Origin of the sequence: Paraburkholderia sp. CHISQ3 (assembly GCF_030464945.1) — a bacterium.
GTDB lineage: Bacteria > Pseudomonadota > Gammaproteobacteria > Burkholderiales > Burkholderiaceae > Paraburkholderia > Paraburkholderia megapolitana.
Map to the genome: position 1 here is coordinate 1 of NZ_JALPRG010000021.1, position 40,960 is coordinate 40,960.

Consider the following 40,960-nt stretch of genomic DNA (forward strand, 5'->3'; position numbering starts at 1 on the left):
AAAATTCGATGAAAATTTGCGGCTCTAGTGGGTCAGTTCTGCGCGGACATCAACAGCGCACAGAACGCGACTGCCTTCCGAGACGTGATGCGTGAGTCGATCGCGGAAAATCTCCGGATGGTGATGCTCGACATCGACGTAGGTTCGATGACCGCGGAGCAGCGCCAGGATCTTAAGCCCTTCGTGTTCAACACGGGCACAAGCAACGGCGAGATCAAGGGCAAGGTGCTGAAGTCAGGTAACGGACGGGTAATCCTGCTGGGTACTGACGAGAAGATCTATTCGTTGCCTGACCCGGGCAGCGTTTCCACGACCCCGCAATGACTCGGTGCATAGATATGTACAAGACTACAACGATGATCGTCGGCCTCACTGCCGCCCTGCTGTGTAACACCACCGTCCTCTCCGCGGAGGTCGGCGCCTCCGACTCCGAATCGGGCGGTCGGGTCGCCATGAAGTACGACGTTGACGACAGCGAGGTGGACACGATGTCTTCCTTCCACGCTAGCAGCGCGTGCGCGGTGCACGTTGTGCCCACCTCGGACGCTCGACAGAACAAGGAGACTATCGGTCAGTTTGTTAGCGGCGCACTGCTGGTTGACGACATCGGCCCCTGGATGACCGAGGGTCTAGGACACCTGAAGGACTTCGGCTACACGGTTTCCGCGGCTTCCGCCGACAACCCGCCTGCCGCGGACGGTGTGACGATCCGTACGAGCGTGACGCGCGCCTACACCTGGCAGATTGGCCTGAAGATCTTCAGCATGGTGGCTGTGAAGGCCGAATTCGCTGATCACAATGGCGTACTGCAACAGAAATACTATCGCTCCCACGGCGACAAAACCAACATGTGGGGTGCAAAGGCCGAGTACGTCGACACGCTCAACTATGCGCTGAGCAATCTACTGCCGTTCGTTGCGCGCGACCTGCAATCCCTCTGCAAGGGCGAGAAGGTCGACAGCTACACCTACGCAGGGCCGGACGGTTTGCCGAAAGCATCGGACGAAGCGAAGTAGGTCCGCTTCGCGCAGTACGGCATCAATGTGAATCCCATCCGGCACATCAATGGGATTCACATTGGCTTCCGGGGTAGTCCGGTAGTGACTCGCCAACCCGCTTACAGCGGGTTTTTCGTTTTTTGTAGTGTCTAGAATAGAATCCCGCAATCAGGATGACGTGCGTTTCACCTGATTTCGTCTACTGCCGCGATCCGGCCAGTAGGCACCCGATTGCAAAGCAATCACTTTGCACACAATCGCACACCTACTCAAAAGGAAGGAATATTGATGGACCGTCTTAGCACTACAACTGCCGAAACACTTTTCGGTATCAATGGTGAATCCGCACACGAACGCATCGTGCTCGCCACAGATGCACCCTCCGGCTTGCAAGCCATCATCGCGGTCTACAGCACGGCCCGCGGCCCCTCATTCGGCGGTTGCCGTTATTGGCAGTACGCAGGGGATCACGAGGCGCTCAATGATGCATTGCGTCTTTCGCAGGGTATGGCTTTCAAGAACGCCCTCGCTGACCTGCCATTCGGCGGCGGTAAGGCCGTCATTGTCAGAAGCGGTGAATCGCTTGATCGCGCTGCACTATTCCGCGCATTCGGCCGGCTTGTTCAATCGCTCAACGGTATCTACATCACCGCAGAGGACGTCGGCACCACTGCCGACGACATGCGCGCGGTACAAAGCGAAACGCAGTATGTAAGTGGCATTCCACGCGCGGGTGAAGTGTATGGCGGCAATCCGTCGCCTCGTACAGCGTATGGCGTGTTCGTCGGACTGCTTTCGGCAGTTGACGTGGCCCTCGGACGCAAGACGCTCGATGGCGTATCGGTCGCCGTACAAGGGCTCGGTTCGGTCGGTTGGGATTTGTGCGAGCGCCTGCATCGGGCTGGCGCGCAGCTGATTGTGGCGGACATCGACGCCACCAGGACCACTCGTGCGCGGGAGTTGTTCAACGCCCGCGTTGTGGAAACAGCACAGATCGTCGATATCGAGGCCGATGTCTTCGCGCCGTGCGCACTCGGTGGTTCGATCACCAGGGCGGTCGCTGCGCAGTGCCGCTTCAAGGTGATCGCGGGAGGTGCGAATAATCAGTTGATGTCACTTGCCGAAGGCGATGTGCTGCATCAGCGCGATATTTTCTATGCACCGGATTTTCTTGTGAACGCAGGCGGCATCATCAGTTGTGTGCGCGAATATCTGGGTTCCGCAGATGAGCAGGCGGTGCTGACGGAAATCGCCGCGATCAGTCCGCGCGTGCTGGAACTGGCTGATCGAGTGAAAGCGACCGGCATCGCGCCGGCGCGTGCAGCAGTGACGTGGGCACGCCAGAAAATGACTGCACAGTAGTCACCGTGCGTCGGACCCTTCCGCATCCGCGAGGAGGGTCCTCGACGAGGCGGCCAACGGGATCAAGCCAACCAATCCCGAACCCTCAACACCGCATCGGCAAAAGCACGAGGCTCCTGCTGCGGCAGATTGTGCCCCGCATCGACCACGCGATGTTCGTGCGCGGCTATGAACCTGTCGGCGTGAGATGCGGTCCCGCCGGGCTTGAGAGGATCCACCGCACCATCGATCGTCACCGTAGGCACCGTTATCACCGGCTTTTGACCTAGGCGATGTTCGAGCGGCAGCAATGCGGAATCGCCGGCCTCTGAACCAAAGACGTGGCGATAACAATGAATGACGACATCCACGAAGTCCGGATTGTCGAAGGACGCGGCGGTCCGATCGAACGTTGCATGATCGAAGTTCCATCCCGGGGACCATTCCTCCCACAGTAACCGGCAGAGATCGCGTCGATTGCGAGCGAGGCACTCGCGTCCGCGCTCGCTCTGAAAAAGATGCTGATACCAGCAGACGCGCTCCATCGATGGCGTCGCAGGGCGGCCCCCGGCACTCACATCGATGATGTCGTAGCCCGCGTAGGAAACCAGGCCGCCGACCCGCTCTGGCCAAAGCGCCGCCGCAACGCAGGACGCGTTGCCGCCCCAATCGAAACCGGCCAGGATCGGCCGTTCCAGCCCGAGAGCATCGGCAAGCTCGATGATGTCGCGGCCGCGAGCGGCCTGCTGACCGCTCCGCATGATGTCATCGGACACGAAGCGCGTTGGCCCGAACCCGCGCGTGTAGGGAGCGATGACGCGGGCTCCTGCCTCGGCAAGAACCGGCGCGACCTCGTCGAAAGCGTGAACGTCATAGGGAAATCCGTGCGACAGGATCACCGGCCAGCCATCGGTGGGACCCTGTTCGACATAAGCGATCAGCAAGGTCCCGGTTTCGATGCGTTTTAGCGGAAGCTCATTCATGGAGGATCGTCTCGATAAGGGTTCGCAGATCGGCCAGCATCGACGCCGGCTGTCCCCACACAGCGAAGTGGCCGCCTCTCGGTACCTTGATGTGGATCGTGTAGGGTGAGACCTTCGTCTACTCCTCGTAAAGCGGCGTCCTCGGGAATACACTCTCGCACGGGGCCGCTGCCTGGCGCAGGATTTTACGCAGAGCAATCATCATTCCTCCTCCGCGTGAAATGTTGCCGGTTCTTCAGACTCAAGATCCGGTGGCCGAAATCAAGTGTAGATCAGGTGTTCGCGAGAGCGCCTTTTTCAGCGGAACATTCAATGAAAAACGCAAAACCCAAGCGCACTCGTCAGGACGCCGAGCGTCTTTTCGAGGGACTGCCGCAGACGAGCACCACACCACAAAGCCGTTCGGCGAACCCGTTCGAAGACGGGGCGTTCGAAAAAGTAGAGCGCATCGATGAAGAATCGAAGCTCTGGAAAGACAACCTCATTACGCTGCCTGCTGCGATCGAGTTGCCTTCTGGCTACGAGTCCGTGTCCAGCGTGCGCGAAGCCATGCGGCGCGCGTGGCGCGTCAAATGGATGAGGGAAGGCAAGAACGAGATCGTCGTCGACTTTCCAGAGGGATGGACGGCGGTTCGTCCCGCAAGCGGTCCCATCGAACTGCGCGATCCAGCCGGCGTTGTGCGCGCCGTATACGGATGGGCAGAGGACGCCGAACTGAGGATTCTGCCGCGTTACGCGGTGGAGTCACAGTCGAACAGTACGAGTGGACTCGGCAGCGTGCTGGTACGCGATCGCGAGAGTGGAGAGATTCTTGAGCGGTCGTCGACCTGGTCTGCGCAAACCGGCACGAACCATCCAGATCGGCCGAGATTGTCGACATGGCTTGACGCACACTATCCGCAGCATCGCGACCCTTTGCGGCTCTGGAAGGATTGCGAGGACAACATCGGGAATAGCGTGGGGCCATAGTCGCAGACGACCCGCGATATTGCGCCGCAACGTAAAAAATGCATATCGCCTTCTTCAGGCGTTTCAACCAAAACCAACCACAATTACATTAACAACTACTGCCATGCCGTCGATAGTATTGTGCAAACCACTACTAGAAGCCGGACATGGCATCTACGTCACGCTAGATTCTCCGCATGCATTTCCCTCCGGCGCCGATCGTTTCCTGTGATCTCGCCTGCGTGCGTTAGCGTCGTCGTTGCCTCCCTGGCCAACGCTAGCCGATTTTGCTGAGCGTCTGACGCATCAGCTTGTTTCGCGGCAGAGATGCAGTCCCATCCAGGAGGCAATATGCATATAGGCGTTCCGAAGGAGATCAAGAATCACGAGTATCGCGTGGGTCTAACGCCACCTTCCGTGCGCGAGATCGTCGCGCATGGACACACCGTGGACGTCGAGACAGGCGCGGGCGCCGGCATCGGTGCAACCGACGACGCGTACCGGGCAGCGGGCGCACGAGTAGTACCGAACGCTGAAGCGGTATTTGCCGCTGCCGACATGATCGTCAAGGTGAAAGAACCGCAAGCGCCCGAGCGCGCGCTGCTGCGCCGCGGACAGATTCTCTTCACCTATCTGCACCTCGCGCCTGACCCCGAACAGTGCGCCGATCTCATCAAAAGCAACGCGGTCTGTATTGCCTACGAAACCGTCACGCAACGCGGCGGCGGATTGCCTCTGCTCGCGCCGATGTCCGAGGTCGCAGGGCGTATGTCGATTCAAGCGGGTGCGTTCTGTCTGGAACGCGCGCACGGCGGCAAGGGTGTCCTGCTCGGTGGTGTGGCAGGTGTGCCCTCCGCGAAGATCGTGATCCTTGGTGCCGGTGTGGTGGGCACCAATGCCGCGCAGATGGCAGTGGGCACCGGTGCGCAGGTCGTCGTGATCGATCGCAATGTCGATGCGTTGCGACGCATGGACCGGCTGCTGGGCGCACGCGTGATCACGGTGTATTCGAATCAGGACAACATCGAACAACACGTGCTGGATGCGGACCTCGTGATCGGCGGTGTGCTCGTACCCGGCGCGGCTGCGCCCAAACTCGTTACGCGCAAGATGGTCGATGCAATGAGCCCGGGCTCCGTGATCGTCGATGTGGCAATCGACCAGGGCGGCTGCTGCGAAACGGCGAAGCCTACGACTCACGCCGATCCCACGTATAAAGTCGGCGACGTCGTGCACTACTGTGTCGCGAACATGCCGGGCGGTGTGCCACGCACGTCCACCTATGCGCTGAATAACGCAACGTTACCGTTCGTGCTGCACATTGCCGACCACGGCTGGCGCAAGGCGCTCACCGATGACGAACATCTGCGTCGCGGGCTGAACGTCGCGTTCGGCAAGGTGACGTGTCCGGAGGTTGCCGAAGCATTGGGCTACACCTGCGAGGACGCATCGGCGGTCGTCGCTGGATAGCGCGCGCGTAAGCCATCACCGTCGCGGACCCTGCGCATACAGCAGACTCCCTGCTGTGCGCAGCGCCTCGGCCATCAGCAGACCCGCCGGTGACAGCGGCCGGTCCGTGCGCGTGATGATGCCGAAGTCGTCCATGTGGCATGGCAACTCGAGCGGCAGGATCGCCACCATGTTGTATGAGGCGTAGTACTGCGCGACGTCGGTGGCCAGTACCGCGAGCATGTCGCTTTCCGCGAGCAACCGCGTGAGAACGAGCAATGCGCTCGTCTCGACGATGTTGGTCGGCGGCACGAGACTGTCCCGCTGGAACATAAGCTCAAACCGGTGGCGCAACACCGTGCCGGCGGGCGGCACGATCCACGTGGCCGGCTCGACATCGCGCAACGTCAAACCGCGCGCACTAACAAGCGGATGGTCCGGTCGCGCCACCGCACAAACCGGCTCGCTAGCAAGCGGCTCGTAATGCAGCGCCAGCTTGTCGTGTTCGGCGGATAACCGACCCACCACCAGATCGAGCTTGTCCTGCGCGAGCCGCTCCAGCATCACGTTGCTGTTTTCGACTTCCAGTGCGATCCGCAGGCCGGGATGCCTGCGTTTTAACTGCGCAACGGCGGACGGCAGCACGCGCGTCGCCGGCGATGTGATCGCCCCCACTGCAACGTGGCCTAGGTCGCCGGTGCGCACCGCCAGCACTTCCTCGTGAGCCTGGTCGAGGCTGTTCAGCACCGCTCGCGCGTGTCGAATCATCACCTCGCCATAGACAGTCGGCCGCATGTCGCGCGGCAGCCGTTCGAACAATTCCACCCCCAGCGTTTCTTCCAGCTCGCGCAGCAGTTTGGAGGCGGCGGGCTGCGTCATGTTGAGCGCGTCGGCCGCGCGATGAACGTTGCCAAGTTCCGCGATCTCGACAAGCAGCAGCAACTGACGAGGCTTGAGTCTCGTGCGGATGTACCACGGCGGCGGGGTGTTCATAGGGTTTATATCAATGCCGGAATGGATATCGATACTGCCGGAATTTTCATTGGATTGGTATCGAGGCAACTCCTACACTGCTTGCGTCCTTGCCCCCGCCGGACCCTCATTCAAAAAGAACCCATGCCGGAATCGAAACCCAAACTGCGGTCCACCCAATGGTTCGGAACCGCGGACAAAAACGGCTTCATGTATCGAAGCTGGATGAAAAATCAGGGCATTCCCGATCATGAATTCGATGGCCGCCCGATCGTCGGAATCTGCAACACGTGGTCGGAACTGACGCCGTGTAACGCGCATTTCCGCAAGCTTGCGGAGCACGTTAAACGCGGTGTTTACGAAGCGGGAGGCTTTCCGGTGGAGTTCCCCGTTTTCTCTAATGGCGAATCGAATCTGCGGCCGACCGCGATGCTTACGCGCAATCTCGCATCGATGGACGTGGAGGAAGCAATACGCGGCAATCCAGTCGATGCCGTGGTGCTGCTCGCCGGTTGCGACAAGACCACGCCCGCACTGCTGATGGGCGCGGCGAGCTGCGATGTGCCGGCGATCGTCGTGAGCGGCGGTCCGATGCTGAACGGCAAGCTCGACGGCAAGGACATCGGTTCGGGCACGGCAGTGTGGCAACTGCACGAGTCGCTGAAGGCCGGCGAGATCGATCTGCATCACTTTCTGTCCGCCGAGGCCGGCATGTCGCGTTCGGCCGGCACCTGCAACACGATGGGCACCGCGTCGACGATGGCGTGTATGGCGGAAGCGCTCGGCACGACGTTGCCGCACAACGCTGCGATTCCCGCCGTGGATGCACGACGCTACGTGCTCGCGCACATGTCGGGGCTGCGCATCGTGCAGATGGCGAAGGACGGGCTCACGCTGTCGAAGGTGCTGACGCGCGCCGCGTTCGAGAATGCGATCCGCACGAATGCGGCCATCGGTGGTTCGACGAATGCGGTGATTCATCTGAAGGCGATTGCCGGTCGCATCGGTGTGCCGCTCGAACTCGAGGACTGGACTCACCTCGGCCGCGATACGCCGACCATCGTCGATCTGATGCCGTCCGGCCGTTACCTGATGGAAGAGTTCTATTACGCGGGCGGCTTGCCTGCCGTGTTGCGCCGGCTCGGCGAGGCGAAGCTGCTGCCGCATCCGGACGCACTCACGGTGAACGGCCAGACGCTATGGGACAACGTGAAGGATGCCCCCAGCTTCAACGACGAAGTGATCCGTCCGCTAGACCGGCCGCTGATCGCCGATGGCGGCATCCGCGTGCTGCGCGGCAATCTTGCGCCGCGCGGTGCGGTGCTGAAACCATCGGCGGCGACGCCCGCGTTGCTCAAGCATCGCGGTCGCGCGGTGGTGTTCGAGAACCTGGAGCACTACAAGGAGCGCATCGTCGACGAAACGCTCGACGTCGACGCGAATTCGGTACTCGTGATGAAGAACTGCGGCCCGAAGGGTTATCCGGGCATGGCCGAGGTCGGCAACATGGGGCTGCCTCCGAAGCTGCTGCGCCAGGGCGTGAAGGACATGGTGCGCATCTCCGATGCGCGCATGAGCGGAACCGCATACGGCACCGTCGTGCTGCATGTCGCCCCCGAAGCCGCGGCGGGTGGACCGCTTGCCGCGGTGCGCGACGGCGACTGGATCGAGCTCGACTGTGAGAAGGGATTGCTGCATCTCGATGTCGATAGCGACGAAGTGGACCGCCGCATGAAGTCGCTGGCACCTTCCGCACCGCAGAGCCTGGGCGGCTACCAGAAGCTCTACGTCGACCACGTGCTGCAGGCCGACGAGGGCTGCGATCTCGACTTCCTGGTAGGCATGCGCGGCGCCGCCGTGCCGCGCCACTCGCATTGATCCGATGACCTCCATGACCGCACACCATTCCCCGCGCTATCAGGGCATTTTTCCGGTCGTGCCGACGACCTTCGCCGAATCCGGTGCGCTCGATCTGGCCAGCCAGAAGCGCGCGGTCGATTTCATGATCGACGCGGGCTCGGACGGTTTGTGCATCCTCGCGAATTTCTCCGAGCAGTTCGCGCTGTCTGACGACGAGCGCGACCTCCTCACACGTACGATCCTCGAACACGTGGCGGGCCGCGTACCGGTGATAGTCACGACGACGCACTACAGCAGCCGTACCTGTGCGGAACGCAGCCGTCTCGCGCAGGAGATGGGTGCATCGATGTTGATGTTGATGCCACCGTATCACGGCGCAACGTTCCGTGTACCGGAGGCACAGATCTACGAGTTCTATGCGCGTGTATCGGACGCCGTCGGTATTCCGCTCATGGTGCAGGACGCGCCCGCGAGCGGCACCGTTCTGTCGGCCGCGTTCCTCGCGCGGATGGCGCGCGAGATCGAACACGTCGCGTACTTCAAGATCGAGACGCCCGGCGCGGCGACGAAGCTGCGCGAGTTGATCCGGCTTGGTGGCGAGGCGGTCGAAGGGCCGTGGGACGGCGAGGAAGCGATCACGCTGCTGGCCGATCTCGCGGCGGGCGCGACCGGTTCGATGACCGGCGGCGGCTATCCCGACGGTATCCGCCCGATCATCGATGCGTATCGCAGCGGCAATCGCGATCTCGCGTTCGAGCGCTATCAGCAGTGGCTGCCGTTGATCAATCACGAGAACCGCCAGGCCGGACTGCTCGCCGCAAAAGCGCTGATGCAGGAAGGCGGCGTGATCGCGTGCGACCTGCCGCGGCATCCGTTGCCAGCGCTTCATCCGGAGACGCGCCGCGAACTGATCGATATCGCGCGGCGTCTCGATCCGCTCGTACTCCGATGGGCTGCCTGAGAGACACACGTCCTTGTGGACGCTGGACGCTGTACACACAACGCGATCCTTCGAATCGCGACGAAGTCCCTGTTTCACCCGCGCTGTATCGCACACCGACTGCACTAAAAAAACCTCGATCCAAGGAGACTCAGATGAACCCGAAGCTGCGCCGCTTGACCCTGTCGGCCCTGACCGCTGTCGCACTCGCGATTCCGTTCGGCGCCTCGTTGTCCGTGCAGGCGGACGAACCGCTCAAGATCGGCTTTCTCGTGAAGATGCCGGAGCAGGCCTGGTTCATCAACGAGCAGAAAGCCGCCACGGCACTCGGCAAGCAGGACGGCTTCTCGGTCATCAACATCGGCACGCCCGATGGAGAGAAGGTACTGGCCGCGATCGACAACCTCGCGGCGCAGGGTGCGAAAGGCTTCGTCATCTGCGCGCCCGATGTCCGCCTTGGACCCGCAATTCGTGCGCGTGCGAAGACCTACAACATGAAGTTCGTCACGGTCGACGATCAACTGGTCGACTCGTCAGGCAAGCCGCTCGCCGACGTGCCGCACCTCGGCATGTCAGCGTCCAAGATCGGCAATCAGGTTGGCCAGGCGATCGCCGACGAGATGAAGCAACGCGGCTGGAAGCCCGAGGAAGTCGGCGCGCTGCGCATTACCGACTATGAACTCCCGACCGCCAAGGCGCGCACCGACGGCGCGACACAAAGCCTGCTCGCGAACGGCTTCAAGAAAGAGAACATTTTCGATGCGCCGCAAAAGACAACCGACGACGAGGGTGGTTTCAACGCGGCATCGCCGGTGCTCGCGCAGCATCCGAACATCAAGCGCTGGGTGATCTACGCACTGAACGAAGAGACCGTTCTGGGCGCCGTCCGCGCAACCGAGCAGTTGCATATTCCGTCCGCGGACGTGATCGGTGTCGGCATCAACGGTGCGGGCGAAGCGTTCGCCGAGTTCCAGAAGAAAGAACCGACGGGCTTCTACGGCACGATCGCGGTCAGCTCGACGAACCACGGGAAGGAGAGCACACAGAACCTCGTCGACTGGATCAAGAACGGTAAGCAGCCCCCGGCCGATACGCAGACTACGGGCAAGCTCATGGTTCGCGGCAATTGGCAGGACGTGCGCAAGGAACTGGGTATTTGAGCCTCGTTAAAGCGACGAAGGCGGGCACGTGCAGGTCCGCCAACCCGATCGCGAGATGGCACCGCAAGGTGTCGTGCATTTCACAGGTGAGAGATGAACGCCCAGCCAGGCTTGGAGCAGACCGAGCGCCTATCGATTCGGCTCGACGGAATTACGGTGCGTTTTCCCGGCGTGCTGGCGCTCGACAAGGTATCGCTCGACGTGCACGGCGGCGAAGTGCACGGCTTGATGGGCGAAAACGGCGCCGGCAAATCGACGTTGCTCAAGGTGTTGTCCGGTGTGAATCATCCTGACGAAGGCACGCTGGTGTTGAACGGTGTCGAGCAACGTTTTACGTCGCCGCGCGAGGCGATCGATGCCGGTATCGCGATCATCTATCAGGAACTGCATCTGGTGCCGGAACTGACGGTTGCAGAAAACCTGCTGCTGGGCGCGTTGCCGCATCGCCTTGGGGTGCTCGACGCGAACGCGATGCTACAGCGCGCCATCGAGGTACTCGAACAGCTCGGCGAGAAGATCGATCCGGCTCGCAAGGTTCGCGAGCTACCGATCGGTCAGCGGCAGATGATCGAGATCGGCAAGGCGCTGATGCGCAACGCTCGCGTGATCGCTTTCGATGAACCCACCAGTTCGTTGTCGTCGCGCGAAACCGTGCAACTGTTCCGGATCATTCGCGCATTGAAGGCGGAGGGGCACGCGATTATCTACGTCACGCACCGTATGGAGGAAGTCTACGAACTGTGCGATCGCGTGACGGTGTTTCGCGACGGCCGCCGCATCGATACGCTCGAAGCACGCGGCGGCCTCGATCGTGACCGGCTGATCAGCTGCATGGTCGGCCGCTCGATCAATGACGTGTACGGCTACCGGCCGCGTCCGAGCGGCGAAGTGCAGATCGAAGTGACAGGATTGCTTGGCCCCGGCCTCGCGGAGCCCGTGTCGTTCGCTGCGCGTAAGGGGGAGATTGTCGGCTTCTTTGGGCTCGTCGGCGCGGGGCGCTCGGAGTTGATGAAGCTGATCTATGGCGCGGTCAAACCGACAGCCGGTGAGATCGTGCTGAAGGGCGAACGGCGCCGCTTTCGTTCGCCGCGTGATGCGGTGCGCGCCGGCATCGCGCTCTGTCCCGAAGACCGCAAGCAGGAGGGGATCGTCGCGATCGCTTCGGTTTCGGACAATCTGAACCTGAGCTGCCGACGCCACTTCAGTCGCTTCAATATCCTGAACCAGCGCCGCGAAGCGCGCGTCACGTCGCAGTACGTGAACCGCCTCGCCATCAAGACGCGCGATGGCAATACACAGATCGGCACGTTGTCCGGCGGCAACCAGCAGAAGGTGATCCTGTCGCGCTGGCTCGCCGAAGAGATCGACGTGTTTCTGATGGACGAACCCACACGCGGCATCGACGTCGGTGCGCGCAGCGAGATTTATGGCCTGCTCTACGGTCTCGCCGATGAAGGCCGCACAGTACTCGTGGTATCGAGTGATATGGCGGAGGTGATCGGCGTGGCCGACCGGGTACTGGTGATGCGCGAAGGCCGCATCGTCGGTGATTTGACGCGCGCGCAGGCCACACCCGATGCATTGATCAAGCTCGCACTACCGCGCTGACCGGGCGCGTAATCGTAGTCGAGCAACAGGAAGCGGAAACATGCAGACACAATCGACAGGCCGGGACGGCGCCGTTCCCACTACAACGAGCGGCAGCGCATCGATGACACGCACCGCACGAATAGGAAATCTGCTTAACCGGTCGGGCATCGTGATGGTGTTCATCATCCTGTTTGCGGTGCTGTCGTTCACCGTGCCGGACTTCATCAGCGCGCGCAACATTCAGGGACTGCTGCTGTCGGTCACGTTGATCGGCTCGATCTCCGTCACGATGATGTTCGTGCTCGCACTGGGCGAGGTGGATCTGTCGGTGGCGTCGATCGTCGCGTTTTCCGGCGTGGTCGCCTCGACGCTGATTACCGCGACGCATAGCGTGCTGCTCGGCGTGACCGCGGGTGTGCTGGTGGGCGGCGCGGTTGGACTCGTCAACGGTGTGCTCGTGGCCGGTTACCGGATCAATTCGCTGATCGTGACACTCGCGATGATGGAAGTCGTGCGCGGTCTCGCGTTCATCACGTCGAACGGCGACGCGGTGATGATTTCGGAAGAGCGTTTCTTCGATCTGGGCGGCGGTTCGTTTCTCGGCGTGTCGTATCCGATCTGGAGCAATGTGATTGGTTTCGTCGTGTTCGGGTTCATCCTGAACCGGACGGTGTTCGGCAAGAACGTGCTGGCGGTGGGCGGCAACAGCGAAGCTGCGTTGCTTGCAGGGCTACCGGTGCGGCGAATCAAGATCACGGTGTTCGTGCTGCAGGGCCTCGTCACCGGGTTTGCGGGTGTGATGCTCGCGTCGCGGATGAGTCTCGGCGATCCGAAGACCTCGGTCGGGCTCGAACTCGGCGTGATCTCCGCGTGCGTACTCGGTGGCGTGTCGTTGACGGGCGGGGTGGCGACGATCTCCGGTGTGATCGTCGGTGTGCTGATTATGGGCTCCGTGCAGGACGCGATGAGTCTGCTGAACGTGCCGACGTTCTATCAGTATCTGATTCGTGGCGGCATCCTGTTGCTGGCGGTGTTGTTCGATCAGATTCGGCGGAACCGGCGCGGGGGATAGCCGGCGGCAGTTCGCAGGGCGCGGGTGTTCGGCTGCTGTCGCAGCCGAACAAAAGCAGATCACACCGTGTCGATCACAACCACACGCTGTCCAGCCCGCACCGGCGAACCCGGCGCGACGTGGATTTCGCCGATCGTGCCTGCGCACGGCGCAACGACGGAAATCTCCATCTTCATCGATTCGATCACGAGCAGTACATCGCCCGCGGCGACTGTCGCGCCGGGCGCCACGTGCACTTGCCACAGGTTGCCGGCGATCTCGCTGTCGACGGCAATCTGGTCTTCACGCAATGGCGCATCGCCGACGTCTACGGTGATCGATTCCGACGCTTCCGTTGCAGTGCCGCTAACGTCCGCTTCATGCCAGCGCTGACGTTCAGCTTCGAACGCTGCCTGCTGACGCGTGCGGAACCGCGCGATGCCCTCGGCTTCGCGCGCGAGAAACGCCTGATAGTCGGCAAGCGACAATTCGGCCGTTTCGATTTTCAGCGGATAACGACCGAGCGGAAAATCCGCGCGAATGCGCAGTAGCTCGTCGGCGGAGACTTCGTAGAAACGGATCTGATCGAAAAAGCGCAGCAGGTACGGACGTCCCGCGAAATCCGCGATCTCGCGATAGCGGTTCCACATCTGCAGCGTGCGGCCGACGAACTGGTAGCCGCCAGGCCCTTCCATACCGTACACGCACAGATACGCGCCGCCGATGCCCACCGAGTTCTCCGCAGTCCACGTGCGCGCCGGGTTGTACTTCGTCGTGACGAGGCGATGCCGCGGATCGAGCGGCGTGGCGACCGGCGCCCCGAGATAGACATCGCCGAGTCCCATCACAAGGTAATGCGCATCGAAGACGATCTGCTTCACCGCTTCGAGCGAATCGAGATCGTTGATCCGGCGGATGAACTCGAGATTGCTCGGACACCACGGTGCATCGGGGCGCACGGTCGTCATGTATTTGTCGATCGCGAGACGGCAGGCCGGATCGTCCCAAGACAACGGCAGATGCACGACTCGCGACGGCACACGCAGGTCGCGTTGTTGCGACACCGCTTGCCAGTGTGTTTCTACGTGCTCGAGCAACGTCGCGAGTGGAAGCTGTTCCGGCTGGTAGTGAATCTGCAATGAACGGATGCCGGGTGTGAGATCGATCACGCCCGGTAAGGCGAGCGCTTCGAGTGCCTGCATCAGCGCGTGGCCGCGAAAACGCAGTGCGATGTCGAGTTCCGCCGGACCGATTTCGAGTAATAGATGCGTGTCGCCTGACAGCCGCGCGACGAGGCGTTCCTCGGCCTGACCGATGTCGAGCACGACCGGCGACGCGAGAGATGACACCGATTGCGCCTGGTCGCCGGAAGCGATCGATAGCGGTGGCAGCGCGGATGCGTACGCATAGGCCTGCGCGTCGAGCTGTGCCGTTTCGCGTGCGCGCGCTGCTGCTGCATCGCGTGCGGTAGCGATATCGACAGGCACGAAGCGCACCTTGTCGCCGGCCTTCAACTGACCGATCTGCCACAGGTCGGCTTCGATGATCGTCACCGGACACACGAAGCCGCCCAGGCTCGGACCGTCCGGACCGAGGATCACGGGCATGTCGCCGGTGAAATCGATTGCGCCGACCGCATACGGATTGTCGTGAATGTTCGACGGATGCAGTCCGGCTTCGCCGCCGTCCGCGCGCGTCCATTCGGGTTTCGGGCCGATCAGCCGGACTCCGGTGCGGCTCGAATTGAAATGGATTTCCCATTCGGTGGCGAGGAACTGCTCGATGTATCGCGCGCTGAAGTATTCGGGGGCGCCGTGTGGTCCGTAGATCACGCGTACAGTGCGCACCTCTTCGAGTCGCGGTGTAAGCGCGTGAGGCAGTGCCGCACCCGTGCTGCGGTCCGCGAGCGACTGAAGATGCAGCACATCGCCCGCGCGCAGCGCCCGACCGCCGTGACCACCAAACTGACCGAGCGTGAACGTGCTGCGGCTGCCGAGATAGCGCGCGACGTCGAGGCCGCCGCGCACGCACAGGTAAGCTCGCGCGCCCGCACCGCGGATCGCGCCGAGCGCGAGTGTCGAACCGGCGGTGACGAAGAGCGCGGTGTGCATCGGTTGTGCGACGTCGTCGAGTGTCACGGCGAGCGCGGCGCCGGTCACGGCGATGACCGCGTCGGTGTTAAAGCGCAGCGTCGGTCCGCTCATCGTGATTTCGAGCGCGGCCGCGTCGCTGTCGTTGTCGAGCAGCCGGTTGCCGAGGCGCAGCGAACGATCGTCCATCGGACCCGACGGCGGGATGCCGACCGCCCAGTAGCCGAGTCGGCCTGGGTGGTCCTGCACAGTGGTCTGTGTGCCGCCAGTGAGTGCCTCGACGGTTGTGGCCCGATAGCGCAAACCTTCGAGACAACGAGTCCACGGTGCGCCGCTCGCGAATGGCGTGTCGGCGAGAATCTGCCGCAAGTAGGCGCGATTTGTCTCGACACCGTAGATACGCGTCTTGGCGAGCGCGTTGTCCAGCGAAGCACGCGCATCGTCGCGAGTCGGTGCCCACGCAATCAACTTCGCGAGCATCGGATCGAACCACGGAGGCACCTCGCAGCCCGCTTCGATCCACGTGTCGATACGCAGCGCGCGGCCATCGGCGGAAGGGAACGAGACCTCGGTAAGCAAACCCGGACACGGCTTGAAATCGCGGCCCGGATCTTCCGCATAGAGTCGAGCCTGGATCGCGTGGCCCGACGGGCGAAGATGCTTGGCGAGCTCGTCGAGCGGCGCAATCGTGCCCGCCGCGAGTTCGATCATCCAGCGCACGAGGTCGACGCCCCACACCTGTTCGGTTACGCCGTGCTCGACCTGCAGACGCGTGTTCACTTCGAGAAAATAGAAGCGTGCGGCGTCGCTGTCGTAGACGAACTCGACGGTACCGGCCGAGCGATAGTTGACCGCTTGCGCCAGACGGATTGCGGCAGCACACAGCGCCTCGGCGATCCCATCGGGCAGGTTCGGCGCAGGCGTTTCTTCAAGCACCTTCTGGTTGCGCCGCTGCACCGAGCAGTCGCGCACGCCCAGCGCGAGCGCAGCGCCGTTACCGTCGCCGAAGATCTGCACTTCGAGGTGTCGGGCCTTCTCGATGTATTTCTCGAGGAACACGCCCGCGTCGCTGAAGTTGTTCTGCCCGAGCCGCTTGACGACGTCGAACTGCGCGGCGAGTTCTTCCGCCGACCGGCATACGCGCATACCGATACCGCCGCCGCCCGCCGTGCTCTTCAGCATGACCGGAAAACCGATGCGTGCTGCCGCGGTCAGCGCTGCGTCGAGATCGTCGAGCAGACCCGTGCCTTCGAGCATCGGAATCTGCTCGGCGGCAGCGATCGCGCGCGCGGTGTGCTTCAGGCCGAACGCACGTAGCTGTTCGGGCGTCGGCCCGATGAACGCGATACCGGCCGCTTCGCACGCCTGCGCGAACGCTGCGTTTTCAGACAGGAAGCCATAGCCGGGATGAATGGCCTGCACGCGTTCGGCACGTGCAATTTGCAGGATGCGTTCGACGTCGAGATAGGTGACGCTGGCCGCGCCGTCGCCGAGGCTGTGAGCCGAATCGGCGAGGCTCACGTGACGGCTTGCGCGGTCGGCTTCGCTATAGACAGCGACGCCTGTAACGTCGAGTTCGCGCAGCGTGCGCAGGATGCGGCACGCGATCGCGCCGCGGTTAGCGATGAGAACGGTATCGAACATGAGAGGGTGTTCAATGCGTGGGCGGGCCGTCCCGCCACGTGGGGTTGCGAGCCGCGGTCGTCCGCGGCACGTATCCGGAAGCTAGTGCGGCCGCTTAGCGCCGGGGCGGCACATGCGGCTCGCGCGGTCCGCTGCGTGCAAGCCCATAACGCTCCGCACGCACGCGCAGCATCTCGAAGAGCCAGAGGCGCAAGGTCTTCAGTTCCATATCAACAGCTCCGCTGGCGTGGGGTTGTAGGCGTTGCACGGGTTGTTCAATTGCGGGCAGTTCGAGATCAGCACGATCACGTCCTGCTCCGCGCGCAGCTCGACGTATTTGCCGGGCGCAGAGATGCCGTCCTCGAACGTCAGGCCGCCAGTTGCAGTTACGGGGACGTTCATGAAGAAATTGATGTTCGCGCCGAGATCGCGCTTCGACAGACGGCCGTCGTGTGCGCACGCACGCAGGTAGTTATCGCGGCAGCTGTGCATGTAGCGCTTCTCGAGTGCGTAGCGCACGGTGTTGCTCTCCTGCGCACATGCGCCGCCGAGTGTGTCGTGCCGCCCGCAGGTATCCGCGACGATGGTCAGCAGCGGATTGCCGAGATTCGAATACAGCACGGTGCCGGTGGTCAGATAGAGGCTCTGCTGGCGGCGCAACGTGCGCTGCGGATCGTAGCGCTCACGCGGATCGGTGGCGCTGTAGAACAGCGTATCGACAGCCTGATTGCCTTCGAGGTCATGAATGCGCAGCGTCTGGCCGGCCTTCAGTTCCTTCAGCCACGGCTCGCCCGCGGCGAGGACTTCGCGATACACGGCATCCGCGGGGTTGCGCGGGCTGGCGGTAAGCAGGGTGGTGGTCGTCATGGCGCGCTCCGCTTAAAGAAAGAACCGCTCGGTGTTGGCAAAGCCGCGTGCGTTCTCGTCGCACGAGGTCCGGCAGATGTCCGCGACCTGTGGGTCCGCTGCGACGAGCGTCAGCTTGACCGGCCTGGGTGCGTACTCGGGATAAGGATCGAGCGGATGCTGGATCGCGGTGAGTACGACCAGTGTGTTCATCGGTGCATACAGGTCGACATGGTCGCCCGCCTGCGAATTTCCGGGCACGAAGCCAAGCGCACCGGTTTCACTTGCATCGACGCGGCTGAACAGGTTTAGCGTCATCAACAGATCGGCGAGGCCGAGTCCCCATTTGCCGAGTTCGACGAGCAGGTTATCGGTGCCGTTGCGAAAGAACGCGTTGCGCAACTCCTGATAGCGACCCGTGCCATAGCGCTCGTGTACTTCGCGCGCATCCGAGACACCGCCCAGACTGTCGTGCCAGCCGCAGGTATCGGCGACGATCGCCGCGAGTACACGGCCCATGTCTGAGTACAGGCAATGGCCTTGCGTGAGTTTGGCCGTGTGCTGACATTTGAGCGTGTCGGGGAGGTTCAGGCGTTCGCTTTTTTCCACTGCGTTGAAGAGCAGCAGGCTGACGTTCGCGCCGCCGCGCAGATCGGTGATACGCAGTAGTTGTCCGCGTTTGACGATCAGCGAAGTGTGACCGCCGCCAGGCAAGGTCTCTTCGAGCAATATGGGAGAGGTGTTCATGTCATTCATGTCGGGTTCTTGAGTGAATCCCTTAGAGCGCAAGGGCGTGCGGCATCGCTGCGGCAGGGCCGTGCTGCGCGTCGCGGTTGCGTTCTAACGGAATGTTGTAGGTGATGCGCGCGCCATAGGCGCCGGGCGCCTGCGGATCGACGCGCACCTTGTCGAAGACGAGCATCCGGCTGCCGAGCGTGAAGCCTTCCTTCAGGTCGTGTGTGACCATGAAGATTGTCAGCCCGGTTTCGTGCCACAGCTTCAGCAACAGTTCGTGCATGTCGCGGCGGATGCCGGGATCGAGCGCGCCGAACGGTTCGTCGAGTAACAGCACGCGTGGTTTCATCACGAGTGCCTGGGCGAGTGCGAGGCGCTGCTGCATACCGCCCGACAACTGATGCGGATATTTGTCGAGTGCATCGGCGAGACCGACGCGCGTGAGCATTGCGACAGCCTCGTCGCGCGCGATCAACCGACGTGAGCCGAACAGTCTCCCGGTGAAACGCGCGTGCGGTAGTTCGAGCCCGAGCAGCACGTTGCGCAACACGCTCAGGTGTGGAAACACCGAGTAGCGCTGAAACACCACGCCGCGATGCGCGTCCGGTTCCGCCGGCAACGGCGCGCCATCTAGCAGGATGGTGCCGCGCGTAGGCCGTTCCTGACCGAGCAGCAGTCGCAGGAAGGTCGACTTGCCGCAGCCCGACGCACCGACCATCGAGCAGAACTCGCCATCCTCGATACGCAGGTTCACACGTTCGAGCACGACCTGGTCGCCGTACTCTTTCCAGACGTTGCGGATCTCGATCATCAGCGGGCCTCGCCGTACCAGGGGAACGCCCATTGCGTGACACGGCGCAACGCTTCGTCGATCAGCCACGCGAGCAGCGTGATCCACATGACGTACGGCAGGATCACATCCATCGCGAGGTAGCGACGCACGAGGAAGATGCGGTAGCCGAGGCCATCCGTCGACGCAATCGCTTCGGCGGCGATCAGAAAGAGCCACGCTGAGCACAGTGCAAGCCGCACCGCGACCAGGAGCCGCGGCAGCAACTGCGGCACGATCACGCGCAGGATCAATGTCCAGCTAGTTGCGCCGAGTGTCTGCGCTTTCACCCATAACTCTTCAGGGATTTCGCGCGTGCGCTGCTGGAGGTCGCGAATCATCATCGGTGTGATGCCGATCACGATCAGCACGACCTTCGACAGCTCGTCGAGACCGAACACGATGAACAGGATCGGTAGTACAGCGAGCGGCGGAATCATCGAGATCACAGTGATGAACGGCGTGAGCGTCGCGCCAGCGAGTGGCAGCGTGCCGGTAAAGATGCCGAACACGAGTGCCAGTGCCGCGCTCGCGACGAGACCGATCGCGAGTCGCCGCATGCTCGACACCGTGTCCTGCCAGAGCAGGTACTCACCGGTGCGCTTGTCCTCGGTGAACGCGAACTCGTGTATCGCCGTGCCCATCTGCGTGGCACCCGGCAGCAGTTTGTCGTCGGGGTTCGCTTGCAGCCGCAATGCCGAACCGGTGAAGTACACCGCGATCAGCAGCACGAACGGCAACAGCAGCAGCATCAGCGCGCCGCTGCGGCTGGGGTGTCGGTTGATGAGTCGCATGGGACTTTCCTTGGAACGGATTGCAGTTGGATCAGGTCGGGTGGCTGCTAGAGCTTGCCTTCCGCGGCCATGCGCACATAGGCCGGATCGAAGCGCAGCTTCACATTGCCCTTACTGCCGATCACGACGCCTTTATCGAACGCCATGCCGACCGCGCCAGCATCCGTTGCGCCCTGGCCGAGCAGACCGTGATCGAAAGAGAACTGCGCGACGCGCGTCATGATCTTTGGCAGGTTCGGGCTGGTCGCGAAATCGAGTGCCTGTTGCGGCGTGTAGAAGAGCGCGGTGGTCGAGAGTTGCGCCTTGTAGCCCGCGAGATCGGTGCCCGACGCTTTCGCCATCGAGGTCAACGCTGCGCGACTGTCGGCGCTGTCGCTGTGCATCAGTTGCATCATCTCGAACCAGGCGCCGGTCAGCGCCTTGCCAAGCGCGGGGTTGTCCTGCAACGTCTTCGTGTTGACGGCCATCATGTCCATGATCTCGCCGGGAATACGGCTCGAATCGAACACTTCGGTGACGTTGGGTTGCGCCTTCAATTGCGCGAGCATCGGGTTCCACGTCACCGCGTTGTGCACGGACGGCGTGGCGAATGCGGCGGAGATATCGGCGTCGGACGTATTGACCACCTTGATGTCGCGCTCGCTCATGCCGACGGTTTCGAGGCCGCGTGCGAGCAGATAGTGCGACACCGACAGCTCGACGAGATTGATCGACTGGCCTTTCAGGTCGGTGAGTTTCTTGCCGTTGCCCTTGATGAGCACGCCGTCGTTGCCATTCGAATAGTCGCTGACAATCAGCGCCGTCGTGTCGACGCCACCGGTTGCCGGAATGGTCAGCGCGTCCATGTTGGTCATCGCGCAGCCGTCGAATTTGCCGGCGGTGTACTGGTTGATCGATTCGATGTAGTCGTTCAGCTGAACGACATCGACGGTGATGCCGTACTTCTTCGCCCACTTCGACACGATGCCCTGGGTCTTGGCATAACCCCACGGCATCCAGCCGGCGTAGATGGTCCAGCAGACCTTGAAGTCCTTGCGTCCAGCGGCGAACGACGGAGTGGCGGCAGAAAGAGAGAGAACGCAGAGTAAGGCGGCGACAGCAAACAGGCGGAGCTTGCGCATGAGGTTGACCTCGCAGGGGCGGTTATCGACGGCAGGAGCGGCGCGACGCATCGCGTTCTCTCCCGGGCTTTTATCCCGCCGTGTAACCTCGCCTGAGGTCGACAACTCTCGGACCAGCATTCGCAGGCGGTCATGTCGATGACCTCGATGCGAACCGGAACCCTAGTCGTCCATTGCCAGATTGTTACTACTAAACCGGATGCTGCTACCGGCTCCTGCGCTGCGTTCAAGCGATAAGCGTGCCATGCGCGATATGGCGTAGCGATCGGTCATCGTATGGAGTGCGTTGCACGCGGATGAAGCTTGTATCGCGTTCAATCGGTGCGCGACTGCACGCCTCGGGTGCGTGTCGGAGCTTCGAAATAGCGGCTATTTGTTAATGTAAATGGAATAGTAAAAGCAATATTTGGCCGATGATTGTAGAAAATGAATCGTACAAAATGCTTTCACCGTCGTTTAACCGATTGCGGACGTCGGCCTTCCATCATTCACCGGAGCCTCTTATGAATCACCCTCGTACTTCCCGTCAGGGCTACGTCCTGATTACCGTAGTCGCTGCTGTCTCGGCTGCTATCGCCTCCGCTACGGCCCTCGCGCTGTCGCTACCCGTCTGGGCCATGTTCATGGGCTGGATCGCATTTTTCTCGCGCGGGTTGACCACCCGGTCCACGGTCGAAAACCTGGGCTGTGTCTGGCTGGGCATATCGATCGGTACCCTGGCTGCCACGGGCATCGGCATGCTGGCGCCGGCGCTGGGTGTCGGTGTGGCGTTGCCGATCGTCGTGTTCGCGGTGGCGATCGTTGTCGTCGGGATTCGCGGCATGCCGGTGATGAACAACCTGCTCGCCTACTTCCTCGGTCTCGTCACCTGGTTTGCGTCGGAGCTCGCGCCGTCGATCGAGAACGTGGCGCAACTGGCGGCCGCCGGCGCAATCGGATCGGCTGCGGGCTGGGTGTCGCATTTCGCGCCGCGCTGGATTCTTCGCATGACCGGCAGCGTTCGGCAAACGACATGATCGGGATTCCGTGTGGGCGCGTGCCCTCGCGAGCGACGCAGGAAATCAAAAGCGAACCGTCGAATCCCGGCTCGTCAGCACGATGAGAATCTCCGTGTCGTCGGGCTGTGACGTCGTGTACGCATGCGGTGTAGCGCTGCTGAACAGCGCGCTTTCGCCGGCCACCAGCGTGGCCGGTTCTTTGCCGTCGAAGCTCAACGTCAGCGTGCCCGAGAGCACGTAGCAGAATTCCATGCCGGTATGTCCGGCAAGTCCACCGGCTTCCTCGACGCTCGTCGCGTGGACGCGCATTCGCAGCGGCGTGAGCCCTCCGGTATTCCCCCGATGCAGCAGTGCGTAGCTGTAGGGAATATCGGCGAGACGCGTGAACGCAATCTCGTCGAGGCGCGACACGCTAACCGCCGACGGCGCTCTCGACGGTGCAGCGAGCATGTCCTGCCAGTCGAAGCCAAGCCCTTCGACGATCTTGTAGAGCATTCCGAACGTCGGCGACATCTTGCTCGTTTCGATGCGCGACAGCGTGGCTTCCGGCACGCCCGTCAGGCGAGAGGCATCGGAGAGCGAGAGATCTCTGGATTTGCGCAGATGCCGCAGGCGTTGGCCGATTGCTTCCGGCGGAATGCGCGATGACGGTTTTTTCGTCACCTGGGCGGGAAGGGCCGCGAGAATCGATGTGGCACGTGACTTTCTGTTCATCGGGGGCTTCCTTGCATGGTGGCTCGATCAGGCTGCCAAGGCATTTTTAATTTACACATATGTAACAATAATTCCGTTTTAAAACAAGTGTATATAAGAGAAATTGTGAATTGCATGCAAAGGTGCGAGAAGTTGGCTAGACTGGCCGGCAGGAGCAGATTGACTGCTCGAGCTCGGGCGCCGTTCATGACCACAACCTTCGCACTGGTTGGGTCTCCGCACGCCCACATTTTTACATATACGTAAAAGGAAGGGTCTCATGTCGACACCATCGCAAGCTTCATCCGGTCGTTATCAGAAGGAAGGTTGGGTCCAGTGGCTCGGCGAACCCGAACTGAGTTTCCAGTTCGCGCGTACGCTCGGCGGCGCGCAGGAAGGGGCGAGCCTGATCAGCGAGTGCTTCGCAGCGGCATCGCGCATGACGCCCGGCGACACCGAGAGCTGGTATCGCGAGTGGCAGGTGTTCGCGCAGAAAAGCGAGTGGCGCGCCGAAGAGGCGTTCGCACGCGGACGCTTTCGGACGGCTTCGAGCAACTGGCTGCGCGCCTCGAACTATTACCGGTCGTCCGAGTTCTACCTGGCGCACGACGATCCGCGACGCGTCGACACGTTCGACAGTGTCGAACGTTGCTCGCACCGCTATCTGGCCGGGCTGCATCCGGCCGGAGAGGTCGTGGCCATTCCGTACGAAAACGGCGCGCACCTCGACGCCTACTTTCTGCCATGCGCGGACAGCAGCGTTCGCTCGCCTGTCGTGATCGCGTTTGGCGGGCTGGACGAGTACAAGGACGAACTGCTGCACGAGATGCCCAAGCATGCGTTGACGCGCGGTATGTCGCTGTTGCTCGTGGACATGCCGGGCCAGGGTGGCACGCTGCGGCGCCAGAAGATCGTCAATCGTCCGGATACGCACGTGCCGGTCGGCGCGTGCATCGACTATCTGCTGACGCGCTCCGATGTCGATCCCGCAAAAATCGCGCTGTATGGTGCGAGCGTCGGTGGTGTGTACGCGGCGCGCGCGGCGTCGTTTGAGAAGCGACTCGTCGCGACGGTGTCCGATTCCGTCATGTTCGATATGTCGTCGTTGTTCGAGGGCTGGCTCGCGACGCCGGAACGGTTGATCTGGCGACACCTGAAATGGGTGTTCGGTTGTGCGACCGCTGAAGAGGTCGTCGAAAAGGCCAAAGCGTTCCGGCTAGAAGGGGTAATCAACCGGATCGACATGCCTTATCTGGTGTTGCAGGGCACGGAAGACTGGCTCGGACTGAAAACAGCAACCGACACCTACGACTACGCCAGAGCGAATGGCGTCGATGCTGAACTGAGGCTGTTCGATCCTGCTGAAACAGGCGCCGCGCATTGTCAGATCGACAATCCGACGCTGGGTCAGGAATTTATCTGCGACTGGCTCGCTGGGCATCTTGGTATCGATCAGGGCGCCGTGCGCGCACGTATGTCGGCACTCGCTTGAGCAGATCCGTCAGGGCATCGACACACGGCGTGTCGATGCTCAATTAGCCGATGCAGAAAAATTCGACACGTTGATCGACCCATTCGCACCGTTGCTCTGAATGATCTCCGCGCCGAACTGGATATCCATCTCATACCAGCTCCTGTTCAACCACGAATTCGTATAGCTCAGGTAGTAGACAAACGGCTGGAGATTCCCGCTAAAGCTCGTCACCTGTGCATCGCGCACGAAGGTATAGACAGGCCAGCCCACATTCCCCGACCACACATCCCACGTCCCACTCATTCCGCCCAGGCTCACTCCGGACGCAACCTTGCTGCCCGCCGGCTGGTTGCCCGAGTAGCTGAGCCACACCATCATTTCCGCGGAAGGAGAACCAGGATTGGTACTCGGACTGAAGAACAGATCGTAAGCCGCATCGTACTGATTGTTGCCGCTCATACTGAACGAAACGCTCGTCGGCATCGATCCCTGCACCGAAATTTGCTGCGGGAAACCGCCAGCGTCGGGCGACCAGCTGCCGCCGTCCTGCCAGCCGCGATAGATGCCTGGATAGGCCTTGATCGAACCGGTCCCGCTGGACCAGTACCAGGTGGAACTGAAGCTACCCGAGCTCGCGCTACCGCTGCAGATCTGCTGCCATCCGCCCGAATCGCCGTTCAATCCCCATTCGTCGTTTTGCAACGTGTAGGCACCTTGAGACAGGCTGCTGTACTGCCCATCGAGACAGGTTTGCGCATGAGCTGCCGATGCGCAGAAGGCTCCAGCCACGAGAACGAATAACGACACCAGGGTTGACCGGACTCTGTTCCAGAACGATGTGAAGCGAAGATGCTGTGCTCTCATGCTTCTCTCCTGCGTGGCCGCTGAATGATCGGAGTGGCGCGACGGCATCGACTACCGGTGCACCGCTGCACGCTCGCCAAATACCGCCTGCAATGCTTGCTGAAACGCCGCGGCAATCTTGCCGAATCCGTCATGCGTCGGATGCAGTTCGTTGGCCCAATCGGTATCGGGGTTCAGGATGCCCTGCGTTTTCACTACTACGATCTTATTCGTCGGTGTGCTCAATTCATTGAGCATGTTCGCAAATTCGATCAGTATTTCGGATACGACGCCGCGACCGTTCACGAGGAATTGCGCATCGACGGGCGGCGCCCAGCCTCGATCGATGAACGAGGGTTGCAGCCACGGCCCGATGAGTCCGTCGCAGATGGACGCGTTCGTCGGCGTGGCGTAATCGTACTGATGAAAGAACAGGTAGGCGCCGTCGGCATATTCATCGCGAACGGCGATCAGATCGCGATACGCGCGGCGCACGATATCGATGATGTCCTGCAGCGCGGCGTCGTTCGTGGCGAGCTTGAAGTCTTTGTTGACCGATGCTGCGTCGTGTAGCCAGAACCTGAATGCATCGCCGACCAGATCGTTGCCGCCACCCGAGAAAAGAATCGCGTCGAACGGTGCGTGTGCCGGGTCTTTTAACGTAGCGATTAGCCGCTCGCGTTTCGAGGTGCCAAGCAATGCGGTTGTGGCGTCGCCGTAGTGAGCGAGCTTTAGCGGTTTGGGATCGAGGTGCAGCAGGTCCGTGAGCGACACGATCACGTCGGTGGGAAGGTGTCCTTGCGATGGCAACGGATAGTCGAACCAGGAGTCGCCATCCGCCAGCAGGTTAAGCGCTTGTATCGATGCCTTCGCCACGTTGTTACGTGCGCTTTTCATCTGACGCTTATGCTCGCTCTTGCAGGCATCGATATCGGCTTGAATCTGCTTTTGCAACTGGCGATATGCGTCGAGCGTGGTGCCATTCATCTGCGACTCCTGACGACGGGCGTTGGATTCGGATCGAGGCTACCACGTATGACAAGGCGTGCCATAGCGTCGCGATCGTCAACGTGACGATCGCATCCACCATGCATATCTAGAACCGCTCGACCCTGAACGGATGCATATCCACCGTCACGGGTTCACCGGTCATCATCTCGGCGACCAACCGGCCGGTGATGGGCCCAAGCGTCAAGCCATGATGCGCATGGCCAAATGCAAACCACAAATTCTCGTGCTGTCGAGCGGGTCCGATGATCGGCATCATGTCGATGGTGCAGGGGCGTCGACCCATCCACGGTTCATCGTCAAGACGTGCGCCGAGCGGGAATAGCTTGCGTGCGATCGGTTCGACCGCGGTTAATTGCGCCGGGGTTTTCGGCGCATCGACTCGCGCGATTTCCGCGCCTGTCGTCAACCGGATACCTCGCGCCATCGGGGCGAGCAGATAAGCATTTTCGATGTCGAGCACCGGATGATTCAAACGCGCCTGCGCTTCAGGTGCGTAGTGCATGTGATAGCCGCGTTTGACGGCGAGCGGCAGGCGGTAACCGAGGCGCTCGCTTGCGCGCGCGGACCATGGTCCCAATGCAATCACCGTAGACACCGCCTCGATCGTTCCTTCGTCGGTGTCGACCTGCCAACCATCGCGGAGCGTATCGGCGTCGCCGATCAGAAACCGTCCGCCGAGGCGCTCGAAATATTTCGCGTACGCGGTGACGAGCGCATTGGGATCGCTGACCGAATCGGAGGCGGTGAAACGCAGTCCGCCTAACAACGACGTGTCGAGGTCCGGTTCAACCTGTCGCAGGCGCGCCGGATCCAGCGCTTCGAACGTGACGCCGAATTCCCGCTGCCACTGCTCGACGACCTTCGTTTCCGCGTCCTGTTTTGCCGCGGTGCGAAAGACCTTGATCCATCCAGTGGGACGTATCAATTCGCTGGCGCCGGCCTCGGCGGCAAGCGCGCGATGCTCGCTGACGCAATGTTCGATCAAGGTCGAATAGGAGCGGGCGATGGCCGCATGTTTCACCGGATGCGAATTGCGCCAGTACTGCCACAGGAAAGGCGCAACCTTGAACATCGCGTCGGCGTGATAGCGAACGTCGAGCGATTCGTTGCGTGCGTATTGCAGCAACTTGAGAATGTTGCGAGGAAAGGCATAGGGATAAACGCCTTCGCGCTGGATCAGCCCGGCGTTGCCGAACGATGTCTCGTTGCCGGGGAGCTTGCGATCCACGAGCGCAACCGCGCGGCCGCGCTTCTGAAGATGCACGGCGATGGACACGCCCACAATGCCCGCGCCGAGCACGACGGTGTCGAATTTCATCGGGTGTCTGGTCCAGTTTTTTTGTTGGAAGACACTACTTTACTGCGAACCGACCCGTAGCGATCCTGGTGGGCCTGGCAGTGCGATGTCCGCGTGCGTATCGACGAGGTGACCGTCACGCCGAACCCGTAGCACAGAGATCGTGTTGCTCGCGAAGTTGCCGGTGTACGCATAGCGTCCGTCCGGCGAGAACGCTGCGCCCTCGGGGAACGCTCCCACTTCGATCGTGTCGGCGCGACTGATGTGTCCGTTCTTGATGCGCAGTAAAACGGCGAGACCTGTCTTGTGGCGGAACCATGAATCGATCGCCGCATCGTAGCTTCCGTTCAGGATGGTCGCCAGTGCGAAGTCGCCGCGCGGACTGACGACCAGTCCTTCAACCGAATCTCCCGCCGTCACGTAATCCACCACGCGGGGTGGCGAAGCCTGCAGATCCATCACGGTCACGGGGTCGACGTTGCCATTCGAATCGGCTTTGCCGGTATTGCCAGCGAGGCCAGTGTGTCCGTCTGGCGTAACCGTGACCGTATAGGGAAAGAGGCCGGCCGGCATCTCGTAGCCAGTCGATTGCACATGGCCGTCGTCGATCGATAACACGGCTACTTTGTGCGCGAGGAATTTGGCAACCAGTGCGCGCTTGCCGTCCGGTGTGATCGCGACGGAAGTGACTTCGTCGTTCATCTGGACTGTGTCGGTGACCTGCACGTTCTGGCCATGAATGGACAGAACGGATATCGACTTGCCGTCGCGGTTGGCGACCAGCGCCAATGTCCCGGTTCGATCGATTGTCAGACCGGATGGTTGCGATCCAACCTTGACCGTGGAAATGAGTTTCGGCGGCCGCGCTGTCAGGTCGACTACGAATAGCCTGTCATCTGGCACAGGCTTCCATGTGCCGCCGTCCACCGGCTGCCAGTTCAGCGAGTTGGCGATCAACGCGAGACTCTGATCGGGAGTCACTGCGAGGTTGGTCGGCGGTCCGACCACGGAATTGGTGAGTGGCAGCGCGCCGATCAGCGCCGGGTGGGCAGGGTCTTTCAGATCGTAGAACTGAACCAGGTCTTCACCGGGTTCCCTGTTCACACGCTGGCCCTGGTCGTTGAAAACCAGCTTCGTATCGATGCCGACCACCATAACTTGCGCACCGGCAACACCCGAAAATCCGACCGCAAGAATTATCGCTGCGACAAGGCTTCTTGTTTTCATGATCAAGTTCCCGAGGCAAGGGAAGCGCAGGGCGCATCCTGGACGAGTTCGATCCGATGACCACCTTCATGGTCCGGCTCGCGTATGAAAGGCCACTGTGCCTGGTCGTGCCTACGGAACCACGGTGTACGGTTGCCCAACCGTGATGGTGGAAAAAATCAGAAAGCGCAGCACTGCGTGGTCGTCCACGTTGCGGAACAAGGTATGCGGCACCATCGCCTGGTCCTGCAGGCTCTCGCCCGCGTGGTAGAGCCGTGGCGGATCATTGCCATACGCCGACTCCGCCGTACCCTCGATGATGTAGTTCAGACCCGCGACGGGATGATGGTGGAGCGGCGCCGAAACACCGGGCAGGAACGTGACCAGATCCATACGTAGTTCCTGGTCTGTATCGGGAATTGCATGGCGTTCCAGCGTGGTACGCGTAATGCCCTTCATCTGAACTGGTATGGTCTGCGCGATGCTGGTGCCGCGCGTGAGAAGCAATGAGGCTGCGGCAACGCCGAGCGCCGAACGGGTGAAGTGTCGCCGCGACCAGCCGGCGAGTGCTTCGCCATCGGGAGTCGGAGTCGGGCGGGGGATACGGACGATCGGCATGGACATCTCCCTAGAGTAATCACCACCGGTACCGCGTTGCGACATTAAGTTACGAGCGTAATGCTGTCAATGTTTATTATGTGACGGACGTCATCTTATTTGAGGGAGCGGCATGGGGCGCTACGCGCAGGGACATAAGGAAGAAAGCCGGGCCCGCATTGTGGCCGCGATCGGCCGTGGGTTTCGCAGGCAGGGTTATGGCGGCAGCGGTGTCGACGGACTGGCTCGCGAGGCGGGTGTGACGCACGGTGCGTTCTATGGCCACTTTCGCTCCAAGGCGGAAGCGTTTGGCGCTGCCGTGACGGCCGGGTTGAGCGGTCTCAGGCAAGGGGTTGAGCGGTCGCGCGAAGAACATGGCGCGGGCTGGGTTGCTGCGTTTGCCGCGCGCTACATGGGCTTCAAAAGAACGTGCGAACTCGGCGACGCGTGCACCTTGCAGAGTCTGTCTGCAGAGATCGAGCGCACCGATCCGGCCACTCGCGCTGCTTACGAAGTCGAACTGCGGCGCGTCATGGAGGCCGTCGCTGCGGGGTTCGTCAACGGCACCGAGGCTGAACGCCGGGCCCGTGCATGGGTCATGCTGTCCGTGCTGGTGGGAGGCGCGACTTTAGCGCGCGCGGTCCCGGGCGAGGAGACCAGTGAACAGATCGCGGAGGCAGTCCAGCGTGCTGTTCTCGGTCTGGCGGAAGGAACACCTGGCGCGTGACTGGATACTGGTTCGATAGGCTTGCGCAACGAACTTCAGCGATTCTTCTGCGGCTCTTTGACAAAGTTGGCAATGACGTCGACGACGTCGTTCGCCAGTGGAAGGTCCGGATTCGCGTAGGTCGCGTGGTTCTCATTCCGATCGTCTGTGCTGACCGTCTTCAGCGCGTGATTCATGTTCGCGAGTAGCGCGAGTTGCGCATCTGGGGCGGCGTGCTTGAGCCTTCGCGCGTCGGTTGTGCTGACCTGAATATCCCGCTCTCCCTGAACAATCAGTACCGGCTGGTGATAATTCGCGATCAACGCTGCTGGATCGAGTGACAGCTCGCTCATCAGAAAGCCCTGCACCTGCGGCGCAAACAGCGGCATCAATGCAGGGCCCACGGTTGCCGCGTCCACCCGTTGTCCGGATTCGAGCGTGTTGAGTACCGACATTGCATGATTGGCTATCGGTGCGATGCCAGGGGCCGCCAGCAGTTGTTCGCGTAACACGTCGCCTAACCGGCGCCCCGGCGTGGCGACGAGAATCAGGCCGCAGATATGTGGTGTGTGCTGTGCGGCAACGAGTGCGACGAGGCCTCCTTCGCTATGACCCAACACCCAGACGCAGGGTGCGTCGGTCTGTCGTCTCACCGTGGTGATCCACGAGCGGATATCGCTCGCGTAGTCGTCGATTGTCACGGCGTTGGCGTCGGGTATCGCCGCAGCACTACCGAACATGCCTCGCTTGTCGATGCGCACCGTCGCAATGCCATGCGCTGCGAGACCTTCGGCCAGCAACCGGTAGGACGAAGCATGGATGCCGAGAGGGCTGTTGCCGTCCCGATCGGTCGGGCCGGAGCCTGGAACGATCAGGACGACTGGTACGCCGTGTGATGTGGATGCGGGCGCGGGCGTCAACATTGTGCCTCGCAACGGACCCATCGGCCCGGGCGCCTCGATTTCTGCCTGAGTGTTCAGCGCGGGTGCGCCGGATTGAATAGTTGCTGCTACGGCAAGCGCCGCAAGGGTCACCATGTGTCCTGTCTCCGGTACGCTTCGACGGTTTGATCAAAAGACGATTTGCCACAACAGGTCAACCGGTTCTAAGCCGGCTGACTTTGTCGTTCAGCGTATCACCTGTCAAACCACACAGTGAAGCGCACTAGTACCAGCAACCGCTTGGCCTGCCTTAACGCCAACCCCTATACCACCCATGATGCGGATGCCACCACCCCCAGCCATACCGCGCGTGATAGCGCCACACGTAACCCGGCGCAGGCGCCACCTCGACCGGTGCGACATACGCGACACCTGGCGGCGGCCCGGCAGGTTCGACCGGGGCGACCACGCATCCCGAGAGTGCGCCGACGAGCAGCGCGGGACATAGAGCCAGCAGGATTCTTGATTTCATGATGTGTGAGTACCGTTCTTTGATCGCTATCGATCATGCAATCCAGACATTGGATAAGCGAATGACGTAGGCGGGAGAATGCCCCGCTCCATTGAACGGCCGCCACAGGAAAATCCGTCGCAAGAACGCTATTTTTCTTCTTTGTCGGGCAGTGGCCGCTGCGCCGGCGGCAAGTGCCACGACCCGTATTTCTGCAGACCTTCGGCGAACTTGACGCGCTCCTCCGGCGTCAGCGCTGCCGCATACTCGACGACACGTTGCTCCACATGCGTTCTGAAGGCGACATCGGCTTCGCGAGTACTGGTGATCGCCGCATCGAGCGCCGCCTGATCGAGGGGCGATGCCGCCAGCAGACGGAGCACATTCTTGCGTCCGTTCACGGCTGCCTGTCCGTACTGCCGCGCTTCACGGCGCGCATCCCGCAAGGTCTCGACGAATTCCTGTTGCTGTGCGGCCGACAACTGCTCCGCGGCGAAACGCGGTGCGCCAGGCTGCTTTGCCGTTTCGTGCCAGTGCGAGTAAAGGTATTGCCCGACCCCGCCTGCGAGCGCGCCGAACATGAAGATATTCAGTCCCAGCGACGCGATCAGCAGCCACTTCGGATTCCGCGCCCGTATTTCGTCGCTCATTCACTACTCCAGTCGAAAGCAGAACTACTGAAAGTCGTGTTCTGATAAGCCGCTTCCGTGCCGATGTGGGACGAGCCCGCCAGCACGAAGAGCGATACCGCCAATGCGCCGACGAGTCCCCCCGTCAGCCCCGCGCCAGCAAGCGCCAGACCTGGCCACCATGTCCGCCGTCCCGGCACCGGCTGCACCTGAGGTGCGCGCGGCGCGCCGCCGACGATACGCCTCCGCAACTCGCGATCGGGCGCGGCGACCACATAGCTTTCCAGCCAGTCGTCGAGCTCGCTGGCGCTCGCGAGCATCGCATCGGCTTCGTCGCGATGCTGTTGCGCCCATGCCATCGATGCGGCGCGTTCGTCTTCGGGCCAGCGGTGCGGGTCGCTTCCGTAGGCGTCGACAAGTACACGGAATCTTTCGGGGGTCATCGTGTGTCCTTGCTGTGGCTGCTATTCGTCAGTTGTGCGCGCAGGTTGCGGCGTGCGCGCGAGAGCAGGCTTTCGAGCGCGTCGACCGTAATGCCCATCACGCCCGCCGCTTCGATGTTGGATAGCTCCTGATAATAATTGAGTACCAGTGCTTCCCGTTGGCGCGCGGGCAGTGTCGCCAGCGCCGCGCGAATCTGTTCGTCACGCGAGCGGTGCTCGAGCCTTTCGTCGGGCGCGATGGCGGGGTCGACGAGATCGGGCAGGCCGTCTTCGTTATCGGTCGGTTTCTCGCGATTCGCGCGCAGGCGGTCGTAACACAGATTCATCGCGACGCGATGCAGCCAGGTATCGAAACGTGCCTCGCCGGTGCGCCAGTGCGGCGCCTGTTTCCAGATGCGGATAAAGGCTTCCTGCGTGACATCCTCGGCTTCCATGCGATCTCCCAGCATACGCGTGGCGAGCGCAAGCAGCCGCGGCAGCTTGCGCTCCATCAGCGTACGGACGGCCGCCGAATCGCGTCGGCCCACCCGTTCAATCAATTCGGCGTCGGGGTCCTGTTCACTCAACGCGCGCAGCCTTCGCGCGTCGAGTGCGCAGTCCGCCGGTCTCGCCGACACTTCATCCGGACTTGCTTCACGTGCCGTTCATCCCCGCTCAGATCGATGTTGTCCGCTTGCTGCTCGATGTGCCCGGAGCATTTCTCCGCGGCATACCTGATCAATATATGACGGCTACAGCGCGATAGCAGGCTGGTCGCGGTGGCACGACGACACGACCGGCCAGAACACGCGCGTCAAGCCCAGTGACCTTCGATCCAGCGCCAGCGCGGTCCGAACTGCGCCCAGTGACCGGGCACCCAGTGATAGCCGACTCGCACGAGTTGCCAGTGTCCGGGCACCCACGCATAGGCGCCATTGATCCAGCGCCAGTGTCCGCGATCCCAGACGTAGCCCGCGCGCGGTGCCGGCACGACTTCCACGCGCACCGGCGGGGGCGGCGCCGTGGGGGTAACGATGATCGCCTGGGCGAAGGTGGCGGACGCGGCAAGCGCGGCTAGCGGGGCGACGAGATATTTTGCGAGGTTAGCTGGTCTCATGTGGGTTCCAGGTACGGGCGCCAGAAATTGGGGCGTCGAGTCTTAAACGGAGACTTAGCGGGAATCCGTCGCGCGATTGCAAAAAAGTATGGATGCGCGAGCGAGTGACAGGTTTTCGTAAGAATTCGCATTGCGCAGCAGCCCGGAGAGCGCGCGAAAACGTTGTGCTGCCGAGGCCGCAGGCTTGAGTAGCGCGCTCAGTTGCTCAGGGGCAGCTTGCGCATTGGATCGCGCCCGAGATCGAGACCGGTCGCGTTGCCGGTACTGGATGCTTCATCGGCTTCGCTGATCCAGAGCACGGGAGGCACGCGGCGCATGATCGTTTCGATTGCGTCGATGGTCGACAGGTCGAACCGGCTGACGACGAGATCCGGACGGCCCGGGCGTTCGTAGCGATCGAAGCCGTCGGCAAGCTGCGCGACGCGGCCGGGATCGTCCTGCGTGTGCGGACTTCTTGCGCTGTATGGATCGCCGGGTGGCGGCGTATCGACGAAGATCTCGAAGTACGCGTCGCCGATGATTTCCCGCGCCAGCCTGCGGTGCGACGCAAGCGGTGCGATCGCGACCACGATCGGAATGACCGCCTGTCTGCTCAGCAGATCGGCGCAATGCGCGATGCGACGGATGTTCTCGGTCTGCGCGTCTGGATCGTATCCGAGGTCTTCGCTCAAACCCGAGCGGATCGTATCCCCGTCGAGAACCACGGCCTGCGCGCCGAAAGCGACGAGCCGGACCTGCACACCGGATGCAATGCGCGATTTGCCGGCGCCCCGTACGCCTGTGAGCCAGAGTACGGGAGCAATCGCCGAAGGGGTATGACAGTAAGGTGCGCTACGCGACATGTTGTGAGCCCCTGATGATCCGCCGGACACGATGGCGAATTGCATTTAACGCGTGGGGACGAAAAAACCGTCGCTGATGCTTTCGCGACTACGCATTGGCTGTTGCGCGCGCAGCCTCATCGATCAACGCACTGACTTCGACCGGCCGCGACGCAAGCGAAGCGTGGCTCGAATCGAGCGTAATCACCTTGCGAGCATGGAGTCGTGCCGACATCATCTGCTGGTTTTCCGGCGCGATCATGCGGTCCTTGCTCGAGATCTGATACCACGATGATTTCTGCTTCCACGCAGGTGCAGTGATGGTGTCGCCGAAGGTGCTCGCGAGCGGCGCCTTCTGCGTGACGCCCATCACGAGGCCTTCGTCCGGCGTCAGATCCTGGCAGAAGCTCTCATGGAATTTGTCTGCTTTAACCCACAGGTAGCCGTCGCTGTCGGGTTCGAGATTGGCGGCCGCGGCCGGAAGGTTCTGCTGGGTAATGCCGCCGGGGCTTTCTCCCGCGTCCGGTGCGAAGGCGGCGATATAGACGAGCCCAACTACATTCGGTAGATCGCCGGCTTCGGTGATGACCGCGCCGCCATACGAATGACCGACCAGCAGCACCGGGCCCTGCTGCTGCGCGACCATCTTGCGGGTGCGCCCGGCGTCTTCGGCGAGCGAGGTTAGCGGAAGTTCGACAGCGCGAATCGACGTATACCCCTTGCGTGTCAATTCGACGATGACCTTGCTCCAGTGCGCGGCGCCGCCCCAGAAACCGTGAACCAGAACGATGGTGGGTGTGTTACTCATGGCATGCTCCTTTGAGGTTGGGAACTGCCTGTCAGATCATACCTACGATCCGTGTCGCTTCGCGGCGTTTGTTAAATGCTGCGTACCGTACGCCTCACTTCGCGGCGCGAGAGACCTGGCTCGCGGATCTCAACTGTCGAGAACAAGGCCATGGCGGCTGGCAGCGGCAAGCTGCGGGCGCAAGGGCGACGGTTGAGCATCGTCCGCGGCTGCGATCCACAACGGCAGCGCATCGAGCAGCACGGACTGACCGTATGGCGTGAGCGTGAGGCGTCTGCGTCGACGCTCACCTTGCCCTGCATGCGCCGCGACCAGTGCCCTGCGCATCAGAATGCTCAGTTGTGCGGATACGTGTGCGGTTTCCATCTGCATCTCTTGCGCGAGTTCGCTGACTGTCGGCGGCTCGGCGCGATACAGCAGCGCGAGCAGGCAGAATTGCGCGGCACTGATCTGTAGCGAACGCAGCGCGTCGTTACGCCTGCGCGCGATTTCGCGCATGCCCCGCTGGGCGAGCAGATAGTCGAGGCTCGACTGGCTGGCATGAGCAAGCAACGCAGCTTTGTCTGCCGATAGGGCGCGTGTCATACGTGGGATTCCATTTCGAGTGCATCGTGCCGAACGCGATCGGCGCATCGTCACACGGTAGTCAAGATGGACCGACGGATAAAGAGGCTGAACGCGAAAAGAGTGCTTCCCGAATGCGAACAATCCGCCGCGCTGTGTGGCATCGCGGAGGGTTGTGCTTCGAGGTCGTTCGGAGGGGAATAGAAAAACTACCTGAACGGGCAGCCGTGCTGATTTTTTTGTTCTGACGCTGCCCTATACCAATCACACGGTTCGCATCAATTCGTCCGTCGCGGCGTCCCGGTGCTCACGGACATGTCGAACTGCGCCTCGGCTTCGGCCAGTTCATCGAGTGCCTGCTCGAGTTGCAGCACTGCGAGCGAATGCTCGATCTCCCTGCTTTCCGGTACCGGTTCGCCGCGAACGATGCGAAACGCCATGTCGACTTTTCTCGACGCCCGGACGAATCGCTCCGCGGCGCTGGCTTCAAGTGAGCGTGCAGTGACCGACATGACTGAACCTCCAATGCTCGAATACTGAAGAGTGTCGATGACAGCGGCGGGAACTCGTGTCTGCCTGCACTCTCGCTGGGACGCACCCGTATGCCTGCGAATCGCGAGCATACATCGGGTTGGGCGTCGTATTTCGGTAGCTTGCCAGGAACTTGGCGGAACCGCCAGGAGTATGTTGCGAATTCTCACACGGCACTGTTAACTTTAATGCCGTTGTGTTAACTTTGTCCGCCTTCGCGAAACCGTCACGTTAACCGTGCACGCATGCTGAGGCGAACGCAGGAACCAAGACCTAAAACGTTTCCTTGAACGGCCGCAAATCGACTTCCTGCGTCCATGCAGAAGGATGCTGCCGATGCAGGGTCCAGTACATGTCGGCAATGGCATCGATGTTCAGCAGACCATTCTCGCCGCGCTCCGCGATCACGCCGGGACGTGCCTGCCGGAGTCGCTCGCCGTCGATGCCGCCGTCCACCACGACATGTGCCACATGCAGTCCTTGCGGACCGAATTCGCGCGCCATGCTTTGCGCGATCATGCGCACGCCTGCTTTCGACGATGCAAAGTGCGCGAAGCCCGGTTTGCCGCGCAGGCTTGCTGACGCACCGGTGAAGATCAAGGTGCCGCCGCCCGACGGCGCGATACGCCGCGCCACTTCGCGTCCAACCAGAAACGCACCGAGTGGTCCGATGCGCCAGAAGCTTTCGAAATCGGCAGCGCTGAGTTCGGTGAACGGGACGTATCGGTTGTTGCCGGCGTTGTAGACGATGAGATCGGGCGGCGCGATGTCATGGCGTGGCGTCATCGCCTTGTCGAACAGCGCGAACACGTCCGCTTCCTGGGTCGTGTCGGCGACGACGGCTTCCGCGGTGCCGCCCGCGTCAACGATCGCTTCAACCACCTGCGTCAGTTTTGCGGGCGAGCGCCCCGCAACATACACGTGATATCCCTCGCGCGCGATGCGCTTGCACAGCGCTGCACCCAGACCCACTTCCGCGCCCACACCAACGACGATTGCACTCGATCGACTCATGTTCAATGCTCCACGCATGCGTGCGGGCTACCTGCTGGCCTGCGCTGTGAGGCGCTAGTCAGCATTGCAGCGGTATATCCAGGGGAGCCGGTGCGGCGCCTCGCGCAGCCTTAACTGCGCAAACCACCGCACCGGTTATGTCACAGAAGGCCTAGCGATGCTGGCTGACGAACTTGGTGACCAGATACGCTTCCATGGCTTCGGTACCGCCTTCCGAGCCGTAGCCCGAATCCTTGACGCCGCCGAACGGCGTTTCGGCGAGACCGAGACCGTGGTGGTTGACCGAGATCATGCCGCTTTCGATGTCTTCCGAAAGCGCGGCCGCCGTCGACGTCGAACGGGTGTACGCGTAAGCAGCAAGCCCATACGGCAGACGGTTGGCTTCGGCGATCACTTCATCGTAGCTGCTGAAACGATTGACCGGCGCAACCGGGCCGAACGGTTCTTCGGTCAGGATACGGGCCGAGAGCGGCGTGTCGACGAGTACGGTCGGCTGGAAGAAATAGCCTTCGCGTCCAATCCGCTCACCGCCGGCGAGCACCTTCGCACCGTGTTCGCGTGCATCGGCGACGAGCCGTTCCATCGCTTCGACGCGACGGACATTTGCGAGCGGCCCCATCTGCACACCGTCTTGCAGGCCGTTGCCGACCTTGATCGACTTGATGGTGGCGACGAAATGCTCGACGAACTGATCGTAGGCCGCGTCTTCGACGAGGAAGCGCGTCGGCGAAATGCACACCTGGCCCGCGTTTCTGATCTTGGCGGTGGCCAGCAATTTCGCTGCACGCGGAATGTCGGCGTCCGCAAAGACGATAGCCGGCGCATGACCGCCCAGTTCCATCGTCGCGCGCTTCATGTGCAGGCCGGCCATTGCCGCGAGCTGCTTGCCCACAGCGGTCGAACCGGTGAACGAAATCTTGCGGATGACCGGATGCTCGATGAAGAACCGCGACACATCCGCCGGAACGCCGAACACGAGATTCAACACGCCGGCCGGCAGGCCTGCATCATGGAACGCGGCGACGAGCGCGGCGCAACTGGCCGGCGTTTCTTCCGGTCCCTTCAGAACGATCGAACAACCCGCGGCCAATGCCGCCGATACTTTGCGCACGGCCTGGTTGAGCGGGAAGTTCCACGGCGTGAACGCAGCAACAGGGCCGACCGGTTCCCGCGTGACGACTTGTTGCACGGCGCCGCTGCGCGACGGGATGACCCGGCCATACGTGCGGCGCGCTTCTTCGGCAAACCAGTCGATCGTATCCGCGGCGGATAGCGTTTCGACGCGCGCTTCCGCGAGCGGCTTGCCCTGTTCCATCGTCATGATCGCGGCGACGGTTTCGAAGCGCGCACGCAGATTGTCGGCGGCGCGGCGCATCAGCTTGCTGCGCTCGTAAGCGGACACCTTGCGCCATTCGGCGAAGCCGCGCTGCGCGGCCTGGGCAGCCTGTTCGAGTTCCGCTTCGCTGGCTAGCGCGAGGCGCCCGATCGCGATTTCGCTGGCCGGATTGATGACGTCGGTCTGCCGTGCGCCGGCATGCCAGGCGCCGTCGATATACAGCTGCGTGTCGGGATAAGAGGGTTGTGAGGTGCTCATCGGTGCTTCGCTCCTTGGATAGTTCGCTGCATGTTACCGCTGCTGCGTGAAAACGGCCTGGCTGCGGGTCGGGCGCCCGGCCCCCGGCGGACAGGGCCGGAAGAGCCGACAAGCCGCTATTTTCCTCCAAAAGCGGAAAGGCGGTTTGCCACGGCCACAAGCGGCTGTAAGGAGCACCGAGCCTGCGATCAGTCTTTCGGCGCGTACTGCATCTCGCCGTTGCCAAACGACCAGTCTTCGCGTTTCACGTCGACGAGGCTGATCCAGACGTCCTCTTTCCTCAGACCGGTCTTCGCATGAATGCCGTCGGCGACCGCGCGATAAAACGCTTTCTTCACGTCGACGGTTCGCCCGGCGTTCCACGTAACCTGGATAAAGACGATGCCCGGCGTGTACGAAATGCCGAGATAGCCTTCGGCGGGATAGATCAGTTCGTCCGCGGCGTGGCGGGTAACGATCTGGAAGCGGTCGTGCTGCGGCACGCTGGCGACCTCGATCATCGCCTCATAGACCGCGTCGCTGACGCCGCGCACGACTTCCGCCGAGGCGCTGCTGGAAAGATTGATGCGCACGAGAGGCATGTCGAACTCCTGCAAGATGTTGAAGCGGTAACCAGCGGACGCGGCGGTGCGCTGCGTCTGATCTGCACTGGCAACCATCGAGCCGTCAGGTTAGACTCCATTTGCGTAGTGCGGCAAGCGCATAATTATCATCAGGATCATGAGAGGTGAGCATGATTGCGGAAGACCTCAGATCGTTCGTGACCGTCATCGACGAAGCGTCGCTCACGCGCGCAGCCAACACGCTGTGCGTGACGCAGTCGGCGGTGTCGCGCCGCATCCAGCGGCTCGAGGAATCGCTGGGGGCGGAGCTGTTCGACAGAAACAGCAAGCCGCCGAAGGCGACTGCGCTTGCCCAGCGCATCTACGAATACGCGGTCCCACTGCTACGCGACCTCGATCGTCTGCTCGACGTTCCCGCCGAGCATGCGGCGCCCGCAGGAACATTCCGTCTCGGCATGACGCAGGCCGTGGCCGATATCGTGCTGTTCGACGCGGTGATCGCGCTGAAGTCCGCTTTCCCCGCGCTCGACGTCCGGTTGCATACCGACTGGAGCAGCGGCTTGCAGCAACAACTGGCGCCCGGCAGCCTCGACGCCGCGGTATTGCTGTTGCCGCATGGACGCCCGCCCGCTGCCGGCACGGCCGGCCGTCTGATCACGACGCTCGATGTGGTGGTGGTGCAAAGCCGCAAGAAGCCGCTCGTCAAGGGGCGCACCGCGATCCGCTCGCTTGCCGCGCATACGTGGGTACTGAATCCGCACGGATGCGGCTATCGCGCGGCACTCGAACGCGCCATGGACGATGCGGGGCACAGCCTGCGTGTCGGCGTCGATACGCACGGCACCGACATGCAGTTGCGTCTGGTCGCCGCAGGGCTGGGTCTGGGGCTCGTGCCACGCAGTGTCCTGCAGCGCAGTAGCCCGTATCGGGATCTTGCGGTGGTCAACGTCAACGATTTCGCGCTGCAGCTCGATGTGTGGCTCGTGCATCCGCAGCAACTGGGCAATCTTCGGCGTGCGGTGGACCTGCTCGCCGATGTCGCAACGGAAACCCTCCGCAAGCATGACGCGGTGAAGAGAAAGCGGGCGGGCGTGTGATTCCGGCCGTGTCCGACCAGAAGACAAGCTGTCACGATATCTACGATAATGCGCGCAGCCGCCGCAGAAGCGGCTCAGTTCGAATCGTTCGAATTGTTCGAACCATTAGGACCCTTACCACCACGCTGTTCTGTACCGGAGATTGCACTTTCCGTCGCAGATCTATCAGGAGGATTCATGGAGCCCACCGATCAGGCCGGCCGTTCATGGCTATGGCTCATCTTGCTCGTGCCGTACATCGCGCTGCTGTGGC

At 61.9% G+C, this 40,960-nt stretch carries 41 protein-coding genes, 1 pseudogene and 1 riboswitch; of the genes and pseudogenes, 15 read left to right on the top strand and 27 right to left on the bottom strand.

Annotated features, from left to right (window positions below; translation table 11 throughout):
* Window positions 1-87 precede the first annotated feature (87 nt).
* The 3 genes from M0D65_RS32475 to M0D65_RS32485 all read left to right on the top strand — a co-directional run bounded on the left by M0D65_RS32475 (window position 88) and on the right by M0D65_RS32485 (window position 2,360).
* Window positions 88-324 carry a hypothetical protein gene (locus tag M0D65_RS32475; RefSeq protein WP_266256118.1) on the top strand — a complete coding sequence of 79 codons (237 nt, stop codon included), beginning with the start codon at window positions 88-90 and terminating at the stop codon, window positions 322-324.
* Window positions 325-356: 32 nt separating this feature from the next.
* On the top strand, window positions 357-1,016 hold the full coding sequence (locus M0D65_RS32480; protein WP_266256119.1) for a hypothetical protein: 660 nt from the start codon (window positions 357-359) through the stop codon (window positions 1,014-1,016).
* Between the two features lie 270 nt (window positions 1,017-1,286).
* Window positions 1,287-2,360, top strand: coding sequence for an amino acid dehydrogenase (locus M0D65_RS32485; RefSeq protein WP_266256120.1), 1,074 nt, complete (start codon window positions 1,287-1,289; stop codon window positions 2,358-2,360).
* A 62-nt stretch (window positions 2,361-2,422) separates the two neighbouring features.
* Here M0D65_RS32485 and M0D65_RS32490 read toward each other — a convergent pair whose 3' ends face one another.
* Complete coding sequence (locus M0D65_RS32490) at window positions 2,423-3,322, bottom strand: alpha/beta fold hydrolase (protein ID WP_266256121.1); 900 nt, start codon at window positions 3,320-3,322, stop codon at window positions 2,423-2,425.
* A 312-nt stretch (window positions 3,323-3,634) separates the two neighbouring features.
* On the opposite strand from M0D65_RS32490, the gene M0D65_RS32495 reads away from it, so the two are divergent.
* Window positions 3,635-4,291, top strand: a complete 657-nt coding sequence (locus M0D65_RS32495) for a hypothetical protein (RefSeq protein WP_266256122.1) — start codon at window positions 3,635-3,637, stop codon at window positions 4,289-4,291.
* Window positions 4,292-4,621: 330 nt separating this feature from the next.
* Window positions 4,622-5,740, top strand: a complete 1,119-nt coding sequence (ald, locus tag M0D65_RS32500) for an alanine dehydrogenase (protein ID WP_266256123.1) — start codon at window positions 4,622-4,624, stop codon at window positions 5,738-5,740.
* Window positions 5,741-5,755: 15 nt separating this feature from the next.
* On the opposite strand, the gene M0D65_RS32505 is transcribed toward ald, so the two are convergent.
* Window positions 5,756-6,712 carry a LysR family transcriptional regulator gene (locus M0D65_RS32505; RefSeq protein ID WP_266256124.1) on the bottom strand — a complete coding sequence of 319 codons (957 nt, stop codon included), beginning with the start codon at window positions 6,710-6,712 and terminating at the stop codon, window positions 5,756-5,758.
* Window positions 6,713-6,835: 123 nt separating this feature from the next.
* Here M0D65_RS32505 and M0D65_RS32510 point away from each other — a divergent pair, with 123 nt between their 5' ends.
* From M0D65_RS32510 to araH, 5 genes are all read left to right on the top strand, one after another.
* Window positions 6,836-8,569: an IlvD/Edd family dehydratase gene (locus M0D65_RS32510; protein WP_266256125.1), complete on the top strand. Its 1,734-nt coding sequence runs from the start codon at window positions 6,836-6,838 to the stop codon at window positions 8,567-8,569.
* Window positions 8,570-8,582: 13 nt separating this feature from the next.
* On the top strand, window positions 8,583-9,512 hold the full coding sequence (locus M0D65_RS32515) for a dihydrodipicolinate synthase family protein (protein ID WP_266256126.1): 930 nt from the start codon (window positions 8,583-8,585) through the stop codon (window positions 9,510-9,512).
* 134 nt (window positions 9,513-9,646) lie between these two features.
* Window positions 9,647-10,651 carry an arabinose ABC transporter substrate-binding protein gene (locus tag M0D65_RS32520; protein ID WP_266256127.1) on the top strand — a complete coding sequence of 335 codons (1,005 nt, stop codon included), beginning with the start codon at window positions 9,647-9,649 and terminating at the stop codon, window positions 10,649-10,651.
* Window positions 10,652-10,744: 93 nt separating this feature from the next.
* Window positions 10,745-12,259: an L-arabinose ABC transporter ATP-binding protein AraG gene (gene araG, locus M0D65_RS32525; protein WP_266256128.1), complete on the top strand. Its 1,515-nt coding sequence runs from the start codon at window positions 10,745-10,747 to the stop codon at window positions 12,257-12,259.
* A 103-nt stretch (window positions 12,260-12,362) separates the two neighbouring features.
* Window positions 12,363-13,313 (top strand): L-arabinose ABC transporter permease AraH, encoded by a 951-nt coding sequence (gene araH / locus M0D65_RS32530; protein ID WP_266256153.1) that lies wholly within the window; start codon window positions 12,363-12,365, stop codon window positions 13,311-13,313.
* 59 nt (window positions 13,314-13,372) lie between these two features.
* Here the strand turns inward: araH and uca are convergent, their stop codons facing one another.
* The 6 genes from uca to M0D65_RS32560 all read right to left on the bottom strand — a co-directional run bounded on the left by uca (window position 13,373) and on the right by M0D65_RS32560 (window position 21,330).
* Window positions 13,373-17,026, bottom strand: a complete 3,654-nt coding sequence (gene uca, locus M0D65_RS32535; RefSeq protein ID WP_266256129.1) for an urea carboxylase — start codon at window positions 17,024-17,026, stop codon at window positions 13,373-13,375.
* Window positions 17,027-17,224: 198 nt separating this feature from the next.
* Window positions 17,225-17,872 carry an urea amidolyase associated protein UAAP2 gene (locus tag M0D65_RS32540; protein ID WP_091012728.1) on the bottom strand — a complete coding sequence of 216 codons (648 nt, stop codon included), beginning with the start codon at window positions 17,870-17,872 and terminating at the stop codon, window positions 17,225-17,227.
* A gap of 12 nt (window positions 17,873-17,884) precedes the next feature.
* The gene (locus M0D65_RS32545) at window positions 17,885-18,598 is read right to left on the bottom strand and encodes an urea amidolyase associated protein UAAP1 (RefSeq protein ID WP_266256130.1); all 714 of its coding nucleotides are present in this window, start codon (window positions 18,596-18,598) and stop codon (window positions 17,885-17,887) included.
* Between the two features lie 31 nt (window positions 18,599-18,629).
* On the bottom strand, window positions 18,630-19,397 hold the full coding sequence (locus M0D65_RS32550) for an ABC transporter ATP-binding protein (protein ID WP_266256131.1): 768 nt from the start codon (window positions 19,395-19,397) through the stop codon (window positions 18,630-18,632).
* Window positions 19,397-20,209, bottom strand: coding sequence for an ABC transporter permease (locus M0D65_RS32555; RefSeq protein WP_266256132.1), 813 nt, complete (start codon window positions 20,207-20,209; stop codon window positions 19,397-19,399). The genes M0D65_RS32550 and M0D65_RS32555 overlap by 1 nt, the downstream gene beginning before the upstream one ends.
* A 47-nt stretch (window positions 20,210-20,256) precedes the next feature.
* Entirely contained in the window at window positions 20,257-21,330 is a 1,074-nt protein-coding gene (locus M0D65_RS32560; RefSeq protein WP_266256133.1) for a putative urea ABC transporter substrate-binding protein, read from the bottom strand.
* A 57-nt stretch (window positions 21,331-21,387) separates the two neighbouring features.
* Window positions 21,388-21,507: riboswitch (guanidine-I (ykkC/yxkD leader) on the bottom strand.
* Between the two features lie 326 nt (window positions 21,508-21,833).
* Here M0D65_RS32560 and M0D65_RS32565 point away from each other — a divergent pair.
* The gene (locus M0D65_RS32565) at window positions 21,834-22,346 is read left to right on the top strand and encodes a DUF1097 domain-containing protein (protein ID WP_266256134.1); all 513 of its coding nucleotides are present in this window, start codon (window positions 21,834-21,836) and stop codon (window positions 22,344-22,346) included.
* Window positions 22,347-22,391: 45 nt separating this feature from the next.
* On the opposite strand, the gene M0D65_RS32570 is transcribed toward M0D65_RS32565, so the two are convergent.
* Window positions 22,392-23,042 carry a helix-turn-helix domain-containing protein gene (locus M0D65_RS32570; RefSeq protein WP_266256135.1) on the bottom strand — a complete coding sequence of 217 codons (651 nt, stop codon included), beginning with the start codon at window positions 23,040-23,042 and terminating at the stop codon, window positions 22,392-22,394.
* A gap of 259 nt (window positions 23,043-23,301) precedes the next feature.
* Here M0D65_RS32570 and M0D65_RS32575 point away from each other — a divergent pair, with 259 nt between their 5' ends.
* Window positions 23,302-24,513: a S9 family peptidase gene (locus M0D65_RS32575; RefSeq protein ID WP_266256136.1), complete on the top strand. Its 1,212-nt coding sequence runs from the start codon at window positions 23,302-23,304 to the stop codon at window positions 24,511-24,513.
* A 39-nt stretch (window positions 24,514-24,552) separates the two neighbouring features.
* Here M0D65_RS32575 and M0D65_RS32580 read toward each other — a convergent pair whose 3' ends face one another.
* The 5 genes from M0D65_RS32580 to M0D65_RS32600 all read right to left on the bottom strand — a co-directional run bounded on the left by M0D65_RS32580 (window position 24,553) and on the right by M0D65_RS32600 (window position 29,470).
* On the bottom strand, window positions 24,553-25,359 hold the full coding sequence (locus M0D65_RS32580; RefSeq protein ID WP_266256137.1) for a glycoside hydrolase: 807 nt from the start codon (window positions 25,357-25,359) through the stop codon (window positions 24,553-24,555).
* A gap of 51 nt (window positions 25,360-25,410) precedes the next feature.
* Window positions 25,411-26,325 carry a hypothetical protein gene (locus tag M0D65_RS32585; RefSeq protein ID WP_266256138.1) on the bottom strand — a complete coding sequence of 305 codons (915 nt, stop codon included), beginning with the start codon at window positions 26,323-26,325 and terminating at the stop codon, window positions 25,411-25,413.
* Window positions 26,326-26,434: 109 nt separating this feature from the next.
* Window positions 26,435-27,667 (bottom strand): FAD-binding oxidoreductase, encoded by a 1,233-nt coding sequence (locus M0D65_RS32590; RefSeq protein ID WP_266256139.1) that lies wholly within the window; start codon window positions 27,665-27,667, stop codon window positions 26,435-26,437.
* Between the two features lie 39 nt (window positions 27,668-27,706).
* On the bottom strand, window positions 27,707-28,873 hold the full coding sequence (locus M0D65_RS32595; RefSeq protein WP_266256140.1) for a YncE family protein: 1,167 nt from the start codon (window positions 28,871-28,873) through the stop codon (window positions 27,707-27,709).
* A gap of 111 nt (window positions 28,874-28,984) precedes the next feature.
* Window positions 28,985-29,470, bottom strand: coding sequence for a cupin domain-containing protein (locus tag M0D65_RS32600; RefSeq protein ID WP_266256141.1), 486 nt, complete (start codon window positions 29,468-29,470; stop codon window positions 28,985-28,987).
* A gap of 112 nt (window positions 29,471-29,582) precedes the next feature.
* Here M0D65_RS32600 and M0D65_RS32605 point away from each other — a divergent pair, with 112 nt between their 5' ends.
* On the top strand, window positions 29,583-30,176 hold the full coding sequence (locus M0D65_RS32605) for a TetR/AcrR family transcriptional regulator (protein WP_266256142.1): 594 nt from the start codon (window positions 29,583-29,585) through the stop codon (window positions 30,174-30,176).
* Window positions 30,177-30,211: 35 nt separating this feature from the next.
* Here the strand turns inward: M0D65_RS32605 and M0D65_RS32610 are convergent, their stop codons facing one another.
* From M0D65_RS32610 to M0D65_RS32675, 13 genes are all read right to left on the bottom strand, one after another.
* Window positions 30,212-31,192, bottom strand: a complete 981-nt coding sequence (locus M0D65_RS32610) for an alpha/beta hydrolase (RefSeq protein ID WP_266256143.1) — start codon at window positions 31,190-31,192, stop codon at window positions 30,212-30,214.
* Between the two features lie 154 nt (window positions 31,193-31,346).
* Window positions 31,347-31,568, bottom strand: a complete 222-nt coding sequence (locus tag M0D65_RS32615; RefSeq protein WP_091012759.1) for a hypothetical protein — start codon at window positions 31,566-31,568, stop codon at window positions 31,347-31,349.
* A 128-nt stretch (window positions 31,569-31,696) separates the two neighbouring features.
* Entirely contained in the window at window positions 31,697-32,197 is a 501-nt protein-coding gene (locus tag M0D65_RS32620; protein WP_266256144.1) for a periplasmic heavy metal sensor, read from the bottom strand.
* A complete protein-coding gene (locus M0D65_RS32625; protein ID WP_266256145.1) occupies window positions 32,194-32,619 on the bottom strand; it encodes a hypothetical protein in 426 nt (141 codons plus the stop codon). Before M0D65_RS32625 ends, M0D65_RS32620 begins: the two co-directional genes overlap by 4 nt.
* On the bottom strand, window positions 32,616-33,236 hold the full coding sequence (locus M0D65_RS32630; protein ID WP_266256146.1) for an RNA polymerase sigma factor: 621 nt from the start codon (window positions 33,234-33,236) through the stop codon (window positions 32,616-32,618). The genes M0D65_RS32625 and M0D65_RS32630 overlap by 4 nt, the downstream gene beginning before the upstream one ends.
* A 176-nt stretch (window positions 33,237-33,412) precedes the next feature.
* Window positions 33,413-33,715 (bottom strand): hypothetical protein, encoded by a 303-nt coding sequence (locus tag M0D65_RS32640; protein ID WP_367619349.1) that lies wholly within the window; start codon window positions 33,713-33,715, stop codon window positions 33,413-33,415.
* A 197-nt stretch (window positions 33,716-33,912) separates the two neighbouring features.
* Complete coding sequence (locus M0D65_RS32645) at window positions 33,913-34,557, bottom strand: adenylyl-sulfate kinase (RefSeq protein ID WP_266256147.1); 645 nt, start codon at window positions 34,555-34,557, stop codon at window positions 33,913-33,915.
* A gap of 88 nt (window positions 34,558-34,645) precedes the next feature.
* Entirely contained in the window at window positions 34,646-35,344 is a 699-nt protein-coding gene (locus tag M0D65_RS32650) for an alpha/beta hydrolase (RefSeq protein WP_091012770.1), read from the bottom strand.
* A gap of 129 nt (window positions 35,345-35,473) precedes the next feature.
* On the bottom strand, window positions 35,474-35,929 hold the full coding sequence (locus M0D65_RS32655) for a MarR family transcriptional regulator (protein WP_266256148.1): 456 nt from the start codon (window positions 35,927-35,929) through the stop codon (window positions 35,474-35,476).
* A 257-nt stretch (window positions 35,930-36,186) separates the two neighbouring features.
* Window positions 36,187-36,420, bottom strand: a complete 234-nt coding sequence (locus M0D65_RS32660) for a hypothetical protein (protein WP_266256149.1) — start codon at window positions 36,418-36,420, stop codon at window positions 36,187-36,189.
* Between the two features lie 292 nt (window positions 36,421-36,712).
* Complete coding sequence (locus tag M0D65_RS32665) at window positions 36,713-37,453, bottom strand: SDR family NAD(P)-dependent oxidoreductase (protein WP_266256150.1); 741 nt, start codon at window positions 37,451-37,453, stop codon at window positions 36,713-36,715.
* Window positions 37,454-37,604: 151 nt separating this feature from the next.
* Window positions 37,605-39,047, bottom strand: a complete 1,443-nt coding sequence (locus M0D65_RS32670) for an NAD-dependent succinate-semialdehyde dehydrogenase (protein WP_266256151.1) — start codon at window positions 39,045-39,047, stop codon at window positions 37,605-37,607.
* A 188-nt stretch (window positions 39,048-39,235) separates the two neighbouring features.
* Window positions 39,236-39,628, bottom strand: coding sequence for a tautomerase family protein (locus M0D65_RS32675; protein WP_266256155.1), 393 nt, complete (start codon window positions 39,626-39,628; stop codon window positions 39,236-39,238).
* Between the two features lie 152 nt (window positions 39,629-39,780).
* Here M0D65_RS32675 and M0D65_RS32680 point away from each other — a divergent pair, with 152 nt between their 5' ends.
* The gene (locus M0D65_RS32680; RefSeq protein ID WP_266256152.1) at window positions 39,781-40,707 is read left to right on the top strand and encodes a LysR family transcriptional regulator; all 927 of its coding nucleotides are present in this window, start codon (window positions 39,781-39,783) and stop codon (window positions 40,705-40,707) included.
* 48 nt (window positions 40,708-40,755) lie between these two features.
* Window positions 40,756-40,960 (top strand): annotated as a pseudogene (locus tag M0D65_RS32685) (hypothetical protein); the annotation flags it as partial.

Excerpts from the sequence above, each read along its gene's own strand:
- M0D65_RS32475 (WP_266256118.1), top strand. The coding sequence starts at position 88 with ATGCGTGAGTCGATCGCGGAAAATCTCCGGATGGTGATGCTCGACATC.
- M0D65_RS32480 (WP_266256119.1), top strand. The coding sequence starts at position 357 with ATGATCGTCGGCCTCACTGCCGCCCTGCTGTGTAACACCACCGTCCTC.
- M0D65_RS32485 (WP_266256120.1), top strand. The coding sequence starts at position 1,287 with ATGGACCGTCTTAGCACTACAACTGCCGAAACACTTTTCGGTATCAAT.
- M0D65_RS32490 (WP_266256121.1), bottom strand. The coding sequence starts at position 3,322 with ATGAATGAGCTTCCGCTAAAACGCATCGAAACCGGGACCTTGCTGATC.
- M0D65_RS32495 (WP_266256122.1), top strand. The coding sequence starts at position 3,635 with ATGAAAAACGCAAAACCCAAGCGCACTCGTCAGGACGCCGAGCGTCTT.
- ald (WP_266256123.1), top strand. The coding sequence starts at position 4,622 with ATGCATATAGGCGTTCCGAAGGAGATCAAGAATCACGAGTATCGCGTG.
- M0D65_RS32505 (WP_266256124.1), bottom strand. The coding sequence starts at position 6,712 with ATGAACACCCCGCCGCCGTGGTACATCCGCACGAGACTCAAGCCTCGT.
- M0D65_RS32510 (WP_266256125.1), top strand. The coding sequence starts at position 6,836 with ATGCCGGAATCGAAACCCAAACTGCGGTCCACCCAATGGTTCGGAACC.
- M0D65_RS32515 (WP_266256126.1), top strand. The coding sequence starts at position 8,583 with ATGACCGCACACCATTCCCCGCGCTATCAGGGCATTTTTCCGGTCGTG.
- M0D65_RS32520 (WP_266256127.1), top strand. The coding sequence starts at position 9,647 with ATGAACCCGAAGCTGCGCCGCTTGACCCTGTCGGCCCTGACCGCTGTC.
- araG (WP_266256128.1), top strand. The coding sequence starts at position 10,745 with ATGAACGCCCAGCCAGGCTTGGAGCAGACCGAGCGCCTATCGATTCGG.
- araH (WP_266256153.1), top strand. The coding sequence starts at position 12,363 with ATGACACGCACCGCACGAATAGGAAATCTGCTTAACCGGTCGGGCATC.
- uca (WP_266256129.1), bottom strand. The coding sequence starts at position 17,026 with ATGTTCGATACCGTTCTCATCGCTAACCGCGGCGCGATCGCGTGCCGC.
- M0D65_RS32540 (WP_091012728.1), bottom strand. The coding sequence starts at position 17,872 with ATGACGACCACCACCCTGCTTACCGCCAGCCCGCGCAACCCCGCGGAT.
- M0D65_RS32545 (WP_266256130.1), bottom strand. The coding sequence starts at position 18,598 with ATGAACACCTCTCCCATATTGCTCGAAGAGACCTTGCCTGGCGGCGGT.
- M0D65_RS32550 (WP_266256131.1), bottom strand. The coding sequence starts at position 19,397 with ATGATCGAGATCCGCAACGTCTGGAAAGAGTACGGCGACCAGGTCGTG.
- M0D65_RS32555 (WP_266256132.1), bottom strand. The coding sequence starts at position 20,209 with ATGCGACTCATCAACCGACACCCCAGCCGCAGCGGCGCGCTGATGCTG.
- M0D65_RS32560 (WP_266256133.1), bottom strand. The coding sequence starts at position 21,330 with ATGCGCAAGCTCCGCCTGTTTGCTGTCGCCGCCTTACTCTGCGTTCTC.
- M0D65_RS32565 (WP_266256134.1), top strand. The coding sequence starts at position 21,834 with ATGAATCACCCTCGTACTTCCCGTCAGGGCTACGTCCTGATTACCGTA.
- M0D65_RS32570 (WP_266256135.1), bottom strand. The coding sequence starts at position 23,042 with ATGAACAGAAAGTCACGTGCCACATCGATTCTCGCGGCCCTTCCCGCC.
- M0D65_RS32575 (WP_266256136.1), top strand. The coding sequence starts at position 23,302 with ATGTCGACACCATCGCAAGCTTCATCCGGTCGTTATCAGAAGGAAGGT.
- M0D65_RS32580 (WP_266256137.1), bottom strand. The coding sequence starts at position 25,359 with ATGAGAGCACAGCATCTTCGCTTCACATCGTTCTGGAACAGAGTCCGG.
- M0D65_RS32585 (WP_266256138.1), bottom strand. The coding sequence starts at position 26,325 with ATGAATGGCACCACGCTCGACGCATATCGCCAGTTGCAAAAGCAGATT.
- M0D65_RS32590 (WP_266256139.1), bottom strand. The coding sequence starts at position 27,667 with ATGAAATTCGACACCGTCGTGCTCGGCGCGGGCATTGTGGGCGTGTCC.
- M0D65_RS32595 (WP_266256140.1), bottom strand. The coding sequence starts at position 28,873 with ATGAAAACAAGAAGCCTTGTCGCAGCGATAATTCTTGCGGTCGGATTT.
- M0D65_RS32600 (WP_266256141.1), bottom strand. The coding sequence starts at position 29,470 with ATGCCGATCGTCCGTATCCCCCGCCCGACTCCGACTCCCGATGGCGAA.
- M0D65_RS32605 (WP_266256142.1), top strand. The coding sequence starts at position 29,583 with ATGGGGCGCTACGCGCAGGGACATAAGGAAGAAAGCCGGGCCCGCATT.
- M0D65_RS32610 (WP_266256143.1), bottom strand. The coding sequence starts at position 31,192 with ATGGTGACCCTTGCGGCGCTTGCCGTAGCAGCAACTATTCAATCCGGC.
- M0D65_RS32615 (WP_091012759.1), bottom strand. The coding sequence starts at position 31,568 with ATGAAATCAAGAATCCTGCTGGCTCTATGTCCCGCGCTGCTCGTCGGC.
- M0D65_RS32620 (WP_266256144.1), bottom strand. The coding sequence starts at position 32,197 with ATGAGCGACGAAATACGGGCGCGGAATCCGAAGTGGCTGCTGATCGCG.
- M0D65_RS32625 (WP_266256145.1), bottom strand. The coding sequence starts at position 32,619 with ATGACCCCCGAAAGATTCCGTGTACTTGTCGACGCCTACGGAAGCGAC.
- M0D65_RS32640 (WP_367619349.1), bottom strand. The coding sequence starts at position 33,715 with ATGAGACCAGCTAACCTCGCAAAATATCTCGTCGCCCCGCTAGCCGCG.
- M0D65_RS32645 (WP_266256147.1), bottom strand. The coding sequence starts at position 34,557 with ATGTCGCGTAGCGCACCTTACTGTCATACCCCTTCGGCGATTGCTCCC.
- M0D65_RS32650 (WP_091012770.1), bottom strand. The coding sequence starts at position 35,344 with ATGAGTAACACACCCACCATCGTTCTGGTTCACGGTTTCTGGGGCGGC.
- M0D65_RS32655 (WP_266256148.1), bottom strand. The coding sequence starts at position 35,929 with ATGACACGCGCCCTATCGGCAGACAAAGCTGCGTTGCTTGCTCATGCC.
- M0D65_RS32660 (WP_266256149.1), bottom strand. The coding sequence starts at position 36,420 with ATGTCGGTCACTGCACGCTCACTTGAAGCCAGCGCCGCGGAGCGATTC.
- M0D65_RS32665 (WP_266256150.1), bottom strand. The coding sequence starts at position 37,453 with ATGAGTCGATCGAGTGCAATCGTCGTTGGTGTGGGCGCGGAAGTGGGT.
- M0D65_RS32670 (WP_266256151.1), bottom strand. The coding sequence starts at position 39,047 with ATGAGCACCTCACAACCCTCTTATCCCGACACGCAGCTGTATATCGAC.
- M0D65_RS32675 (WP_266256155.1), bottom strand. The coding sequence starts at position 39,628 with ATGCCTCTCGTGCGCATCAATCTTTCCAGCAGCGCCTCGGCGGAAGTC.
- M0D65_RS32680 (WP_266256152.1), top strand. The coding sequence starts at position 39,781 with ATGATTGCGGAAGACCTCAGATCGTTCGTGACCGTCATCGACGAAGCG.